Annotated in this window: 44 protein-coding genes (2 of these 44 cut by a window edge); 23 read left to right on the plus strand and 21 right to left on the minus strand. The window is 63.0% G+C overall.

Features of this window, described 5'->3' with window-relative positions:
- Both GGQ68_RS00555 and GGQ68_RS00560 read left to right on the plus strand, forming a co-directional pair.
- On the plus strand, positions 1-220 hold the end of the coding sequence (locus GGQ68_RS00555) for an SCO family protein (protein WP_183962412.1). The gene continues 431 nt to the left of window position 1, outside the view; only the last 220 of its 651 coding nucleotides appear in the window; the start codon falls outside the window, past its left edge; its stop codon occupies positions 218-220.
- A gap of 90 nt (positions 221-310) precedes the next feature.
- Positions 311-865, plus strand: a complete 555-nt coding sequence (locus GGQ68_RS00560; RefSeq protein ID WP_183962414.1) for an ActR/PrrA/RegA family redox response regulator transcription factor — start codon at positions 311-313, stop codon at positions 863-865.
- Between the two features lie 60 nt (positions 866-925).
- Here GGQ68_RS00560 and GGQ68_RS00565 read toward each other — a convergent pair whose 3' ends face one another.
- Both GGQ68_RS00565 and GGQ68_RS00570 read right to left on the minus strand, forming a co-directional pair.
- On the minus strand, positions 926-1,651 hold the full coding sequence (locus GGQ68_RS00565) for a hypothetical protein (protein ID WP_183962416.1): 726 nt from the start codon (positions 1,649-1,651) through the stop codon (positions 926-928).
- A 132-nt stretch (positions 1,652-1,783) separates the two neighbouring features.
- On the minus strand, positions 1,784-2,377 hold the full coding sequence (locus tag GGQ68_RS00570; RefSeq protein ID WP_183962418.1) for an HD domain-containing protein: 594 nt from the start codon (positions 2,375-2,377) through the stop codon (positions 1,784-1,786).
- A 203-nt stretch (positions 2,378-2,580) separates the two neighbouring features.
- Between GGQ68_RS00570 and ahcY the strand changes: the two genes are divergently transcribed.
- Entirely contained in the window at positions 2,581-3,969 is a 1,389-nt protein-coding gene (ahcY, locus tag GGQ68_RS00575; RefSeq protein ID WP_183962420.1) for an adenosylhomocysteinase, read from the plus strand.
- A gap of 565 nt (positions 3,970-4,534) precedes the next feature.
- Here the strand turns inward: ahcY and GGQ68_RS00580 are convergent.
- Entirely contained in the window at positions 4,535-7,489 is a 2,955-nt protein-coding gene (locus tag GGQ68_RS00580) for a calcium-binding protein (protein ID WP_183962423.1), read from the minus strand.
- A gap of 294 nt (positions 7,490-7,783) precedes the next feature.
- On the opposite strand from GGQ68_RS00580, the gene GGQ68_RS00585 reads away from it, so the two are divergent.
- On the plus strand, positions 7,784-9,358 hold the full coding sequence (locus GGQ68_RS00585; protein ID WP_183962425.1) for a 2-isopropylmalate synthase: 1,575 nt from the start codon (positions 7,784-7,786) through the stop codon (positions 9,356-9,358).
- Between the two features lie 48 nt (positions 9,359-9,406).
- Here GGQ68_RS00585 and GGQ68_RS00590 read toward each other — a convergent pair whose 3' ends face one another.
- The 3 genes from GGQ68_RS00590 to GGQ68_RS00600 all read right to left on the minus strand — a co-directional run bounded on the left by GGQ68_RS00590 (position 9,407) and on the right by GGQ68_RS00600 (position 11,625).
- On the minus strand, positions 9,407-9,610 hold the full coding sequence (locus tag GGQ68_RS00590; protein ID WP_183962427.1) for a hypothetical protein: 204 nt from the start codon (positions 9,608-9,610) through the stop codon (positions 9,407-9,409).
- A gap of 76 nt (positions 9,611-9,686) precedes the next feature.
- Complete coding sequence (locus tag GGQ68_RS00595) at positions 9,687-10,199, minus strand: PhnA domain-containing protein (protein ID WP_183962429.1); 513 nt, start codon at positions 10,197-10,199, stop codon at positions 9,687-9,689.
- A gap of 862 nt (positions 10,200-11,061) precedes the next feature.
- A complete protein-coding gene (locus tag GGQ68_RS00600; RefSeq protein WP_183962431.1) occupies positions 11,062-11,625 on the minus strand; it encodes a TlpA family protein disulfide reductase in 564 nt (187 codons plus the stop codon).
- 22 nt (positions 11,626-11,647) lie between these two features.
- On the opposite strand from GGQ68_RS00600, the gene argH reads away from it, so the two are divergent.
- The 5 genes from argH (at position 11,648) to GGQ68_RS00625 (ending at position 17,477) form a co-directional block, all read left to right on the plus strand.
- The gene (argH, locus tag GGQ68_RS00605; RefSeq protein WP_183962433.1) at positions 11,648-13,039 is read left to right on the plus strand and encodes an argininosuccinate lyase; all 1,392 of its coding nucleotides are present in this window, start codon (positions 11,648-11,650) and stop codon (positions 13,037-13,039) included.
- On the plus strand, positions 13,036-13,182 hold the full coding sequence (locus GGQ68_RS00610) for an argininosuccinate lyase (RefSeq protein WP_183962435.1): 147 nt from the start codon (positions 13,036-13,038) through the stop codon (positions 13,180-13,182). The genes argH and GGQ68_RS00610 overlap by 4 nt, the downstream gene beginning before the upstream one ends.
- Positions 13,182-13,493, plus strand: coding sequence for a DUF2834 domain-containing protein (locus GGQ68_RS00615; protein ID WP_183962437.1), 312 nt, complete (start codon positions 13,182-13,184; stop codon positions 13,491-13,493). The genes GGQ68_RS00610 and GGQ68_RS00615 overlap by 1 nt, the downstream gene beginning before the upstream one ends.
- Positions 13,494-13,588: 95 nt before the next feature.
- Positions 13,589-14,854 (plus strand): diaminopimelate decarboxylase, encoded by a 1,266-nt coding sequence (lysA, locus tag GGQ68_RS00620; protein WP_183962439.1) that lies wholly within the window; start codon positions 13,589-13,591, stop codon positions 14,852-14,854.
- A 37-nt stretch (positions 14,855-14,891) separates the two neighbouring features.
- Positions 14,892-17,477, plus strand: a complete 2,586-nt coding sequence (locus tag GGQ68_RS00625) for a TIGR02302 family protein (RefSeq protein WP_343055788.1) — start codon at positions 14,892-14,894, stop codon at positions 17,475-17,477.
- Positions 17,478-17,582: 105 nt separating this feature from the next.
- Here GGQ68_RS00625 and arfB read toward each other — a convergent pair whose 3' ends face one another.
- The 6 genes from arfB to GGQ68_RS00655 form a co-directional block, all read right to left on the minus strand.
- Positions 17,583-18,005, minus strand: coding sequence for an alternative ribosome rescue aminoacyl-tRNA hydrolase ArfB (arfB, locus tag GGQ68_RS00630; protein WP_183962441.1), 423 nt, complete (start codon positions 18,003-18,005; stop codon positions 17,583-17,585).
- A 381-nt stretch (positions 18,006-18,386) separates the two neighbouring features.
- On the minus strand, positions 18,387-19,028 hold the full coding sequence (locus GGQ68_RS00635) for a queuosine precursor transporter (protein WP_183962458.1): 642 nt from the start codon (positions 19,026-19,028) through the stop codon (positions 18,387-18,389).
- A 100-nt stretch (positions 19,029-19,128) separates the two neighbouring features.
- Positions 19,129-19,944, minus strand: coding sequence for an esterase-like activity of phytase family protein (locus tag GGQ68_RS00640; RefSeq protein ID WP_183962460.1), 816 nt, complete (start codon positions 19,942-19,944; stop codon positions 19,129-19,131).
- A 72-nt stretch (positions 19,945-20,016) separates the two neighbouring features.
- The gene (gene mepA, locus GGQ68_RS00645; RefSeq protein WP_183962462.1) at positions 20,017-20,934 is read right to left on the minus strand and encodes a penicillin-insensitive murein endopeptidase; all 918 of its coding nucleotides are present in this window, start codon (positions 20,932-20,934) and stop codon (positions 20,017-20,019) included.
- The gene (locus tag GGQ68_RS00650; RefSeq protein WP_183962464.1) at positions 20,931-22,298 is read right to left on the minus strand and encodes an MFS transporter; all 1,368 of its coding nucleotides are present in this window, start codon (positions 22,296-22,298) and stop codon (positions 20,931-20,933) included. Before GGQ68_RS00650 ends, mepA begins: the two co-directional genes overlap by 4 nt.
- Before the next feature lie 78 nt (positions 22,299-22,376).
- A complete protein-coding gene (locus GGQ68_RS00655) occupies positions 22,377-22,919 on the minus strand; it encodes an acyl-CoA thioesterase (RefSeq protein WP_183962466.1) in 543 nt (180 codons plus the stop codon).
- A 130-nt stretch (positions 22,920-23,049) separates the two neighbouring features.
- On the opposite strand from GGQ68_RS00655, the gene GGQ68_RS00660 reads away from it, so the two are divergent.
- Positions 23,050-23,337 carry a YggT family protein gene (locus GGQ68_RS00660; protein ID WP_183962468.1) on the plus strand — a complete coding sequence of 96 codons (288 nt, stop codon included), beginning with the start codon at positions 23,050-23,052 and terminating at the stop codon, positions 23,335-23,337.
- Positions 23,338-23,363: 26 nt separating this feature from the next.
- Here GGQ68_RS00660 and GGQ68_RS00665 read toward each other — a convergent pair whose 3' ends face one another.
- Positions 23,364-23,858 (minus strand): SH3 domain-containing protein, encoded by a 495-nt coding sequence (locus tag GGQ68_RS00665; RefSeq protein WP_183962470.1) that lies wholly within the window; start codon positions 23,856-23,858, stop codon positions 23,364-23,366.
- Between the two features lie 99 nt (positions 23,859-23,957).
- Between GGQ68_RS00665 and GGQ68_RS00670 the strand changes: the two genes are divergently transcribed.
- From GGQ68_RS00670 to ggt, 4 genes are all read left to right on the plus strand, one after another.
- On the plus strand, positions 23,958-24,944 hold the full coding sequence (locus GGQ68_RS00670; protein WP_183962471.1) for a 2-hydroxyacid dehydrogenase: 987 nt from the start codon (positions 23,958-23,960) through the stop codon (positions 24,942-24,944).
- Positions 24,945-24,950: 6 nt separating this feature from the next.
- Positions 24,951-25,307 (plus strand): CidA/LrgA family protein, encoded by a 357-nt coding sequence (locus tag GGQ68_RS00675; RefSeq protein ID WP_183962472.1) that lies wholly within the window; start codon positions 24,951-24,953, stop codon positions 25,305-25,307.
- Complete coding sequence (locus GGQ68_RS00680; RefSeq protein WP_183962473.1) at positions 25,300-26,016, plus strand: LrgB family protein; 717 nt, start codon at positions 25,300-25,302, stop codon at positions 26,014-26,016. Before GGQ68_RS00675 ends, GGQ68_RS00680 begins: the two co-directional genes overlap by 8 nt.
- Before the next feature lie 74 nt (positions 26,017-26,090).
- On the plus strand, positions 26,091-27,878 hold the full coding sequence (gene ggt / locus GGQ68_RS00685; protein WP_183962474.1) for a gamma-glutamyltransferase: 1,788 nt from the start codon (positions 26,091-26,093) through the stop codon (positions 27,876-27,878).
- 164 nt (positions 27,879-28,042) lie between these two features.
- Here ggt and epsE read toward each other — a convergent pair whose 3' ends face one another.
- Entirely contained in the window at positions 28,043-29,257 is a 1,215-nt protein-coding gene (gene epsE, locus GGQ68_RS00690) for an exopolysaccharide biosynthesis GT4 family glycosyltransferase EpsE (protein WP_246429199.1), read from the minus strand.
- Positions 29,258-29,440: 183 nt separating this feature from the next.
- Here epsE and GGQ68_RS00695 point away from each other — a divergent pair, with 183 nt between their 5' ends.
- The 6 genes from GGQ68_RS00695 (at position 29,441) to GGQ68_RS00720 (ending at position 45,517) form a co-directional block, all read left to right on the plus strand.
- Complete coding sequence (locus GGQ68_RS00695; RefSeq protein WP_183962475.1) at positions 29,441-30,268, plus strand: glycosyltransferase family 2 protein; 828 nt, start codon at positions 29,441-29,443, stop codon at positions 30,266-30,268.
- Between the two features lie 2 nt (positions 30,269-30,270).
- The gene (locus tag GGQ68_RS00700) at positions 30,271-31,626 is read left to right on the plus strand and encodes an oligosaccharide flippase family protein (protein ID WP_183962984.1); all 1,356 of its coding nucleotides are present in this window, start codon (positions 30,271-30,273) and stop codon (positions 31,624-31,626) included.
- 210 nt (positions 31,627-31,836) lie between these two features.
- Positions 31,837-38,265, plus strand: coding sequence for a type I polyketide synthase (locus GGQ68_RS00705; RefSeq protein WP_183962476.1), 6,429 nt, complete (start codon positions 31,837-31,839; stop codon positions 38,263-38,265).
- A 3-nt stretch (positions 38,266-38,268) separates the two neighbouring features.
- Positions 38,269-39,258: a glycosyltransferase family 2 protein gene (locus GGQ68_RS00710; protein ID WP_183962477.1), complete on the plus strand. Its 990-nt coding sequence runs from the start codon at positions 38,269-38,271 to the stop codon at positions 39,256-39,258.
- Complete coding sequence (locus tag GGQ68_RS00715) at positions 39,245-43,732, plus strand: MupA/Atu3671 family FMN-dependent luciferase-like monooxygenase (RefSeq protein ID WP_183962478.1); 4,488 nt, start codon at positions 39,245-39,247, stop codon at positions 43,730-43,732. Before GGQ68_RS00710 ends, GGQ68_RS00715 begins: the two co-directional genes overlap by 14 nt.
- 468 nt (positions 43,733-44,200) lie before the next feature.
- Positions 44,201-45,517, plus strand: a complete 1,317-nt coding sequence (locus GGQ68_RS00720; RefSeq protein WP_183962479.1) for a Wzz/FepE/Etk N-terminal domain-containing protein — start codon at positions 44,201-44,203, stop codon at positions 45,515-45,517.
- A gap of 105 nt (positions 45,518-45,622) precedes the next feature.
- On the opposite strand, the gene GGQ68_RS00725 is transcribed toward GGQ68_RS00720, so the two are convergent.
- The 6 genes from GGQ68_RS00725 to GGQ68_RS00750 all read right to left on the minus strand — a co-directional run bounded on the left by GGQ68_RS00725 (position 45,623) and on the right by GGQ68_RS00750 (position 53,399).
- The gene (locus GGQ68_RS00725; protein ID WP_246429201.1) at positions 45,623-46,822 is read right to left on the minus strand and encodes a CpsD/CapB family tyrosine-protein kinase; all 1,200 of its coding nucleotides are present in this window, start codon (positions 46,820-46,822) and stop codon (positions 45,623-45,625) included.
- Between the two features lie 152 nt (positions 46,823-46,974).
- The gene (locus GGQ68_RS00730; RefSeq protein ID WP_183962480.1) at positions 46,975-49,083 is read right to left on the minus strand and encodes an NAD-dependent epimerase/dehydratase family protein; all 2,109 of its coding nucleotides are present in this window, start codon (positions 49,081-49,083) and stop codon (positions 46,975-46,977) included.
- Positions 49,083-50,048, minus strand: a complete 966-nt coding sequence (locus GGQ68_RS00735; RefSeq protein WP_183962481.1) for a glycosyltransferase family 2 protein — start codon at positions 50,046-50,048, stop codon at positions 49,083-49,085. Before GGQ68_RS00735 ends, GGQ68_RS00730 begins: the two co-directional genes overlap by 1 nt.
- Positions 50,045-51,280, minus strand: coding sequence for a glycosyltransferase (locus GGQ68_RS00740; protein ID WP_183962482.1), 1,236 nt, complete (start codon positions 51,278-51,280; stop codon positions 50,045-50,047). The genes GGQ68_RS00735 and GGQ68_RS00740 overlap by 4 nt, the downstream gene beginning before the upstream one ends.
- Positions 51,277-52,257: an NAD-dependent epimerase/dehydratase family protein gene (locus GGQ68_RS00745; RefSeq protein WP_183962483.1), complete on the minus strand. Its 981-nt coding sequence runs from the start codon at positions 52,255-52,257 to the stop codon at positions 51,277-51,279. Before GGQ68_RS00745 ends, GGQ68_RS00740 begins: the two co-directional genes overlap by 4 nt.
- Positions 52,245-53,399 (minus strand): Gfo/Idh/MocA family protein, encoded by a 1,155-nt coding sequence (locus GGQ68_RS00750; protein WP_343055791.1) that lies wholly within the window; start codon positions 53,397-53,399, stop codon positions 52,245-52,247. The genes GGQ68_RS00745 and GGQ68_RS00750 overlap by 13 nt, the downstream gene beginning before the upstream one ends.
- A gap of 191 nt (positions 53,400-53,590) precedes the next feature.
- Between GGQ68_RS00750 and GGQ68_RS00755 the strand changes: the two genes are divergently transcribed.
- Entirely contained in the window at positions 53,591-54,355 is a 765-nt protein-coding gene (locus GGQ68_RS00755) for a WecB/TagA/CpsF family glycosyltransferase (RefSeq protein WP_183962485.1), read from the plus strand.
- Here the strand turns inward: GGQ68_RS00755 and GGQ68_RS00760 are convergent.
- Entirely contained in the window at positions 54,352-54,846 is a 495-nt protein-coding gene (locus GGQ68_RS00760) for a serine O-acetyltransferase (RefSeq protein ID WP_183962486.1), read from the minus strand. The two genes, GGQ68_RS00755 and GGQ68_RS00760, sit on opposite strands and share 4 nt — an antisense overlap.
- 171 nt (positions 54,847-55,017) lie before the next feature.
- Between GGQ68_RS00760 and GGQ68_RS00765 the strand changes: the two genes are divergently transcribed.
- Together GGQ68_RS00765 and GGQ68_RS00770 are read left to right on the plus strand one after the other, a co-directional pair.
- On the plus strand, positions 55,018-57,069 hold the full coding sequence (locus tag GGQ68_RS00765) for an acyltransferase family protein (RefSeq protein ID WP_183962487.1): 2,052 nt from the start codon (positions 55,018-55,020) through the stop codon (positions 57,067-57,069).
- Positions 57,066-57,671: the start of a GMC oxidoreductase gene (locus GGQ68_RS00770; RefSeq protein ID WP_183962488.1), read on the plus strand. The gene runs 909 nt beyond the window's last position; only the first 606 of its 1,515 coding nucleotides appear in the window; the start codon lies at positions 57,066-57,068; the stop codon falls past the right edge of the window. The genes GGQ68_RS00765 and GGQ68_RS00770 overlap by 4 nt, the downstream gene beginning before the upstream one ends.

The following is a 57,671-nucleotide window of genomic DNA, read 5'->3' on the forward strand; positions in this document are numbered from 1 at the left end:
CGGACTTACCGGATCCAAGGAACAGGTCGATGTCGCGTCCAAAGCGTATCGCACCTACTACCGCGCTCAGGAGGCCGAGGATGAATATTACCTCGTGGACCATTCGACATTCACCTATCTCGTTTTGCCGGAGGCAGGCTTTGTCGACTATTTCCGCCGCGAGGTCACGCCAGAGCAGATGGCGGATCGGGTCGGATGCTTCGTTGACGCGGCGTCCTGACCGGATTGTGTGATCCATTCGTGGGGTTTGACCGTACCAGTAGGCAAGGTTAATAGTGAAACCCACAGTACGTCACCAGGAGGGAAGTCCTTGGCAGCAAATGAAATAGACGAACTGGGTGAGGACAAGTCCCTGCTTTTGGTGGACGACGATGAGCCTTTCCTGAAACGTCTGGCCAAGGCCATGGAAAAGCGCGGCTTTGACGTGGAGACCTCTGGCTCTGTTGCGGGTGGCACGGCTGTGGCCACGGCACGCCCCCCGGCTTACGCAGTGATCGACCTTCGGCTGGAGGACGGCAATGGTCTGGACGTGGTCGAAGTGCTGAGGGAAAAACGGCCTGATAGCCGGATTGTTGTCCTGACGGGATACGGTGCGATTGCGACTGCGGTCGCCGCGGTAAAGATCGGCGCAACGGACTACCTGTCAAAACCCGCCGATGCCACCGACATCACGAACGCTTTGCTGTCCAAAGGCGATGAGCTGCCGCCGCCGCCTGAAAACCCCATGAGTGCCGACCGGGTGCGGTGGGAACATATCCAGCGGGTTTATGAGCTGTGCGATCGCAACGTGTCAGAGACCGCGCGTCGTCTGAACATGCACCGCCGTACGCTTCAGCGCATCTTGGCAAAGCGCTCGCCCCGGTAGGTGCGGCCAAATCAATCGGAACATCATGCAGGGCGGGGGATGACCCCGCCTTTTTACGTTTCAGAGCAGGGAAATGCGCGACCGGGCAGAGGATGCTTCGTCTTCCAGTGTCTCGGCTGACATGATGTGCCAGTCGAGCCCGGTCTGCCCTTGTTCGCCTGCATTTTTCAGCGCCAGTTTCGTGGCGCGGGCCTGCTCGGCCGACAAGCTGAGCGCATGGGCCAGATCAACGCGGACTTCGCGGATCTGTGCTTCTTGAGCTGCATAGGCATCTGGCGTGATCTGGCCAGTGTCGCGCTGAAACTTCAGCTCGGTCAGAGCGGTGTCCTGGAATGAGAGCAACTCGGTCAGCCCATCGTTGAACTGTGCCATTTCCCGTTGCGCGCCGGAAATGGCTGGTGTGACGCGCGACAGTTTTACGATCTCCACGCGCTCGGCGACGCGCTTTCTTCCCAAAGCGTTGCCCACGACAGCGCCAACACCACCGCCGGCCAATGCACCGACGACGCAGTTGCTGCCATCCGCTGCGGAGGCGGTCACGAGCGCCAGACCGCAACCTGCGGCGGCCCCAGTCGCCGCGCCCTTGAGCGTCGCACTGCGGACCATTTCGCGGGTCATGTCGTCCAAGGCTCTGGCCTGCGCCAGCATGGCCTGTTCGGGTCCGGCAACCTCTTGTGCGGCAAAGGAAAGGATGCCGCTATTGTTTCGGCTGACATGGTTCTTCTGCCCGCAGGCAGCGGTGGTCATAATGCAAATCGAAAGGATAATGATCTTGGCACGCAACATGTTGACTGCTCCTGTAATTCACTAACAAACTGCGGCTTGTCCCGCCTTTGCTTGTGAATTGCTCGGAGAATCTGGCTAGATTGAGGCAAATTGTTTCCAAAGTTTGGATCCTTGCCGCAAGTGTACAGTTCTTTACATCTGTTCCAGCAACACTGCCACGCGATCTGTGAAAGCATGGCGGCACACCACAGGGGGCCGCAGGTGAATACCCAGGTCGGCAATCAGCTCCCGGTTGGGGCGCCCGAACAATTTGTTCGCTTCCGCCTCGGTAAAGCCTGCGATCTGCGTTGCCTCCATCCAGGCAGATACATTATCCGCCTTCTTGATCCGCTGTTTAAGCCGCGTTGGCGTCATGGCGGGCAGGCCAAAGCGGATGTGGATTGCAGCGGTCAGGCGCTTGTCCAATTCGCTGTAATCGGGACCGACGGCGGCCTTGACCGGCGAAATCATGTCCCCGATCACATATTCAGGCGCATCGTGCAGTAGCGCCGTCAGCCTGTCTGCCGCGGTGCATTTGGGATGCATACGAGCGAAAAGGGCTTCGACCAAAAGCGAATGCTCGGCCACGGAATAGGCGTAGTCGCCCTGCGTTTGTCCGTTCCAGCGCGCCACAAAGGCCAGACCGTGGGCGATGTCCTCAATTTCTATATCGACAGGCGTCGGATCCAGCAGGTCGAGCCTGCGGCCCGATAGCATGCGCTGCCAAGCACGGGGCGGTTTGGCCATGAGAGATCCTCGGCGGATGGAAAAACGCTGCCTGAATAGGCCGATGTGCTCAATGTGTAAATCATCCGTTAAGGCGAAGCTGGCAATGTACCCTCAATCCCGCGGTGCTATAGGACATTGTGATCTGAGGCCACCGATGGTAGCTCGAAAGGAAAAGCCTGTCGGTTTCGACGGGCTGAATATTCTCATGCAAAGGGACTTCAATGTCGCAAGATTACGTCGTCAAGGACATTTCGCTGGCCGACTTCGGTCGCAAGGAACTGGATATCGCTGAGACGGAAATGCCGGGGCTGATGTCACTGCGTGAGGAATACGGAGAGAGCAAACCGCTGTCCGGCGCACGCATCGTTGGCTCGCTGCACATGACCATTCAGACGGCCGTGCTGATCGAAACACTGGTGGCGCTGGGGGCGGATGTGCGCTGGGCGTCCTGCAACATTTTCTCCACGCAGGACCACGCGGCGGCGGCCATTGCTGCAGGAGGGACCCCGGTCTTCGCGGTCAAGGGCCAGTCGCTCGAAGAGCATTGGGACTACCTCGACAAATCCTTCATGTTCCCGGATGGCGCGAACATGATCCTCGACGATGGCGGCGACGCGACGCTCTATGTGTTGCTCGGAGCGCGTGCCGAAGCTGGCGAAGACATCATTCCCGTGCCTCAGTCCGACGAAGAGGTCGTGATCAAGGCGCAGATCCAAAAGCGCATGGCCGCGTCGCCGGGTTGGTTCACCAAGGTGAAGGAAGCCATCCAGGGCGTGTCCGAGGAAACCACCACGGGTGTCCACCGCTTGTACGACTTGCACAAGAATGGCCAGTTGCCTTTTCCTGCGATCAATGTGAACGATTCCGTAACCAAGTCGAAGTTCGACAACAAATACGGCTGCAAGGAATCGCTGGTTGACGGCATCCGCCGCGCAACCGACGTGATGATGGCAGGTAAAGTTGCTGTCGTGTGCGGCTATGGTGATGTGGGCAAGGGGTCCGCAGCCTCGCTCTCCGGCGCCGGTGCGCGCGTCAAGGTCACTGAGGCGGACCCGATCTGTGCCCTGCAGGCGGCGATGGACGGCTTCGAGGTGGTTCTGCTCGAAGATGTTGTGGCCGACGCCGACATCTTCATCACCACCACCGGAAACAAGGACGTGATCCGTATCGAGCATATTCGTGAGATGAAGGACATGGCCATCGTTGGCAACATCGGCCACTTCGACAACGAGATCCAGGTGGCGGCGTTGAAAAACCACAAATGGACCAACATCAAGGACCAGGTGGACATGATCGAGATGCCCTCCGGCTCCCGCATCATCCTGCTGTCCGAGGGTCGACTTCTGAACCTTGGCAACGCCACCGGCCATCCGTCTTTCGTAATGTCGGCCTCCTTCACCAACCAGGTGCTGGCGCAGATCGAACTGTGGAAGAACGGCGATGATTACCAACCGGGCGTGTACATCCTTCCCAAGCATCTTGATGAAAAGGTCGCGCGCCTGCATTTGGGCCGCATCGGGGTAAAGCTTACCCAGCTTTCGAATGAGCAAGCGGCCTACATTGGCGTGTCACCTGATGGTCCTTTCAAGCCGGAACACTATCGCTACTGACATCCGGTTGGGGCAGCGCCCAACTTATACATCGTTTTCAAAGGCCGGGTTTTCCCCCGGCCTTTTCCATGGAACCAACAGGTTTTGGTCAATTTTCCAGCCGCAATAGGTCTTCACGCTCTGGAAGGTGGATGTTTCCAATAAGTGTCTCACCCCGCAAGGTCGTATGGCTGTTTGTTGAACATCTGCGGTTCGAATTTGTATCAGTCTTCTACCGGCCGCATTGGCGTCTTTCTGACCGAGGCTGATTGGCGGATCTGCGGGTATAGAGCGAGACATCGCGGTGCGGCGTTGTCTCCAGTTCTTCGCGTGGCTTTGAAGAACCTCTTCGATATGGATGTATCGCCGGTTTGAGCTTCGTCATCGCTTGGCTTTGAAGCGTGATCAGCATGTCACACTCCCATCCCTGCAAATACCACCTGCCGCGTTGAGCTCTGGTCGACGAAGGGACGTGCGATCATTCGGGATGGACTGGTTAACAACCGACCGGTTTGTCATGGGAAACCGGTCGGGACTCACGTTAAGGACTGCTTAAACGGGCAAGGTAAATGCAGCGGTCGTCGTTTTAACCCCCGAGAGTCTCCAAGGGCACGTCGTCGCCCTCTTCACCGCCAAACCGAAGCAGCTCGACCGATGTCAATTGGATCGTTTCATCACCCGACGTGACCATCAGACGTCCATCAACCTTCTGAAAGGAATAGATTTCTCGCGCCAGAGGAAGCACGACCGTGTCGCGTCCCGCCCCGCCGTGGATCACATCCGCGCCACCGCCGGACATGATAACGTCGTCCCCACCCAGCGCGATGAGGTAATCAATCGCTGCGGTGCCTTCGATCCTGTCCGCGCCGTTGCTGCCGGGAGTCCGGAGTCCGTCCGCAAAAACAAGGGCTTCTCGGTCCTCCCACTGCGGACCAGAGGCATTGTAAGCCATCAACATGTCCCACCGTGGATTGGAATCCTCAAGATGTCTTAACGCGCCCCAGGACCCCCATTGAGAGGCCGGGGCCACGTCCACAAAGGCATTGAACAGCGTTCCGCCCGCGTTGGCCCAGCCGCCCAGCAGCATCTCATAAAGTTTCGCCATTTCAGGGGTATAGTTGAACTCCTCAAAGAACGCGGTCATGCGTTCGTCATTCACCTGCGGCCCATGCGCCGTGACATGCGTGCCGCCTTCGTACATCACGAGACGCAAGTCATAACGCCGCGCGGCATCTGCCTGATAGGGGAACACTTCGTTAATCAGTTGCGATAAGCTGCCTTCTTCCAAGGCTTTAGCAACGGGCGCGATGGCCCCATCAAAGCGCGCATCCTTGACGAACTCGCGCAGGGCCACCCGCCGCAGCCCTTCCGCTTCGCCCGCCTCAATCGCCAGCGCTTCCGACTGGTCCAACCAGCCGTTCATCCGCTGCGCCATCTCGTCAGAACCCATTTCGTAGCCAAAATATCCCGTTACGGCATAGGCGTCGAAGCTTTCCACCGGCTGTTTGCCCAGCGCCAGAAAGGCCAGCGGCGCCACGAGAATATGCTCCTCCAGGCCTGGCCATCCCGTGTGCGTGCCGATCACCCGCACCAGCCGATCCTCTGCCGCCTCGCCAAAAACTTCTGTCCAGATGTCCATGACTTGTGCCGAGCGCAGGCCGTACCACTGCATCCAGCCCAGATCGCTCTCACCCCACAGGTTTGTGGCCTGCTCCCGCGCATAGGCGGCCTGAGGGAAAGCTTGGTTCCAGACCTCGTTGGAATACTCCACATGAGCCTGCAAACTGGGATCCAGATCACGTTCAACCAACTCCGCAAAGCGCCGGACATAATCGTCGTTCGCGCCATGCGGCATGTTGAACCACGGGTCCGCGCCGATCACATTGGCCAGCCGCACCATCACCTCCGCCGGGACGCCCCAGTCCAGCCAGTTGATGCTCTCCATTACCGGGCGGTCCTCCCATGCCATCACGGGGGAGCCGTTGGTCAGCATCCAGTCCATGAACCGAACCGATCGAACGTCCTGAATCCGATCCAGAAACAACGGGTTAAACAGCGCACCCGCCTCATGCAGCGGTAGGAATTCCTCCTTTACGATGGCGATGTTACGGATGGGGTCGTCCTTGGGAACCTCCTCGATCCGCAGGGCAACCAGCCCCTCGCCAGGCTCGTAGCGGAAGGTGATCCGTCCATCTTCGTAACGCACCCGCTTGGCCCGCCCGGTCAGCTCAATCTTGCCGGACCCCTCATAGGTCAGCACATAGTCGCCGCGCAGCCAGTCCTGATCCTCGTTCTGGTCCGTCAGCAGCACCGCCTCCAGCGCGACGGCTTCCGGCGGCACGCCAACCGGGTAATCGAACGCATCCAGATAGCCCCCGGCGCGCAACTCCTCGGTGCTGATCGCACCCCATTGATCTGCCGTATGTCCGACCCAACCGCGCGCAGATTTCATTATGTTTACAAAGGGATGCTGCGTCGACCAATCCGACACGCCGTTCAGGCCAAACCCCAGAGAGGGCAGCCCCTCAGGTCGCATTCCCGCCTCAGGAAGCAACAGCGCCTCGCGCTCTGGCAGTGTATCCTCCGGGGCCTCTGCGGTCTCAGTCACGTTCTCTGCCACTAGGGGCTCCGCCTCGGCGCGCGCCTCGCGCGCGGGCACTGCCGCCCAGATATGATCAGCGATTTGTTTGTAATTCGCCACCAGTTCAGGGTGCAGTGTGGCAGGTGGCGCATAGTCTGCCGGGGGCGGCGCATCGAATAGCCACGAATAGACCACCATCCCTGCCAGGAAATAGATCGTTGGCTTTCCATGCGGCGCGCCGTCTTCGTACAGCTCGCCCGCGGGTACGTCCGCCAGCGGACCACCCTGCGCCATCAGCTCTGCCAAGACCTTTGCGACAGGGATCAGCGTCACGTCCTGTTCTGGTCGTGTGACGTGAAGAACGTTGATAAGATCTTGATACCACTGGTGATATTCACCGGCGTTCAGCTCGTGATATTTTTCAAAGGCGCGGTCACGCGGTGGAAACCGCCCTACGACGCTGTCCATATCGGCCCAGCCCTCGTAGACATAAAGCTCCGTGTCCGGGTCTTGTTCCTGTACCCAATCGAACAGCGCCAGCATCGCGCTCAGCGGGCTTTCTCCGTCGGGATTGTCACCTTCATAAGGCACGTCCGGCAGCTGGTACTGGATGAAGTTTGCCGGCGTCACCAGCACCGCATCGAATCCCGCCTCGCCAAATCCGCCCTGTCCAGAACCCCAGGCGCCGTTGACGCCGTCAAAGGACCAGTTCGGGGTCGGCGGAAGCCCATCGGCAAAGTCGCGCAGAAAGCCCCACTGCCCCTCCACCGAAAAGCGACGTCCGTCCGCCTTGGCGAATTCGTTCACCCAATGTGGTACATTGGTATTTTCGCTCTCTTCACTGAGGTGGTTCACCAGCGAATTGCCAAAGATATATGCGGAAACCGCGTCTTGCTGGGCCTGCGCCCCGCCCGACACACCACACCCAAGAGCCAACGCCCAAATCCAGGTCCTGATCATTACACTGCCCTGCCTATTTTTGAGCAGTATGCCCCATTTCCGATGCGGCTCAAAGTTCCGCAAGGCAGCGTTGGCGGGAAATCTCATTTTTATAGGGTTTTCATTCACGAATAGGGGTCTATGATCCCCCTTATGACAACGGTCCGCCATATCCCTGCTTTCGCGTCCCTTCGGGCGCCGCTTGCGCTGGCCCTTGCTCTAGTCCTAAAGCGCCTCTGAGCGTGCCATCCGGCGCGACCGCTCAGAGGGGAACCGCTTCGCGCCAAGAGGCCTAGAGATATACGAGAGATCACCATGACAACTGATATTCCTGCGGACCAGAGCCGCGTTCTTATCTTTGACACCACGCTTCGTGACGGTGAACAGTCGCCGGGTGCGACCATGACCCACGACGAAAAGCTCGAAATTGCAGAGCTGCTCGACGACATGGGTGTCGACATCATCGAGGCAGGCTTTCCCATTGCCTCAGAGGGCGACTTTCGCGCCGTTTCTGAGATCGCGCAGCGGTCCAAGCAGTCTGTGATTTGCGGTCTGGCCCGCGCCCAACTGCCCGACATCGATCGCTGTATGGAGGCCGTGAAGCACGCCGCCCAACCGCGCATTCACACGTTTATCGGCACCTCGCCGCTGCACCGCGCCATCCCGAACCTCACCATGGACGAGATGGCCGACCGCATCCACGAAACCGTCAGCCACGCGCGCAACATCTGCGACAATGTGCAATGGTCACCGATGGACGCAACACGCACGGAATGGGATTACCTGTGCCGCGTGATCGAGATCGCCATCAAGGCCGGGGCCACCACGATCAACATCCCTGACACCGTGGGCTACACCGCTCCACGTGAATCAGCGGACCTGATCCGCCGCCTGATCGAAACCGTGCCGGGCGCCGATGACATCGTCTTTGCCACGCATTGCCACAACGACCTTGGCATGGCGACGGCGAACTCACTGGCCGCGGTCGAGGCTGGCGCGCGTCAGATCGAGTGTACGATCAATGGCTTGGGCGAACGCGCAGGCAACACCGCGCTCGAAGAAGTCGTGATGGCCATGCGGGTGCGCAACGACATCATGCCCTTCTCGACGCAGATCGATACCAAGAAGATCATGCATATCTCGCGCCGCGTTTCGACCGTGTCGGGCTTTCAGGTGCAGCCAAACAAGGCCATCGTCGGCAAGAACGCATTCGCCCACGAATCAGGCATCCACCAGGATGGTATGCTCAAGAACGCCGAGACGTTCGAGATCATGCGACCGGAGGACGTGGGCCTCGCTGGAACGTCTCTGCCGCTTGGGAAACATTCGGGCCGCGCCGCGCTGCGTGCAAAGCTCAAGGAGCTTGGCACAGAGGTTGGGGACAATCAGCTCAAGGACATCTTTGTCCGATTCAAGGACCTCGCCGACCGCAAGAAGGAGGTCTACGACGATGACATCCTTGCGCTGGTGTCAGCCACGACCGAGGGCGGCGATGCCATCAGCCTTGTGAATCTGCGCGTGGTGTGCGGCACCGGCGGTCCCGCCGAGGCCCAGATCGAGCTGGAGATTGACGGCACTGACAGCACGGCAACCTGCGAAGGTGATGGCCCTGTGGATGCTGCCTTCAAGGCGATCCGCGAATTGCATCCCAACAAGGCGCAGCTGCAACTGTATCAGGTGAATGCCGTGACCGAAGGCACAGATGCGCAGGCGACGGTGTCGGTGCGCCTTGAAGAAGACGGCATGATTGCCACCGGCCAGTCTGCGGACACGGACACCGTGGTCGCCTCGGCGCTGGCCTATATTCAGGCGCTCAACCGGCTTGTCGTGCGTCGTGCCAAAGTTGGCCCGGGCGCTGACAAGCGGGAAATCAGCTACAAGGAGCTCTGACAGTCAGAGCCACAGCAAACCGGGGCCATCGCGCCCCGGTTTTTCGCTTCAGTTGGCAAAATCCCACGCAGTGCTGCGCTTGCCACGCACTTTGCGGACCGAGTATTTCGCCCCCACGAGCGCATGAAGCGCACGGGCCAGCTTTGAGCTGAAGAAATGGCTCAGGCTGAATTCCCAGCCAGTCGCGCGCGCTGCCGAATAGGCGACAAAGGCCGCAAGGATTCCGTAAAAGGCTATGTCAGAGTTGGTCACGGCGGTCTCTCCATCTCTCGTTCAACATAATCGTTAAGGAGAGTTTAAGGCGAGAGTTTGCGCGCTTTGCGATAGATCAGGACTTTTTCACGAACTTTGTGAGGATCACGATCCGCTGTCCTTCGACCCGGCCCGAAATATGCTCTGCATTGTCGGCCTCCAGGCTGATCTTGCGCACGGCGGTGCCCTGCTTGGCGGTAAAGCCCGCGCCTTTGACCGGCAGCGCCTTGATCAATGTCACTGTGTCCCCGTTCTGTAGCACTGTGCCGTTCGAATCGCGGTGCACCACTGCATCACCCGAAGGCAGCCCCGCCTGGGCCCATTCCAGAACTTCCGGCTCCAGATAGGCCATGTCGAGCAGGTCGTTGGCCCATGCCGCGTCAAGCCCATTCAACAAGCGCCATGCAAGCACTTGCTCTGCCGGTTCAGTGGACCAGATTGCCTCATTCAGGCACTGCCAATGCGGACCATCCTGCGGCCCGGTTTCTACGCCCGCGCGGCAGGTTTCACATAGCGCAACGGTGTCGTCTTTTGGGGAGACGGCAAAAGGGGTGGCATTGTCGGCTTTGCACAGCGCGCAAGTTGTCATCGGGTTCTCCTGAATTGTTTCGTGCCTCAGACCTCAGCCGCGCCGCGCTGTCCATGCGTCTAAACGCGCAGGTGAATGAGGGGGCGTTGCCCCGGCCTGCAGTTTCCCCCGGAGTACTTGAGAAGCAAAAACAAGGCGCACGATGAGTATCGCTATACGAATCGAACCACTTGCTTGCAGCGTTGCGTGTGTCACCCCTCGAAACTCGAAAGCTATGCTCGCGCAACTGATCAAGGATCCTGGCCGCGATGAGGGTCGCGAAACAATGCGCCAAGAATGATCGCAAAATGGCGCTAGCGCGCGATTGTGGATGGCTGGAAGAACGGGCTCAGGAAGGCTTGATCAGCCGTGAACCTACCGAAGTTGATGATGCAATGATGGTCGCGTTTCGACCGCGTGGACGTTGGCTGCCGGCCTTCGACCGTCAAACAAGCCTGCAGGTTCCCGTTATGAACGAGGGGCCAGCGGCGGCAGGTATAAACAAGACTGAGGACATCCGCTTTGATAGATTGCTTGATTGGGACGCCACAATTGAAACTGTAAGACGGATGTCTGGCGCTGGTTTGGCGACGCTGCAAAAGGCCCGTGGCGTATGTCGCGACACTTGCTACGCCGCGAAGTTATCCCACCGGCCACCGCAGGTCTTTCGAAGACATCAGGCTGAATAACTCGGTGAGGACCGCGATGCCGCGTTGGGCGGCGATGCCGTGTGTGCGCCGAGCGATCATGATAAAGAGACGCTACAATGTCCCGAAAGGCCCATGGCGTCCCGAGCGCACATTGGCACGGGACGCCCGGCGGCCAAGCCGCCCTCTGCGGCGGCGTGATCCCGGCTACCGGGTCGGCCTCTTTTCGGTGATTGTCAGCTGTCGGCCTCTGCCATGAGTGCATCCAAAACCGCCCGCGCATCGTCGCCGGACCAGTTCGCATCGCCTGTCAGCCGTGCCACTTCCTCGCCGTCGGGGTTCAGGATCAGGGTCACGGGCAGGCCCAGCACCGCCATTTGTCGGGCGAGGGTCGACTGAGGGTCGCGATGAAGCGGCAGGTTGTCGACGCCGATCTCGGCAAAGAAGTCTTGCATCTTGGCGGGCGGATTGCGCGACGTGGCAATGGTCAGAACCTCGAAATCATCGCCCCCCAACTCGGTCTGCAGTTCGGACAGCATCGGCATTTCATGGCGGCAGGGGGCGCACCATGTGGCCCAGAAGTTCACCAGCACCCATTTGCCCTGCCAGTCCGACAGGTTCAGCGGTTGCTCGTCGAAGGTCATGAAATCAGCGGTTCCAACGGCTTTCGGGTCCGCGTGAAAGACCATTTTCTTCATGTCTCCATTCACAACGGCCTGAGCGGCGGCCACATCGGCCATCCCGGGATTTGCCAGCGCGACCGCGCCGGTATAGAGAGCCGCAAGCAAGAAACGTTTCATTAGACCTCCTGAAAGGCATGTCATGTCGGACCAGACCTCGAACCAGATGTGGGGCGGCCGCTTCGCCGCAGGGCCGGATGCGATCATGGAGGCGATCAACGCCTCGATCGGATACGACCAGCGGCTCGCGGCGCAAGATGTCGCCGGGTCGAGGGCCCACGCCGCCATGTTGGCGAAGCAGGGTATCATAAGTGATAACGATGCCGAGGCCATTCGGGAAGGTTTGCTCACGGTCTTGTCAGAGATCGAGGGCGGAGAATTCGCCTTTTCCACCGCGCTGGAAGACATCCATATGAATGTGGAGGCCCGGCTGAAGGAGATCGTCGGCGAAGCGGCGGGCCGTCTGCACACCGCGCGGTCCCGCAACGATCAGGTTGCGACGGACTTTCGCCTGTGGGTGCGCGACCAGCTGGACGCCGCCGAAACCGGACTTGTCGCCTTGATGAAAGCGCTGCTCGGTCAGGCAGAGGCCGGGGCCGACTGGGTCATGCCCGGTTTCACCCACCTGCAAACCGCACAGCCGGTCACATGGGGTCATCACATGATGGCCTACGTGGAGATGTTCAGTCGCGATCTGTCGCGCGTGCGCGATGCGCGCAAGCGGATGAACGAATCGCCCCTTGGTGCGGCGGCTCTGGCCGGTACAGGCTTTGACATCGACCGCCACAACACTGCTGAGGCCCTGGGCTTCGACGCGCCCATGGCGAACTCGCTGGACGCGGTGTCATCGCGTGATTTTGCGCTGGAATTCCTGTCGGTGGCGTCGATCTCGGCCATGCACCTGAGCCGTATGGCTGAGGAGCTGGTGATCTGGTCCTCCGCGCAATTCCGGTTTGTGACCTTGTCGGACCGCTTTTCCACCGGGTCGTCGATCATGCCGCAAAAGAAAAACCCCGACGCAGCAGAGCTGATCCGCGCCAAGATCGGTCGGATCTTTGGGGCCAACGTCGCCTTGATGATGGTGATGAAGGGGCTGCCGCTGGCCTATTCCAAGGACATGCAGGAAGACAAGGAACAGGTCTTTGACGCTGCCGACAACTGGATGCTGGCGCTCGCCGCGATGGAAGGCATGGTCAAGGACATGACCGGCAACAAACCGGTGCTGGAGGCCGCGGCCTCCTCGGGCTTCTCGACCGCGACCGATCTGGCCGACTGGCTGGTGCGCGAAACCGGCCTGCCGTTCCGCGATGCCCACCACGTCACGGGCAGCCTGGTTGCGATGGCGGAAAAGAAAGGCTGCGATCTGCCGGATCTGACGCTGGAGGACATGCAATCGGTGCATGGCAACATCGACGCAAGCGTGTACGATGTGCTTGGCGTGCACAATTCGGTCGCGTCGCGCATGAGCTACGGCGGCACCGCTCCTGAACAGGTGCGTAAGCAAGTCGCACGGTGGAAAGAGGTTCTGGGATGATCCGAACTGGACTTTTTCTCATGACGCTGGCGCTGCTGGCGGGCTGTGGCGCCGATGGCGACCCTCAGCCGCCGGTGGCTGACAGCAGACCTGAGCCGGGGCTTGCCGTCCGCGGTACGGTCTCTGTCGGGATCACGGGCTGATGCTGCGGCACCTTTGGCTGGCGCTTGCCGTCTGGGGCGCCGTGCATCCGATGTATTGGTTCGTCACATATCTGTCGGAAAACGCCTGGGATTTCGGGGCTTTGGTGGATGCGTGGTATGTCAATGCCTCCACCACGGGCCTGACCTGGGATTTGACCATCTCTGCCGTGACCCTGACGGTTTGGGTGTTGGCGGAGGTCGCGGTGCGCCGCAACTGGTTGGCGCTGTTGGCGATCCCGGCGACCTTTTGCATCGGGGTCAGCTGCGGTCTGCCGCTGTATCTGTGGTTTCGGTCGCGGCCCGTGGTCTAATGCGGGCCTGACTTCGGACCAGCCATTCATCGGGGGTTCCGCCTTGGTCGCGCTTGCGCTAATCACCCCGTCGTTCGGTATCGGGAGAGCGCGCCTTGGATCACTTCATCTATCACGACGGTGTGCTGCACGCCGAAGACGTTAACGTCGCCGAAATTGCTGCTCAGGTTGGCACGCCGTTCTACCTGTATTCCCATTCCACGTTGCTGCGCCACTTTCGCCTGTTCGATGAGGCTCTGAGTTGGGGGCCACATCTGGTCTGCTACGCGATGAAGGCCGCGTCGAACCAGGCCATTCTGACCGCCCTGGCCGCCGAGGGCGCAGGCATGGACGTCGTGTCGGGTGGCGAATACGCGCGGGCCAAGGCGGCGGGCGTGCCGGGCGACCGCATCGTCTTTTCCGGCGTCGGCAAAACGGTCGAAGAAATCCGCAGCGCGCTTGAAGGTGGCATTCGCCAGTTCAATGTGGAATCCGAGCCTGAGATGCGGGCAATTTCGCAGGTGGCGACCTCGCTTGGCGTGGTCGCGCCTATCGCGATCCGCGTGAACCCGGATGTGGATGCCAAGACCCACGCCAAGATCGCCACCGGCAAGTCGGAGAACAAGTTCGGCATCCCGATCGCCCGCGCGCGCGAGGTCTATGCCGAGGCCGCTGCCTTGCCGGGGCTGAAAATCGTCGGCATCGACGTGCATATCGGGTCACAGCTGACGCAGCTCGAACCCTTTGAGATGGCGTATAACAAGGTGGCTGAGCTGACCGAAACGCTGCGTGCCGATGGGCATGAAATCATCCGGCTCGATCTTGGGGGCGGGTTGGGCATTCCCTATGCGCGCTCCAACGAAGCGCCGCCGCTGCCCACCGATTACGGCGCGCTGATTCAGCGCACCGTGGGTCATCTGGGCTGCGAGATCGAGATCGAGCCTGGGCGCCTGATTGCGGGCAACGCGGGGCTTTTGGTGTCCGAGGTTGTTTACGTGAAGAACGGCGAAGGGCGCGATTTCCTGATCCTCGACGCGGCGATGAACGACCTGATCCGCCCTGCCATGTACGATGCCTATCACGACATCGTCCCGGTGATCGAGCCTGAAGCCGCTGTTGAAACAGTGCCTTATGACATTGTCGGCCCGGTCTGCGAAAGCGGCGACACCTTTGCCAAGGCGCGCGAGATGCCGCCGTTGAAGGCGGGCGATCTGGTGGCCTTCCGCTCTGCCGGTGCCTATGGCGCGGTGATGGCGTCGGAGTACAACTCCCGTCCGCTGGTACCGGAAGTCATGGCAAAAGATGATCAATTCGCTGTCATTCGGGCGCGTCCGAGCTTTGACGAGATGATAAATCGAGATACGGTTCCTGAATGGTTGTGAGCTATCCTGCGCGCGACCTGACTTCAGGAGGCGCGTTTTGGCTCAACAGGAACCGCAGCTTAGCCCCGATCTGCGCAACCGGCTTCGGATTGTTCTGACACTGACCCACGCGGGTATGGTGGCCGAACAAGTGGCGCGGGGCTTCTGGCCGCTCTGGACGGTGCTCTGCCTTGTGGCCGGGGCGCTGATCCTCGGGCTGCAGGATCTTGTGCCGGTCGAGGTGGTCTGGGCCATCGGGGCCGTGGCGGGGATCGCGGCGCTGGTCTTTCTTGGACTGGGCGTGCGACGGTTTCGCTGGCCTTCGCGGCGGGCGGCGATGTTCCGCGTAGATAACACGCTCAAAGGCCGGCCATTTCAGACCTTGATGGACAATCAGGTGATTGGCGCGGACGACGCCGCCTCTGCCAATGTCTGGCGCGCGCACCGGGCCCGCATGATGAACCGCCTGTACGAGGCGCGGCGGGTGAAACCGGAGCTGAGCCAGAGGCGGGCGGATCCGTTTGCGCTGCGCTATGTGGCTTTGCTGACGTTGACCGTTGCGCTGGTGTTCGGCTCGTTCGGGCGTGTGCAATCGGTGACCAACATGGGCGCCGGCGGCGGGGATCTGTCTCAAGGCCCCGCATGGGAGGGCTGGATTCAGCCGCCCGCCTACACCCGCCTGCCGTCGGTTTACCTCAACGACATCACCGGCCCGCAGATCGAAGCGCCGGAAGGGTCAGCCATCACGCTGCGCATGTACGGTGAAGTCGGCGCCTTGCGCGTGGAGGAGGAGATTTCTGGACGCACCGTGACGGAAGACCAGCGTACTGAAACAGCGCAGGATTTCGAGGTGTTGCAGTCTGGACGGCTGGCCATCGACGGACCCGGTGGGCGCGAATGGCAAGTGACGATGCTGCCGGATTCCGGGCCTATGGTCACCCAGGAGGGCGAGGTCGAAACCAGTTACGAGGGTGAGACGCAGATCCCGTTCCGTGCGCAGGATGATTTCGGGGTCGTGACGGGTGTGGCGCGGTTCTCGCTCGACTTGGCAGCGGTCGATCGTCGTTATGGCCGCGCGATGGAGCCGGAACCGCAGGAGGTGATCGAGGTGCCGTTGCCCATGCCGGTGGCGGGGGATCGCAGCAACTTTGTGGAGCCATTGGTGGGGAACTTCTCGTTGCACCCATGGGCCAATCTGCCGGTACGGTTGGAACTGGAGGTCGAGGACGCACGCGGTCAGCGCGGCCTGTCGCAGGTTCACGAGATGGCGTTGCCGGGTCGTCGCTTCTTTGATCCCGTGGCGGCGGCCTTGGTCGAGGAGCGGCAGGCCCTGCTGTGGAATCGCGCGTATGCCGCAGATGCGGCGATGATCCTGCGCGCCGTGTTGAACCGGTCGGATGAGTTGTTCCGTAAGGAGGCGCAGGCGGACACGCTGCGTGGCATCCTTGGTCAGATCGAAGAGGATCGCGGCGATATGAGCGATGCTGCGCGAGAGGAGATTACGCAGGCGCTGTGGGATCTGGCGCTGGAGCTTGAAGAGGGCGACCTGGACGATGCCCGCGAACGCATGGAACGCGCGCAGGAGCGCCTGAACGAAGCGATGAAGAACGGCGCCTCTGATCAGGAAATCGCTGAACTGATGCAGGAGCTGCGCGAAGCCACCCGTGATTACATGCGCCAATTGGCGCAGGAGCAGGCGCGCGAGGGCGATCAGCAGGCCCAGCCGCAGGACCAGCAAAACATGATGGAGATGTCGCAGGACGACATCCAACGCATGATGGACCGCATTCAGGAGCTGATGGAAGAAGGCCGCATGGCCGAAGCGCAGGAGGCGATGCGCCAGCTTCAGGAAATGCTCGAAAATATGCAGATGACGCAAGGCCAAGGGCAGGGTCAATCTCCCGGCGAGCAAGCCATGGAAGGCTTGTCGGAGACTTTGCGCGACCAGCAGGAGCTGTCGGATGAGGCGTTTCGGGAGCTTAACCAAGGCCAGCAGGGCCAACAAGGCCAACAAGGTCAACAGCAGGGTCAGCAACAAGGGCAGCAGGGCCAACAGCCTGGGCAGGGCCAGGGCCAGCCGGGTCAACCCGGTCAGGGTCAGCAAGGGCAGCAGTCCGGCGAAGGTCAGGGAGAGCAGTCTCTGGCGGAGGGGCTTGCGCAACAGCAGCGCGCCTTGAGGGAGGAGCTGAACCGCCAGCGACAAAGCTTGCCGGGACAGGGATCCGAAGCCGGGGAGCGTGCGGGCGAAGCACTGGGACGCGCCGAGGATGCGATGGACGGCGCCGAACAGGCGCTGCGCGACGGCGAGTTGGGTGATGCCATCGACCAACAGTCTCAGGCGCTGGAGGCATTGCGCGAAGGAATGCGCAACTTGGGCGAAGCCTTGGCAGAGCAACAGCAGGGGCAGCAACGCTCCGGCCAACAGGGGTTTGCCGAGGGCGGCGATCCTCAGGAACAACGCGATCCTCTGGGGCGGAACTCTGGCAATTCCGGACAAACAGGCACCGATGAAGGGCTGCTTCAGGGCGAGGATGTATACCGCCGCGCCGAAGAGTTGCTTGGCGAGTTGCGCAGGAGATCTGGAGAGGCGGATCGTCCTCAGGTGGAACGGGATTATCTGGAGCGTCTGCTGGATCGGTTCTGATCCAGCGGAGCGCGCAAGCGCGCGCTTGGTGTCTCATCGTCCGCCTGCGGCGTCCTCTTCAGGCGGGCACCGCCGGCAAGGCCAGCGTCAGCTTCGGCAATCAGGTCAATCTGTCGGGTCGACGCTGCCGCGCAGGGCTTTGACCTCGCCGCGCACCTTCTTGGCCTTCAGGCGGCGTTTCTTTGAGCCATAAGTCGGTTTGGTCGGGATGCGCCGCTTGGGCTTTTCGCAGGCCTTTTGGATCAGCTCGACCAGGCGGTCGCGGGCGATCTCGCGGTTGCGGGCCTGGCTGCGGGTGTCTTGCACCTGAAGGATGAGCGCGCCGTCCGAAGTCCAGCGCCGTCCGGCCAGTCGACGCAAGCGCGACTTGACGGGGCCTGGCAGGTTGGGGGAGCGGTCCGCCTCGAACCGGAGTTCGACAGCGGTGGAGACCTTGTTGACGTTCTGCCCTCCCGGCCCGGAGGCGCGGGTGAACTGTTCGGTCAGTTCCCAGTCTTCGATGGTAATGGTGTCATTGACTTGCAGCATGTCCTTTAACTTGGCCGTATCGGGCAAAAGGTAAAGGGCAAACTAAAAGGGCCACCTTGCGTAAGGCGACCCTTCGAGAATTACGGAGGCGAGCGCCGGTTAGGCTGCGCCAACTCGTGGATTAAATCGCCCTAAGGACTGCCCTAGGTCGCTTCTCCTCGAACTGTTCCGACACCTCTCTCCAATGCTTCTCTCGACACTGGATCACCTCCTTTCAGCTGTTTTCAACGCAAAGCTTAGCGGGTGCGAGGTTGTTGGACCCCATATGTGCACCGCGCAGGATGATGGTGGCACGGGTGATCCGATCAGCAAAGTCTTTTTTTCACACAAGGCAAAAAAATGATTACGGTGTTTGGGAGAGTGCACCGGCGCGGGCGGTTTTCACACCATTCGCGCCGAACCCATGACTTTTGACACGATCATCCGGAAGGGGATCAGCGCGACCAGCGCCAGCCCCAGTTTGACCAGCCAGTCGGCCAGGGCGAGCGAGACCCAGAGCGGCGCCATGGGCCCGGCGCCCAAAAGCGGCAGGGCCTCAGTTGCCCAGGAGGTGTCATTAGAGGGGTCCAACCAGCTCAGCGACGCCGCGAAGGCTATAGAGAAGAAAAGCGACGTATCCAGCGCACTGCCCACCAGGGTCGAGGCCAGAGGCGCACGCCACCATGCGCCGCCGCGAAGGCGGTCAAAGATTGCAACGTCCATCAGTTGCGCGGTCAGGAAGGCCAGCCCGGAGCCGAGAGCGATGCGAAGTGTCACGGCCGGGTAGGTGTAACCATCGCCTTGCAGCATGATTTGCGTGCCAATCAGCGAGCAGATCACGCCAGTGACGAAGCCCGCCAGGACGACCTTGCGGGCAGCTGCGGCGCCGTAGATGCGGTTCATCAGGTCGGTGACGAGGAAGGCGATCGGGTAGGTAAAGGCTCCCCAGGTGAGCCAGTCACCGAGGAGGAATTGCACCAAGATATTGGAGGCCAGCACGATGGCGGCCATGGCGAGGATGCCGGGAAGGTAAGCGCGTTTCATAACGGACCCGTTTTTGACAAGGTTGCGGGGACTTGCCGCCGGGCTGAATGCCACAGGCGGGATGCGGGCCTATAACGCCCTGATGTGAGTCCCGCAAGCGTTATGGGGCGACGCGGTATTCGACAAATTGCGTGGATTGCAGCGCGTTGAAGTTGTCGTCGGAGATCATGGTCAGTCGGATCGCGCCTGTGGCGTCTCGCCAGACGGAGAGCCCTTCGAGATTGTCATGCTGAAAGCCGGTGGTCTCGATCAAGGTGGTTTCGTTGCTCAGGGCGGTCTCACTGACGTCGAAGCGGCGCACACGAGAGCGAAAGGAAAACCCGGAGAAAGCGCGTTCCAGAACGTAGAGCCGGCCATCGGGATCGAAATCCGCACCCACGGGGACGAAGCCGCCACGGCGGGGGATCGAGAAAGGGGTTTCCCACGTTTGATCCAGCCGCCAGACCGGGAAAGGTTTGGTCAATCCGCCGGACTGTTCGGGTATGGCGTAAAGCCGCCCCTTGGCGTCAGCGGCAAGCGCCTCGATCCCGGCATTGTGACCGAGAGCGTCGGCGAAAGGCAGATCAAGGACTTCGATGGCCGGGCCAGAGGTGGCGGCGTAACACTGGATGCGGTGGTCGCCCTCGAAGGAGATGCACAGGCGGCCATCGGGGAGGCGGGCCAGCCCTTCCGAGTCGCCGAGTTGCTGTGGGATTGCTGTGCCGTCCCGGTCAAGCAGCGGCATGGTGGGGGCTGCGGACACGGCGGTGATGCGTGTGGTGTCGCGGGTGATGCTGCCCTCTGTGATCCGGGTCCGGTCGCTGATCGCAATGAATGTGCGCCCGTCGTCTGACAGTTCCAGGCCGGAGAAGCCTCCCGCGCCATGCTCAGACGCGGGCCAAGTGAAGGTGCCGAGGGACTCGACACCTTGAGGCATGGCTGTACACCCCGAGAGGCCGAGGCCCAGCAGTGCGAGGGCTCGCAAAACAACGGTTCGGGTCACAGGTGGTTACTGCGCGGCCAGAACGTCGGCGCATTGGCCGGGCAGGTCGCCCATGGTCAGTTCGCGACGGGGCGGCGCGGGCTTGGCATTGGGATCCGGGGGCGGCGGGTTCAGGATATTCTTCACCCATTGCTCTGCATCGGCGCAGCCATCGCCTGCGGGGGGCGGGGCCTGATCGACGCAGCCGCGCGCGCCTTTGGGGCAGTTCAACCGAACGTGGAAGTGATAGTGGTGGCCCCACCACGGGCGCACCTTGCGCAGCCATGATTTATCGCCTGTTTCATCGGCGCACATCTTCACTTTGGCACCGGGAAACACAAAGATCCGCGCCGTGCGGGGATCCTGGGCGGCGGCCTTGATGATCTCTTGGTGCTGGGGGGTCCAGTTGCTGTTGGTATACGCCCCGGAGGAGCGGCGGAGCGAAATGGAGGAGATGTTTTCGCGGGCGCGTTCCGACAGGGACAGGTCGTCGGCCGGCAGCATCCAGATGTCAGCATCCAGGCCGATCTGGTGAGAGCGGTGGCCTGTCAGCATCGGACCGCCGCGCGGTTGGCTCATGTCACCGACGTAAATGCCCTTCCAGCCGGGCTGCTGCGCGGCTTTGCGTGACAGATCCTGCACGAAATCAATCAGTTCCGGGTGGCCCCAGTTGCGGTTGCGCGACAGGCGCATCGCTTGCCAGGTCGGGCCGGTCTCTGCCAGTTGGGCGCCACCAGCGAGGCAACCCTTGGCGTAGGAGCCAAAGGGCGTTGGGCGTTGGGAGGAGCCGTCACGCTTTGCCCCGAAGAGCTGCTTGGCCTGCTTTGACGACAGCACTGGGTCCATGGGCGTGGCTTGGGCCATCGGCTCGCCCGAGATGTCGCGCGGGGTCGGCGAACAGGCGGCGAGCGCCATCAGGGCTGCGATGAATGTCTTGCGGATCATGTGGTCAAATCCCCTTCCGGTTGGACCCATCGTAGCAGAGTAAGTCCTAGGAGGAAAAGGAAGATGACCGGCAGAAAGCCCAATTGGTTCGACTGTGTCAGCAAAGTGAACAGGGTGATCAAGGCGGGCGCCAGAAAGGCCGTCGCTTTGCCGGTCAGAGCGAACAGGCCAAAGGCTTCTGCGGGGCGATCCGGGTCGGCATGTCGGACCATCAGCGAGCGTGACGATGCATAAAGCGCTCCGCCAGCGCCGCCGATCACAGCGCCGCAGATATAGAAGGTGATGTCAGGGATCAGCGATCCGGCGGGAAGCGCGATAAAGAAAAGATGTTCTCGCGACATGCCCACAATGATGGTGCACACAACGATCAGCGACCAGATGGCGAAAGTGATGACGGGCTTTGGGCCGCGCCGCTGGTCCGCGATACCGCCGAGCCACGACAACAGCGCGGCGGCTATGGCGGCGATGATGCCGAAGACGCCGACTTGGGGGGTGGACCAGTCCAGAACCAGCGTCGCGTAAACGCCGCCGTAGGCATAAAGCGCACTCAGAGCGTCGCGGTAGAACATGCTTCCCAGCAGAAAGGCGCTGGCCGAGCGCCGCTTTGAAATGGCGCGGACCGAGGATTTGAGGTCCCGCAACATGGTTCTGACCGAGACGTCGGAACGGGTCACGCGTGGCTCGCGGATCGTCAGGAGATAGGGGATTGTGAACAGGGCGAACCAAAGCGCGATGAAGGGGCCGACAAAGCGGGTGCCTTCGCGTGTTTCCGGGTCGAGGCCAAAAGCGGGCGAGAGGCCGATCAGCGTTTTGCCGGTCTCGTTTTCGGCAAAAAACAACAAGATGATAAAAAGCGACAGCACGCCGCCCCAATAGCCAAAAGCGGTAGAGCCACCGGAAATGCGCCCGATTTCAGCCGGAGAGCCGAGGCTGGGCAGAAGGCCGTTGTTCAGGTTGAAGGCGGATTCCGAGAAGACGAACCCGATCCAAAAGGCGGCGAGCGCCATGAACAGCCCTGTGCCATCCGGCTGCAGCAGCCAGATGAAGGCGGCACAGAGGATGGCGAGCGCGGTGAACACCTTGATCCACGGCAGTTTCCGCCCGCTGGTGTCGGCCCAAGCGCCAAGGAAGGGCGCGCTAAAGGCGATGGCCAGTCCGGCAATGGTCTGAGCCGAGGACCAGAGGCTTTGCGCGCTGGCGCGGGCGATCTGGTCCGCCTGGCCGACTTCACGGAAATAGTCGGCGGCGACGGCGGCAAAATAGGGCGCAAAGATGAAGGTCAGCCCGAGCGTCGCATAGGGCTGTTGCGCCCAATCGAAGAACATCCAGCCCCAGATCCGTTTCTTGCGCGAAATGTCTGTCATGTCCCTGCCTCGTTGCTTGCGGCGCTTAGAAACCATCGCAGGGGTTTGAGGCAAGAGCAGAGTGCGCTGGGGCCGTCCTCAGACTTCGCGGTGGGGCGGCCAGGGACGCAGGTCTTCGGCTTCGATCCATTTGCTGACCCATGCCGGCAACTCCGGCGCCTCGGACATATCCACGCCAAGCGCTTTCGCCAGGCGATCCACGGTGACGATGCCGTTTGCGTCGGTGATCGCCGTGCGCAAGACGATCTGGCTGGAGCAGTCGCCGTTGGTTTTCCACATGCTTTGTTCGATATAGACGAAGCGGCGGTCCCAGCCGATCACGCGGCTTTGCACTTCGATCCGATCAAGGCCTCGCACGCGGCGACGATAACGCACCACCGATCCGGCGACGGTCAGGCCCCAGCGTTCGCGCTTGAGCGCCTCCATCAGCCCCATGCGCTGCCCCATGGGAATACGACCAAGATCATAAAGCGTCAGCGTGCGGCCATTGTTCAACTCGTTCCACATGTCCAGATCCCACGGCATGCACATGTGATGCGAAATGTGCGTGTCGAACAGGCCCATGGGCGCGGCACTGCGGGCTTTCCACATGTCTTTGAAGAGGCGGAAGAAGGGGTACATACGGCGGTCTCCTTTGACGCTGCGTCTTGCTGCGATGCCGTGCCCGCGTCAACCAAGACGCCGCGACACTCTTGTCTCGGAGGGCTTGCGCGCTTAGGTGCTCATCAACCGCAGTCGCAAGAGGCCCGTGATGGTATCGCTAATCCAGATTTTGCTGATGATCATCGGCATCGTGAAATTCATCGTGATCGCACATGTCATCATGAGCTGGCTCATCAATTTCAACATTCTGAACCTGCGTCAGCAATTGGTCGCCGCCATCTGGGACGGGCTGAATCGCCTGCTGGAGCCGATCTACAACCCCATCCGGCGCGTACTGCCGCAGATGGGCGGCCTGGACCTCGCGCCACTGCTGTTCTTCGTGGCGTTGATCGCTTTGGAAATCGTGCTGCAGAACAACCTGCGCGCTTTTTACTGATTGTCTGACCCTAGGGGGTGCGCGGCCTAGTCGCGCAGCTCATCCGGCGCGACGCCCCAAAGCGCGGACTTCTGCGCCCAGCCCCTGTGGCCGCCAGTGGTCATCTCGCACCAGTCGAGCCCGCATTCTCCCAAGCGTCCCACGACACCCATTTCCAGCCGCGCGTTGACTTTGCTGTTGGTGTCGGGGCTTTGGTACAGCGCCAGCATGTCGGTTTCGACGATGGCGGTGCGCACGCCGGACAGCAGCGAATAATGGACCCAGCCGCCTGCACCGTCCCGGTCGCGCACGCGGCGCCAGTGGCCATATTCGGCGGTGACTTCCAGCGGCATGTCGCGACGTTTGTAGACCCAGTCGATCCGATGGCTGAGCGACGGACCGCGCCGCACGTTGCCCTCTGCGGCCTTCATCGAGACGTAGCGCGGAAGCGGAAGGTTGGTCACAGGACCGCGTTCCTCGGCCCACGCGGAAATCGCTGTCAGGATCAGCGCGATACACGCTGTCGTGAGATGTCTGAACATGTCTGCCTGCTCTTTTTATGCGGCGGGTTCTTGTGCCCCGTCTCGTCCTGACGCAGGTTACCCCCTAAGCGCCTTAGCGAGAAGTACGGGAGAGACTTCATGCCATCAAAACGTCTGAGTGTTGTGCTGACGCGACGCTTGCCCGAAGTCGTCGAGACCCGGCTGACTGAATTGTTCAACGTCAAGCTGCGGCTGGATGACACCCCCATGACCCGCGAAGAGCTGGTCGAGGCGGTCCAGACTGCCGATGTGCTGGTGCCGACGATCACCGATCGCATCGACGCGGGGTTGATCGGTCAGGCAGGAGCGCAGCTGAAACTGATCGCCAACTACGGTGCGGGTTTCGACAACGTCGATGTCGCAACCGCTCGCACCAAGGGTATCCTTGTCTCGAACACGCCCGGCGTCGTGACCGATGACACCGCTGACATGGTGATGGCGCTGATGCTGGCGGTGACGCGGCGGGTGCAGGATGGTCTGGGTGTGATGCAGGACGGTTCTTGGCAGGGCTGGGCGCCGACGGCCTTTCTGGGCGCGCGTCTGGGCGGCAAGCGGCTTGGCATTCTCGGCATGGGCCGGATCGGTCAGGCTGTTGCGCGGCGCGCGGCGGCCTTTGGCATGCAGATCCACTACCACAATCGCCGCCGCCTGCGCCCCGAGGCCGAAGAAGCCATAGACGCGACATATTGGGACAGTCTCGACCAGATGCTGGCCCGTATGGATGTGGTGAGCGTCAACTGCCCTTCGACGCCCTCGACCTTTCACCTGCTGAATGCGCGGCGTCTGCAATTGATGAAGCCCGACGCCGTGATCGTAAACACGTCACGCGGCGAAGTCATCGACGAGAACGCCCTTGTGCGCCTGTTGAAGGCCGAGAAACTGGGCGGTGCGGGGCTGGACGTGTATCAGCAAGGCTCCCACGGAAACCCGGAACTGCGCGCCATGTCCAACGTGGTGATGACGCCGCAAATGGGCTCTGCCACGCGCGAAGGCCGGATTGAGATGGGTGAAAAGGTCATCATCAACATCAAGACCTTCGCTGACGGCCATCGCCCGCCGGATCAGGTCGTGCCCTCGATGCTGTAACTCCGCGTGATCCGCGTTCTGCTGATCCTGCTGGGCTTTCAACTGGCCGGAGAAACTCTGTCGCGGGGTCTGGGCATCGCTGTGCCCGGCCCCGTTCTGGGCTTGGCCGGACTGTTCGCCGCATTCCTGCTGATCCCTCGGCTGGCGGGGTACATGCAGGACACGGTGCAGGGGCTTTTGGGCCATCTGTCGCTATTGTTCGTCCCTGCGGGCGTGGGTGTGGTGGCCAACGTCGACATCCTAGCAGAGCACGGGGTGGGCCTGATCGTGGCGTTGGTGGTCTCGACAGTGCTGGCAATCCTTGCCGGGGTCGGCGCGTTTCTCCTCGTGGCAAAAATGACCGGAGGGCTGGAGGATGGATGACGCGCTGGCGCTCTGGTCCTACCTCGCGCGGGACCCACTGCTCTGGCTCAGCCTGACGCTGGCGGCCTATATCACGGCAGAGTGGATTTCGACCCTGTGTCGCCGTCACCCGCTGGCCAATCCGGTGATGATCGCGGTGATCCTGCTCGCTTTGGTGCTGCAGGTGACGGGCACCCGGTATCAGACCTACTTCGAGGGTGCGCAATTTGTGCATTTCATGCTGGGCCCGGCGACGGTGGGCTTGGCGCTGCCGCTTTATCAGAATCTGTCGCGCGTGCGGCGCGCGGCTTTGCCGATGCTGGCGGCCCTGCTGTCCGGGTCGCTGGTGGCAATGCTGTCGGCGCTCGGGCTGGGCTGGGTTTTCGGCCTGCGTGACTCGGTGCTGCTGTCTTTGGTGCCAAAGTCCGCCACCGCCCCCGTTGCACTGGGCGTGTCCGAGGCCGTGGGCGGCATCCCGACGCTAACGGCGGCCATGGTGATCCTGACGGGTATCATCGGCGCGGTGGTGGCGACGCCGTTGTTAAACGCGCTGGGCGTGCGGGACTGGCGCGCGCGCGGGTTTGCCGTGGGCGTCGCGGCACATGGCATCGGCACGGCACATGCGTTTCGAGTGAATCCCACGGCGGGGGCATTTTCCGGCATCGGCATGGGGCTGAACGCGATCCTGACGGCGATCCTGGCGCCTTTGGTCGTGGGGCTGCTTTTCTGACCCTTGAGTATCTGTGGGGTGACTGCTCGTGCAACCTGTGCCACGCTGCTTTCAGACAATCAGGGAGTGAAGCGATGCGGTGTGCACATCTGGCAATGATCTTGAGCCTCATGGCGGGCGCGTCCATGGCCCAGCAGGCGGCTGACGCCGTCGCGCCGGAACAGGCGGGTGGCGGCGTTGGGGGATTTGCCGCGATTTCCCCGCAGGTCAGTGCCGCGCTGGAGGCCAAGGCCGCAGGCCACCCCGTCGAGGCGCAAGACTGGATGGTCGCTGCCGCCAATCCGCATGCCGTCGCTGCAGGGGCGGAAGTGCTGCGCAACGGTGGCACGGCGGCGGATGCCATGATCGCGGTGCAGACGGTGCTGGGGCTGGTCGAACCTCAGTCGTCAGGCCTTGGCGGCGGGGCGTTCCTCGTCTGGCATGACGGCGAAAGCGGTGAGATCACCACTCTGGATGGCCGCGAAACTGCGCCGATGGCGGCGACCCCGCAATTGTTCCAGGACGCCGAGGGCGAACCGCTGGGCTTTTGGGATGCGGTGGTCGGCGGGCGCTCCGTCGGGGTGCCGGGAACGCCGGCGCTGATGCAGGCTGCGCATGACAAATGGGGCAAGGCCGAATGGTCAGGCCTTTTCGGTCCAGCGATTGAATTGGCCGAAGCGGGGTTCGAGGTTTCCCCCCGCCTCGCGCAGTTGGTGGCGGACGATCCGTTGCGCCTCTCCCGTCAGGCGGAAGCCGCCGATTATTTCTTCCCGGACATGGCCCCGCTTGCCGCCGGATCGACGAAGACCAACCCCGACTATGCCAAGGTGCTGAAAACATTGGCATCAGAGGGCGCATCCTCATTCTATACCGGGGACATCGCGCAGGGTATCGTGGACACGGTGACCGGGTTTGAGGCCAATCCCGGCGTGCTGAGCCTTGCCGATCTGGAAACCTACGAGGTCAAGGAGCGAACCGCCGTCTGCGCGCCGTTCCGGGGGCACGAGGTCTGCGGTATGGGTCCCCCGTCCTCCGGCGCGCTGACCGTGGGGCAGATCCTCGGGATGCTGGATGCCTCACAACCCGGCACGCCTGAGGAGGCGCAGACGTGGCGCAAGATAGGCGATGCCTCGCGCTTGGCCTTCGCGGATCGGGGCCGCTACATGGCGGACAGCGACTACGTCCCGATGCCGACCAAGGGGTTGGTCGACCCGAGCTACCTGTCCGACCGCGCGGCGCTGCTGGACCGCGAGGATGCGCTGACAGAGGTCGCACCCGGCCAGCCCGCCTGGGACCATGCCATGCTGCTCGCCGATGACGAGAGCCTCGAATTCCCCTCCACCTCTCATATCTCGATCGTTGACAGCTACGGAAACGCCCTGTCCATGACGACCACGATCGAAAACGGCTTTGGCTCCCGCCTGATGACGCAGGGCTTCTTGCTGAACAACGAGCTGACGGATTTCTCTTTCCGCTCTCACGACGAGGGCGTGCCCATCGCCAACCGGGTCGAGCCGGGCAAGCGCCCCCGCTCCTCGATGGCGCCCACGATCGTTCGCCGCGAGGGCACGCCAGTGTTGGTGATCGGCTCTCCGGGCGGGTCGCGGATCATCGGCTATGTGGCGCAGGCCATCGTCGCGCATATCGACTGGGGAATGGACGTTCAGCAGGCCGTGGCCATGCCGCACGCGGTCAACCGCTTCGGCACATATGATCTGGAGGCTGGAACCGACATGGCCGACCGAAAATCCCAGCTTGAGGAATTGGGCTTCGAAGTGAACATCCGCGACCTGAACTCCGGCCTGCACGCCATCGCATTGACCGAAACCGGGCTGCAAGGTGGGGCCGATCCGCGTCGCGAAGGCATAGCGCTCGGGGAATAGGCGGCGACCACCGGGTCAGATGGTTGATCGCTTCCGGTGTTCAGCCGCATGGGGGGCTTGGGAGCCGGATTGACCTGACGCCATATGGATACACCGGCAAGATCCGGGCGTCACGGCCGGGTCGTTTCATCGCTGTTCGGAGCAACTGAACACCTGAGTGTTGTTCACAACCCATTGAGTGTGGTCTGAATTTCCCTGGCCAGCACTTCGGCCCCGAGTTCTGCGCGGAAATGCGCGACGATGTGATCGCGCCCCTCGACGGACAGGCGCATCAACGCGTCGGGGTCGTTGACCAGTGACCGAACGGTGCGGGCGAGCTGCCCCGGGTTCTTTGGCTCGACCAGGTAGCCGGTGGACCCGTCGGCAATCAGCTCTTTGACGCCGCCGGCGTCGGTGCCGATGGTGGGCACGCCCATGGCCATCGCTTCCATATATGCGACGCCCAAAGGTTCGTGCCACGAGGCAAGAACAAAGAGATGCGCCGCCTCCAGTTTGGCTTTCACCTCGTCGGCAGAGATCGCGCCGAGCAGTTTGACATGATCCTGCAGATGAAGCTTTTTCAGATGGGCTTCGAGCTGGGTCCGGAAGCCGGTGCCGCCGTCGTCGTCTTCGCCTGCGATTTCGACCCGGACATCGACGCCTTGGTCGATCAGCTGGCGGGTGGCGCCGAGCAGATCCTGATGGCCTTTGACCACATTCAACCGCGCGCAGGAGAAGATGCGGACAGGCCTCCCGTGTTCCGGTGGAACGTAAGGCGTGCTGCGGGCCAGTTCGTTGGTGTCGACCCCCATGGGCCGAACCAAAAGGCGGTCGGGCAGTGAAGTGCCGAGAGCCTCGTGCACCTCACCCAACAGCTTCTGCGTGATGATCGTCGCAAAGCTGGCGCTGCGCCATTTGAATTTCTGACCCGGGCCGTAATCAGACAGCGGCCCATGCAGGGTCAGCGAGTAGGTCGGTCCGCCCATGTGATGTTGCAGCGCCGCGATGAAAGATGCACGCGCGGCGGAATGGGCATGGATGTGGTCAAGGTTCAGCTTCCTGGCCATGCTGTGCAGCTTGTTTGCGGCAGCAAGGCTGATGAGAATGTCCTTGCTGAAGGCCGTCGGCTCGCGCAGCAGCCATTTCGGCAGGCCCTTTGGTGTCAACTTTGCCAGCGCGGCAAATGCCAGCAAGGGGTTCACCCGACCCAGGTAGGTGGTGCGCGCCATGGCCTCTCCGGCCCAGGCGTGAGAGATCAGCTTGGCGGGTGGTTTGCGTGTGGAAAAGACATGCACCTCGTGCCCCATCGCTTCGAGCGCTTTGATTTCGCGCCAGAAGAAGATGTGGGTTTGTCCCGGAAACTGCGGGACGATGTAACCGATGCGCAGGCCTTGCGGCAAAAGTGATTCCCTGAGGTGGTTTGGCAGCCCCGCCGTCCCATGGGCGGATTGCAGCAACTATTCGGGCTGGTATCATCATTTGGCCATAGTTAACTGCACATAAAGACGCTGAAGCGCTCGGGTTTTCTCCTGGGTGTGGCGTCGCGGGTACGGGTTTGGGTCGGAGCAAAGGCCATGGGTGGCATGCGGGCTACTGTTATATTGCCAGCGAGCAATGAGGCGGCACTGATTGGTGCGTGCCTGCAGGCGCTGTCAGCCTCTGATCCGGTGGCCGGCGGCGTGCAGGTCATCGTGGTGGCAAATGGCTGTTGGGACGACACGGCAGCGCGGGCGCGGTCATTTGCCGAGCGGTTCGCGGCGCGCGGCTGGACGCTGGACGTACTGGAACTGGCCGAGGGCGGCAAGCTGGGCGCGCTGAACGCGGGCGACGCCGTGGCCTGCGCGCCGATCCGGGTCTACCTCGACGCAGATGTGATCCTGACGCCGCAGCTTTTGGCACAGGTGGTCGACGTGCTTGATGTTCCAGCGCCACGCTATGCCAGCGGGGCCGTGCGGATCACCGCTCGGGGTGCGATCAGTCGGGCCTATGCGCGGATGTGGGCGCGGGTGCCCTTCATGCGCGAGGGGGTGCCCGGCTGCGGTCTGTTCGCGGTGAATGCCGCAGGGCGCGCGCGTTGGGGCGAATTTCCCGATATTATCTCTGACGACACCTTTGTGCGCTTGAGCTTTACCCCGGAGGAGCGCATCGGTGTTCCCGCGCCCTATGACTGGCCTATTGCCGAAGGGTTTGGCAGGCTGGTGCGGGTGCGACGCAGACAGGATGCCGGTGTCGAACAGATTACAAAAGACTACCCGCATTTGTTGAAAAACGACGACAAAAAGGTCTTGTCCAAACGGGAGAAGGTCAAGCTGGCTCTGCGGGATCCGCTGGGCTTTGCGGTGTATTCGGGGGTGGCCATGATGGTCAGGTTGACGAAACGAGACGGGCAAGGGTGGAGCCGCGGGCGATGAGCATGGCGGGCCGCTTTGCCATGTTGCGCGGAGACGGGCTTGGCGCGCGGGTTATGCGCTCGTCGTTGCTGACGGTGGGCGGCTTCGGCTTTTCCCAGGTTGTGCGTCTGGCGTCGAACCTTATCCTGACGCGGCTGCTTTTCCCCGAGGCCTTTGGCCTGATGTCGCTGGTCATGGTTTTCCTGATGGCGCTGCATCAGTTTTCCGATGTGGGGGCGATCCCCGCAATTCTGCAAAGCAAGCGCGGCGACGACCGGGATTTTCTCGACACGGCCTGGACGATGCAGGTTCTGCGCGGGGGTGGTTTGTGGCTGGTGGCCTGTGCGCTGGCATGGCCCATGTCGCGGATCTACGACGCACCAGAGCTGGCGCTGATGCTGCCGGTGGCGGCGCTGACCTCTGTGATCGACGGGTTCCGGCCCACGGCTATGGTGACGGCGAACCGGCACCTGATGCTGGGACGGGTCACGCTGTTGGACATGTTCGTGCAGTTGTCCGGCGTCATTGCTGCTGTGGTGCTGGCGTGGTGGTGGGGGTCCGTCTGGGCGCTGGTGGTGTCGGCGCTGGTGGGTTCATTGGTTCAGGTCTGGCTGAACACCCAATTTCTGCCCGGCCCGCGCAACCGCTTCGTCTGGGAGGAGGAGGCCCGCAAAGAGCTGTTCTCCTTTGGGAAATGGGTGCTCCTCGCCACCATCGCGGGGTTCTTTTACAATCAGGCGGACAAGATCCTGATGGGCAAGGCGCTGCCGCTGGATGTGTTCGGGGTCTATAACATCGGCTTCTTCTGGGCATCGTTCCCACTGATGCTGGGTTACATGGTGACGCAGAAGATCCTGATACCGATCTACCGGGACACGCCCCCGAAAGAGAGCGCCGAGAACTTTGCCCGTCTGCGCAAGATGCGCGTGGCGGTGACGGCGCTGTTGCTGGGCTGTGTCGGAGTGTTTGCGCTGGGCGCGGTCTGGCTGGTGCAACTGCTGTACGATTCACGCTACGAACAGGCGGGGGCCGTGGCTGTGGTGGTGGCCTGCGCACAAATGCCGGTTTTGATCGTGATGACGTATGATCAGGCGGCGCTTGCGGCGGGCGATTCAAAGCGGTTTTTCGTGCTTGCCCTGTCGCGGGCGGTGCTGGTCTGGATCGGGTTGCTCATCGGGTTGGAGTTTGCGGGTCTGCTGGGGGCGCTGATCGGGCAGGGGCTGTCTTATTTCGCGGCCTATCCTGTGGTGGTCTGGCTGGCGCGGCGCATGGGCGCGTGGGACGGACTGCATGATCTGGGGTTCGGGCTGCTGGCTTTGGCTTTGGCGTCGCTCGCGCTATGGGTGAACTGGGGCGCTGTGAGCGGCCTTGCCGGGTGAACACTGGCCAAAAGACGTAAGGCCGCGCAGAGGGTCATGTGTTGTTCATTATTTTGTTCTGCAGCGGCTTTGAAATGACGAATTGTTGTATGAAAGTAGACAATGAAGCCTGAATTGAGGCCTTTACCTTAGGTAAATCCTAAAAAGCGCCCCATTTTTCGCACATTGTCAAAGCATGATGTAAGCATGTTTGTTTAAGGTGGATTGGGCATGACGCACCTTTGGGGCGAAAACGACATTGCGATTGTTGGCATGGCTGCGCATCTTCCGGGGGCGGCAGACATTCACGCCTACTGGCAGAATTTGCGCGACGGGGTCTCTTCGATCCGGCGTCTGTCAGAGGAAGAGCTGCGCGCCGCTGGCGAAGATCCCGGCCTGATGCGGCACCGCGATTACGTGCCGTTTGCCGCACCGCTCGAAGGGTTTGCCCAATTCGATGCGGAGTTTTACGGCCTGTCGCCCAAGGATGCGGCGATCATGGACCCGCAGCACCGTCAATTTCTGGAATGCGCGTGGGAAGCGATGGAGACCGCCGGTCATGTGCCCGAGGGGTTCGACGGCCAGATCGGTGTCTTCGCGGGCTGCGGCATGGGATCCTATTTCTATTTCAACGTCTGTTCGAATCCGGACCTCGTGGACAATACGGGGATGTTCCTGCTGCGCCACACGGGCAACGACAAGGATTTCATGACCACGCGCCTGTCGCACATCATGGATCTGAAGGGGCCGTCGATCAACTTGCAGACGGCGTGTTCGACCTCCTTGGTGGCGGTGCATTACGGCGTGCAGGCGCTGCTGAATGGCGAATGCGACATGGTGCTGGCGGGCGGCGTGACGATAGAGCTGCCGCAGGGACGCGGTTATCTGTACAAGGAAAACGAAATCCTGTCGCCAGACGGGGCCTGCCACGCCTTTGATCACCGGGCCAAAGGGACGGTGTTCGGCTCTGGCGCAGGCTGCGTTGTCCTGCGGCGCATGGCGGATGCGGTGGCCGATGGCGACCATATCTGGGGCGTCATCAAGGGCACGGCCGTCAACAACGACGGCGCGGCCAAAGCCGGTTACCTCGCGCCGTCGGTCGAAGGGCAGGCTGCTGCGGTGGCCGAGGCGCAGGCGATTGCGGGCGTCACATCGGACACGGTGGATTACGTCGAGTGTCACGGCACAGGCACCTATCTGGGCGACCCGATCGAGGTCGCGGCGCTGACGGAGGCGTTCCGCGAGACCTCTGGCGCGGTGGGGCATTGCCGGATCGGATCGGTGAAGACCAACATCGGCCACCTGGATACAGCGGCGGGTGTTGCGTCGCTGATCAAGGCGTCCTTGGCACTGCATCACGCGCAGATACCGCCATCGCTGGGCTATGAGGCACCGAACCCGGCGATCGGCTTCGAGGGTTCGCCGTTTATGGTAAATGACCGGTTGACCGATTGGACGCGCGGCGATCATCCGCGGCGTGCCGGGGTGAATGCACTCGGTGTTGGCGGCACGAATGCACACGTGGTGCTGGAAGAGGCGCCGGAACGCGCGGCAGGCGACGCGAGCGACTGGCCGTTCCAGATCCTGACGGTTTCGGGTCGGTCAAAGGCGGCGCTGGAGGCGAATGCGGCACGATTGGCGGCGCATCTGCGCGCACATCCCGAACAGGATCTGGCAGATGTGGCCTGGACGCTGAAAGACGGTCGACGGGCATTCGAGCGGCGCATGGTTGTGGTGGCAGACAGCCATTCAGAGGCGGCGGATTTGCTGGAGGGCAAAAACCCGCGTCGCCTTCATCTGCACAGCGCATTGGAGCGGCCCGAGGTGGTGTTCATGTTTCCCGGCGGTGGCGCGCAATACGCGGGCATGGCGCGGGATTTGTATGAGACGGAGCCGGTCTTTGCCGAATGGATGGATCGCGGCCTGACGCATCTGGAAGCGCTGATGGACGCGTCACAGATGAGTATTTCAGAAGCAGAGAAACACAAGGTTCGCGCGCTTTGGTTGCCGGAGGATGATGTGGCGGCGGCGGACGCGGCGCTTTTGCGACCCTCGTTGCAGCTGCCGTTGATCATGATCACCGAATATGCGTTGGCGCAGATGTGGATGGGGTGGGGCGTGATGCCTGCAGCCCTGACCGGACATTCCATGGGAGAGAACACGGCGGCCTGTCTGGCGGGCGTGATGTCGTTCGAGGATTGCATCGGTCTGGTGCATTTGCGCGGGCGGCTGTTCGACACCGTGCCGGAGGGCGGGATGCTGTCAGTGAGCCTGAGCGCCGCCGATTTGCGGCCGCTGCTGGGCGCCGATCTGGACCTTGCGGCGGAGAATGGGGTGGAACTGTCAGTGGCCTCCGGCCCGCAGGCGGCGCTGGATCAGCTGGAGGCGGTTTTGGCCGCGCGCGGTGTGGATTGCCAGCGCATCGGCATCAACATTGCCGCGCATAGCCGGATGCTGGAGCCGATCCTGGCTGAGTTTGAGAGCTATCTGCGCAGCATTGCACTGCACCCGCCGCAGATCCCGCTGACGTCGAACCGCACGGGACGGATGATGACGGATGCGCAGGCGATGGACCCGGCCTATTGGGTTGGGCATCTGCGCGGGTCGGTTCTGTTTGCCGATTGCCTGAGCGCGGTGGCTGGGGATGACCGCGTGCTGCTGGAAGTGGGGCCGGGCAAGGCGCTGTCTTCGCTGGCGCGGGCGCATCCGGAGGTGGGCGCGCAGGCGGTGCTGTCGTCTCTGCGGCATCGGGACGAAGAGATCGCCGACGACAAACATATGTTCGAGGTGCTGGGACGTCTGGCGGCGCTTGGCGTGTCTATCGACTGGGCGCAGATCTGGGGGGACGCGCGGCGCAATCGCGTCGTGTTGCCGACCTATGCCTTTCAACGGCAAGAGTATTTCATCGCGCCCGGGGAGGCTGTGAGCCAGCGACCGACCTTCCTGACGCGCACCGACGATGTGTCCGGTTGGGGCTGGAAGCCTGTCTGGCGGCCCCGCGCGGCGGAGGTCGAAGTCGATGTGGCGCATGGTCTGGGCGATGCCGCGCCGCAGGTCTGGCTGATGTTCGAGGACGAGGGCGGTGTGGCCGCGCGGCTGTCGACCCGTCTGCGCGCGGCGGGGCATCAGGTGGTCGCGGTGCGGCCCGGCGATGCTTTTGCCCGGGTGGGCGAGGACTATGTCCTGGCACCGGAGCGCGGCCGCGAAGGGTTCGATCTGTTGCTGGCGGACCTCGGTGCGCGGGGGCTTTTGCCGACGCGGATCGGTCATTTCTGGTTGCTGACCGAAGGCGAAGGGCACCGGCCCGGATCGTCGTTCTTCCATCGCGTTCAGGAGCAGGGATTTTACAGCCTTCTGTTCCTTGCACAGGCGTTGGAAGGCGAAGGCGTTGCGCGTCCCTTGCATATCGACGTTGTGACCAATGGCGCGGTGAGGCTGCGTGACGAGGGCCTGCCCTATCCCGAAAAGGCCACCGTAGCTGGTCCGGCGCGGGTGATCCCGCGCGAGATGCCGGGTGTGACGGTGAACTGTCTGGACGTGGTGTTGCCGGTGTCGGGCGATGCACCGTTCTGGGCGCGCGGTCGAACGATGGCCGAGGCCGAGGCGGCGCGCGAGGCACTTGACCTGCGACTTCTGGAAGAACTGCTGGCAGAGCCGCGCGATGGGCAGGCGGCGTTGCGCGGGGATCGGCGATTTGATCGCGTGATGAAACCAATGCCACTTGAAGACGCCGCGCCGGTGCAGGCCGATGTGGTTCTGCTGACAGGCGGATTTGGCGGCATCGGACTGACCCTCGCACAGGACTTGGCATCGCGGGGGACAAAGCTGGCGCTGCTGGCACGGCAGGCTCTGCCGGAGCGTGCGGAATGGCCGGATTATCTGAAACGTCATGCACCGCAGGACCGCGTGGCGCAGCGCATACGTGCAGTGCAATCGCTGGAGGACGCGGGCGCAGAGGTTATGGTTGTGGCCGCTGACGTCTGCAATGCGGGTCAGATGCGCACGGCCCGCGATGCGGTGACGGCGCGGTTCGGCCCGATCAGCGGTGTGATCCACGGCGCAGGTGTGATCGACGATGCTCCGCTGCTGGCAAAATCCCCGGCCTCGGTCGAGAGTGTGTTCACGCCGAAGATCCACGGCACCGATGTGCTGGGGGAGGTCTTTCCCGACGGCACGCTCGACTGGATGGTGTTGTTCGCCTCGTCCTCTACCGTGACCGCCCCGGCGGGGCAGGTGGATTACGTCGCCGCAAACGAATATCTCAACGCTTATGCGCAGGCCCGGTCTGGCAAGACGCGGGTTGTGGCGCTGAACTGGGGCATCTGGAACGAAGTCGGCATGGCGGCAGAGGCCGTGGCCGCACGCACCGGCGATCTGCCCGACGCGCCGGAAGAGCCGGTGGCCCTGCCGCTGCTCGACGTGGCGCGCTTTGACGCACAGGGAAATCGCGTGTTTGCCGCCTCTTACAGCGCGGACGACTGGTGGATCGACGAACACCGGACTCGCGCGGGCGATGCGCTGTTGCCCGGCACCGGCTATCTGACATTGGCGGCACATGCCTTGCGGGCGCATCACGAGGATGGGCCGTTCGAGCTGCGCGACCTGAGTTTTCTGCGGCCCCTCAAGGTCGCCGATCAGGGCGCGCGACAGGTGGAGGTGACGCTGACGCGCACCGACAGCGGCTATGGGTTTGAAGTCGCAGCGGATGTGTCGCTGAACGGGCGGCATGGCTTTGCCGCCACGGCCGAGGGCGCGCTGTCGCTGCTGCCCATGGGCACGCCGGAGCCGGTGGATCTGGACGCGCTGCGTGCGCGGTGTGGTGCCGCAAGGGAGGCCGCAGGCGCGCCGCTCGTCAGTGCGCAGGAGGTGCATCTGAACTTTGGCCCGCGCTGGAAGGTGCTGCGCCGCGCTGCGCTGGGCCAGGGCGAAGGCGTCGCAGAGCTGGAACTGGGACCAGAGGCGGCAGACGACGGCTGTTTGCTGCATCCGGCGCTGATGGACATCGCGACCGGCTGGGCGATGGAGCTGATCGAGGGCTATCAGGCGACGCATCTGTGGGTGCCGGTGCGCTACGCCTCGGTCAAGGTGTATGAGGCGCTGCCTGCGCGCGTGGTCTCCTGGGTGCGCAATGCCGCTGAGAACCGTGCCGACCGCGAAACCGCGGTGTTCGACGTGACGCTGTGTGATCTGGATGGGCGCGTTTGTGTCGAGGTGAAGGGTTTCACCATCCGCAAGCTGGCCTCGCTCGACGTGCTGCGCGATGCGCCGCGACTGACCCCGGCGGAGGTGCGCTTTGACGAGCCAAGCACAGCGCAGGCCCTGTCCCCGGCGGAGGAGCGGCTGGCGCACAATCTGTCGCAGGGCATCCTGCCCGCCGAGGGGGTCACGGCGTTTCACCGTGTTCTGGCCAGTGGCGAGCGGCAGGTGGTGGTGTCCTCGATGGATTTGCCGGCGCTGGTCGCTCAGGCCGGCGCGGTGGAGGCAACGGCCACGCAGAATTTTGAGCGGCCCCAATTGGAAAGCGATTTCGTCGCACCTGAGGGCGAGATCGAAGAGCGGCTGGCAGGCTTCTGGCAGGAGCTGTTGGGCGTGTCGAACGTGGGCGTCGAGGACAGCTTTTTCGACCTTGGCGGGCATTCGCTGATCGCGGTGCGCCTGTTTGCCATGATCAAGAAAGCCTTCCGCGTGGATTTCCCGATCTCGGTTCTGTTCGAGGCACCCACCATTCGCGCCTGTGCCGCGCTGATCGAAGCAGAGATCGGGCCGGTGGACGGCGCGGCCCGGGCCGAAGCGCCACAACGGCGGTTCCGGCATCTGGTGGCGATGCACGAGGGCGACGGTGGACCACGGCAGCCGTTCTTCCTGATCGCGGGGATGTTCGGCAACGTGTTGAATTTGCGCCACCTTGCGCATCTTCTGGGGGCGGATCGCCCGTTTTATGGCGTTCAGGCGCGCGGCCTGTATGGCGGCGAAACCCCGCATGACAGCATCGAGGACGCCGCCCGCGATTACATTGCGGAAATGCGGCAGGTGCAGCCACATGGGCCGTACATGCTGGGCGGGTTCTCTGGCGGGGGCATAACTGCCTACGAGATCGCGCACCAGTTGGAGGCTGCGGGCGAGCAGGTCTCGCTGGTGGTCATGCTGGACACGCCCTTGCCGCAGCGCCGCCCGCTGGAACTGGTGGATCGGGTGATCATCCAAGCGCATAAGGCGCGGGAAAAGGGCCTTCTTTATCCCTTTGTCTGGGCCAGAAACCGCATCGCCTGGGAGATCGCCAAGCGTCGCGCGCCGGGCGAAACCGAGGCGGCGCATGGCTTCCATAATGCAGAGATCGAAGCAGCGTTCTATCGCGCGATCAACGCCTACACGGTTGCGCCATGGGACGGTCGTCTGGTGCTGTTCCGGCCGCCGCTGTCCGGCCAATGGACAGTGTCGGGCGGCAAATTGGTGAATTCGGAGCGCACTTACGTGTTGGAGGACAACGACTGGCGCTCCGTCGCGCCGCAGGTGGAGGTCCACGAGGTGCCGGGGGATCACGATTCCATGGTGTTGGAGCCAAACGTGCGCGTGCTGGCCGGCCTGATGCGCGACGTGATCGAGGATGCCGAGAGACCAATGGGCGACGTCGTGCCCTTTCCCAGTCACGCGGCGGAGTAGATCATGGCACGCATTTTAGTCGTATCGCTGAACTTCCGCACACCGGAGATGACACTGAAATCGGCCCATGCCGCGCTGGCGGCGATGCAAGGGCTGGAGGCGGAGCTGGTCATCGTGGACAACGATTCCGGCGATGGATCATATGACTGGCTCTGCGCGCAGGTCGCGGCGCAGGCGCTGCCGATCCGTGTCATTCAGTCGGGCCACAACGGCGGATTTGGCGCGGGCAACAACGTCGGCATCCGCGCGGGCATGTCTGACGGCAGCCGCCCGGATTACGTCTACCTGCTGAATTCGGACGCTTTCCCCGGGACCGATGCCATCGCAAAGCTGCATGACCACCTGGAGGCGCATCCGCGCGCAGGCTGCGCCGGGTCGTACATCCACGGCGAGGACGGGGAGGCGCATATGACGGCCTTTCGCTTTCCGTCCCTCGCGTCAGAATTCGAAGGCGCGATCCGCTTTGGCCCGGTGTCACGCGTGTTGGCGCGCTGGCGTGTGCCTTTGGCCGTGCCGGAGGACACGCAAAAAGTCGACTGGCTGGCGGGCGCCTCGATGATGCTGCGCATGGATGCGCTGGAGCAGAGCGGGCTCTTTGATGAGGTCTATTTCCTCTATTTCGAAGAGACAGACCTGTGTCTTCAACTGGCGCAGCACGGCTTCGAGACGCATTACGTGCATGACAGCGCGGTGATGCACATCGGCTCCGTCTCGACCGGGATGCGGCGCTGGGAACGTATTCCCGGCTATTGGCTGGACAGCCGCTGGCATTATTTCTCCAAGAACCACGGGCGGTTATATGCCGTGGGGGCGACGTTGGCGCATGGCTTGGGCGGTGCGCTCTGGCGGGTGCGGCGACGGCTTCAGGGTAAGCCGCCCGCCGATCCGAAACACTTTCTGCGCGATCTTTTGAAACACGACCTGTCAGCCGCGACGCGCCCCTTGCCGGGTGTCGTTGCGGCGCAAAGGAGGGACGATCATGTCCACGTTTGACTGCATTTTGATGGGGAACGACACTCTGACCGTGCAATGCGGCGAGATGGCTCTGGCCCGTGGCCACCGGCTGCGCGCAGTTGTGACGCATGACGCTGGGGTGACGACTTGGGCCGAGGGGCGCGGCCTGCGGGTCGAGCCCTACGGCAAGGATCTGGCAACGCGGTTGGGGGAGTTCGACTGGCTGCTGTCCATCGCCAATCTGGAAATTGTGCCGGACAATGTCTTGTCTTGCGCCAAGCGGGGGGCGGTAAATTTTCACGACGGTCCTTTGCCGCGCCATGCCGGGCTGAACGCCCCGGTCTGGGCGCTGCTGGAGGGCGAGACACAGCACGGCATCTCGTGGCACATGATCGAGGGCGGCGTGGACGAAGGCGATGTTCTGGTGCAACGCTTGTTCGACGTCACCGATCAGGACACGGCCCTGACCTTGAACACCAAGGCGTGGGAGGCGGCGCTCGACAGTTTTCCGGCGGTGCTGGATCAGATGGCGCATGGATTGGAACGTCAGCCGCAGGACTTGTCGCAACGCAGCTATCACGGCTTGAAGGATCGGCCGGAGGGGCACGGGTTGCTCGACCTCGCACGCCCCGCGTCAGAGCTGTCGCGGCAGGTGCGCGCACTGGATCACGGGCCGTATTGGAACCCGCTGTGCGTTGCGAAACTGCGCACGCCTTCGGGGGTGTGGCGCGTGGCCGAGGCATCGGTGATGGACGCCCACGCCGCAGCGGGCACAGTGTTGGAGGCCGACGCGCGGCTGGTGGTGGCCTGCGGCGACGGGGCCTTGGCGTTGGAGGTGACGCGAATCTGCGGCGCGCCGGTTGCATTGGCGGAGGTGGCCTCTGTCGGTGACGTCTTGCCCTTGGGGGCGACAGGGGCGGCCAAAGCGGCAGTCGCAGTGGAACGCGCGGCACGCAAGGCGTTTGCCAGTTACGCTCCGGCGACGGTGCCGGGTGCAGGGGGCGCCTCGGGCGACGTGCAGACACGGGCCCTGACCCGGAGTGTCGAGGCGCGGGACGTGGCGGTTTGGGCTGCGCAACTGGCGGGCCATGCGGTGGATCTGGCCTGGCACGATGCCGGGAACGACCTGCAAGGCGACTGGGCGCTCTGGCGTGATGGTCGGGTGTTGCCCTTTGCCCGCGACCTGTTCGTGCGGGCGCCAGAACTCGACTGGCCAGAGGTGCCCGCCATTGGCCTGAGCCAAGACGGTTTTGTCGCCGGAACCGTGGTGACTGTGGACCTGCACTCTGGCGCGTTCCTCTATGACAGTGGGAAGATCGCGCCGCAAATGGCGGAGATCCTCGCGGCACGTCTGGACAGTGGCACGGCACTGCCGGACACGGAGCGCGCCCTGATCGACGCGGCCAACGCCACAGACTTTGATCATGACCGCGCGTTGACCATGCAGACCGCCTTCGAAGCGCAGGTGGCGCGCACGCCGGACGCGACGGCGCTGATCTTTGAGGACGTGCACCTGTCTTACGCGGAGCTGAACGCCCGTGCGAACCGCGTTGCGCATTTGCTGCGCGACATGGGCGTGGGTCCGGATGCGGTGGTCGGCCTGTGCGTGGGGCGGTCGGTCGACATGATGGTCGGTGCGCTGGGCATTCTAAAGGCAGGCGGAGCCTATCTGCCCATGGACCCAAGCTATCCGGCGGATCGATTGGAACATTTCGTCGAGGACAGCGGCGCGCAGGTGATCGTGACGCAGGCCGCGATGGAGCAGGCCTTGCCCCGCCACGCGGCGCAGGTCCTGGTGCTGGACGCCGAACCGCGTCTGGCCGAGATGGCCGACACCGATCCCGTGCCGCTCAGCGGGCCGGAGCATCTGGCCTACATGATCTACACCAGTGGTTCCACCGGCAAGCCGAAGGGCGTGATGGTCGAACACCGCAACGCGGTCAATTTTTACGTCGGCATGGATCAGCATATCCCGACGTCAGGCGTCTGGCTGGCTGTCACCTCGCTGTCCTTCGACATCTCGGTGTTGGAGCTGTTCTGGACCACGGCGCGTGGTCTGACAGTTGTACTGACCGGCGACGAAGACCGCGGCCTGATCTCCAACGGGCCGATGCCTTCGGTCGGGGGAATGGAATTTTCCCTCTATTATTGGGGCAATGATGACGGTGCCGGGCGCGACAAGTACAAGCTGCTGCTGGACGGTGCAAAGTTCGCTGATGACAATGGCTTTGTCGCGGTCTGGACGCCGGAGCGGCACTTTCACGCCTTTGGCGGACCCTATCCGAACCCATCCGTGACGGGCGCTGCGGTCGCCGGAGTGACGCGCAACATCGGCGTGCGAGGCGGCTCCGTGGTTGCCCCGCTGCACCATCCCGCCCGCATCGCCGAGGAATGGGCGGTGATCGACAACCTCACCAACGGGCGCGCGGGCATGGCCATCGCCTCTGGCTGGCAGCCTGATGATTTCGTGCTGCGCCCCGAAAACACGCCGCCGGAAAACAAGCCCGCGATGATGCGGGATCTGGATATCGTGCGGCGGCTGTGGCGGGGGGAGGCCGTATCCTTTCCGCGTCAGGACGGCTCCCTGCACGAGGTGGTGACACAGCCCCGCCCGGTGTCAAAAGAACTGCCGGTCTGGGTCACCACGGCGGGCAACCCCGCCACGTGGATCGAGGCGGGTAAGGCAGGCTGCAACGTGCTGACGCACCTGCTGGGCCAGTCGGTCGACGAGGTGGGCGAGAAGATCAAGCTCTATCATGCGGCGCTGCGCGAGGCGGGCCACGACCCGGCGGAGTTCAAAGTGTCGCTGATGTTGCACACCTTCATCGCCGAGACCCGCGAACAGGCGCGGGAGATCGCGCGCGGTCCGATGAAGGACTACCTCAATTCCGCCGCTGGCCTGATCAAACAATACGCCTGGGCCTTTCCAGCGTTCAAGCGGCCCGAGGGGGCGCAAAATGCCTTCGACTTGCAGCTTGATGGGCTGGAGGCGGAGGAGCTGGATGCGATCCTCGATTATGCGTTCGAGCGCTACTTCAATGACAGCGGCCTGTTCGGCACGGTAGAAGATGCGCTGGCACGGGTCGAACAGGTGAAGGACATCGGCGTGACCGAAGTGGCCTGTCTGATCGACTACGGCATCGACCCTCAGGTGGTGCTTGATGGTTTGCGCCCGCTGGCAGAGGTCGTCGCACAGGCCAACGAGGAACGCGCGTTGGCGGACCACGACTTCTCCATCGCGGCGCAGATCGTGCGGCATGGAGTGACGCATCTGCAATGTACGCCGTCGATGGCGCGGATGATCGCCATGAACGACGAGGCGCGCTTTGCCCTGAAGGGGGTGCAGCATCTCTTCCTCGGGGGGGAGCCGCTGCCCGGCGCGCTGGTGCAGGAATTTGCAGAGATCACCAATGCCACCGTGACCAACATGTACGGCCCGACAGAGACGACGATCTGGTCCTCCTGCACCCGTGCCGCGCCGGGGGAGGCGGTGGTGAACGTCGGCCTGCCGCTGGCAAACCAGCAGATGTATGTGCTCGACGATGACCAGCAGCCCGTGGGCATCGGTCAGGAGGGCGAGCTCTGGATCGGTGGCGAGGGTGTCACGCGGGGCTATTGGCAGCGGCCCGACCTGACGGCAGAACGCTTCGTCGCCAACCCCTTCGATGCGGGGCGGATGTACCGGACCGGAGACCTGGTGCGCAGGCGTCCCGATGGAAAGCTCGACTTTGTGGGGCGCGTCGACAATCAGGTGAAACTGCGCGGCTACCGGATCGAATTGGGCGAAATCGAAGCCTGTCTTGAGGCGATCGAAGGTGTCACCCAGGCGGTCGTGGTCGCGCGGGAGGACGTGCCCGGCGACGTGCGGCTGGTGGGATATTACACCGGCACGGCGCAAGAAGAGGCGACGCTCAAGACAGCCATGGCACGGGATCTGCCCAGCTTCATGGTGCCGGGGCGGTTCGTGTCATTGCAACGCTTCCCCCTGACGCCAAACAAGAAGGTGGATCGCAAGGCGCTGCCAGTGCCGACTTCGGCCGCCGCCATTCCGGTGGCCGCGCCAGCCCCTGTCGCAAGCAAACCGGAGGCAAGCACCACTCAGGTTGCCCCGGCTGAGGTCGAGGCCCGCGTGGCCGCGATCTGGACCCGTTTCCTTGGCGTGGCGGGGCCGAAGGGGTCGGACAACTTCTTTGACCTCGGTGGGCATTCCTTGCTGGCAGTCCAGGTGCATCGGGCGCTTCGCGAGGAACTGGGCGCGGCGAAGCTGTCGATCACCGACATCTTCCGATTGCCCAGGCTGGCCGATCTCGCTGCGCGGGTGGCCGAGTTGACAAACGGTGTGCCGCAAGCTGCCGCACCCACCCCAAAGCCCGCGAAAGGCCCGTCCGTCGCGCCACCGGTCGCAGTGTCGACCCCTGCGATGCCGGTCGCGGCGACGGGGAACCCACGCGCCGATGCGCGGGCCGAAGCGATGGCCCGCCGCCGGGCCATGCGATCACATCGCGGCGCCTAAAGCTTACACGACCAAAGAGCACGCGGAACGCCTCAGGGGAAACTCTGGGGCGTTTTGCGCTGTTCTGAGCCGGTGAATGATCAGGTGAGTCGCCGGAACATGCGCCCTGATACGGCCCGACTTCAGCCCGTTTCAGACAAGGTTCTGTTTACTTTTGTCCCCGCGTAAGCCGTTTCAGCACGTGAGGGCCAGGACGTGCTCGGTGGAGCCTGCTCAAATGCGGCGGGCTATGCCTTGTTTGGCGCTGATATGATTGAACTTTAGTGAACCAAGGCAAAACTGTGGCGGCGATCCCGGAAATGGACACGAAGTGTTTCCTAGCCGAACGTTGCAAGGGTGTGGCGAGATTGAGGCGCAGCGGTTAGATTATGTCTCGAAGATGGCGCGCATCGGTCGTAGCAACCTCGGGAGAGGTTGGACCGGACGCCCTCTTCCGCATTGGGGGCCAACTTTGCGGGATCGCGTATTATGAACCAGTTTCAATCTGTCGATGAGATCTTTGCTGCACTGAAACGTCGCGGCCTGCTGATTGCCGGGATTTTCTTCGCGGGCATTCTTTTGTCGCTGAATTTTGCGCTGACCCAGACCAAGGTCTACGAGGCAACCGCCGTCGTCCAGATCGAGGACGCCAGCGTGGCAAGCGCCGCAACCTCTGTTCAGACCGCTGGCGGCACGTCCCGACGGCTCAAGCTGATCGAGCAGCGCCTGATGTCACGTGACAACCTCGTCCGCGTCATGGACAAGCACGACCTGTTCACGCACGATCCGATGATGAGCGCGTCCGAGCGTGTGTACATGATGCGCCAGTCCGCCCGCATCAACGAAATCACCAATCCAAGCACGACCTTCAGCGCTGCGCCCGCCGTGCCCTCGGGCCTGATGATCACCGTGCAACTGGCTGACGCCGAAAAGGCCGCCGACGTGGCAAATGACCTGATGGGTTCAATGATCGAACAGTCCCGCACCCGCGCCGTGAACCAGGCCCGCGAAACGCTGTCCTTCTACCAGAACGAAGAGGCGCGCGTAGAGGCGGAGATCGTCGTTCTGGAAGATCAGATTGCCGCCTACAAGGAGGCCAATGCCGCGCAGCTTCCCGCGGGAATCATGGCACTGCGCAGCCAGCTGACCACGTTGAAGGACACGCAGCTCGACCTGGAGCAGGAGATCATCTCCATGCAGTCCGACACCACGCGCCGCCGCGCCGAGGAGATCGAACGTCAGGTCACCTTGCTGGAGGATCAAAAGGCGCTGGTGGCCAGCCGTGCCGATGCCATCGAGGCGCAGATCGTCTCCGCCCCTGAAGTGGAGCGCGAGCTGTCCCGGATGGAACGCGAGATGGACCGACTGGAAGAGCAATACCGCGTCATCACCCGCGCCAAGGCTGAGGCCGAGATGGGCCAGGCGCTCGAAGATACCCAGAACGCCGGACGCTTTGAGGTGCTGGAAACCGCCCTCGTGCCGGAGAACCCGATGTCGTCTTCGGCGAAGAAAATCACGGCGGTCGGTGGCGTTGCTTCGCTGTTGCTGGCGCTGGCTGTGGCGCTGGTGCTGGAAATGCTGAACCCGGCGATCCGCACCCAGCAGCAGATGGAGCGTATGCTTGGCATTCAGCCAGTGGCCGTGATCCCGGTGGTGGCCACGGGCCGCGATCGCACTGCCGGTGGTTTGAAAGCGGCGGCAAAGGGTCTTGGACTGCTGGCGCTGCTGGCCGGGCTGGCGGGATGGTTGGTCAAAACCTCCGGTCTTGGCGCGCTGTTCTCGCCGCGCGCCGCTGTCCGCCACTGATATGGAATGCAGTCCTTCCGAGCCTGTGGGGGCGCCGGAAGGGAGAAACCGCGGCGGGCCGGTGGGGCCACGCCGCGGTTTTCTTTTGTCTGGGCGGGTGGGGGATCAGTAGGCGTAGCGGTCCGCGTCAGCGCCTTCGGCTTTGTTCAGAACCATGCCGAGCAGGGGCGTGTCCTTGCCAAGGCGGCGTTCCACTTCCTTGATCTCGCGTTCGGTGGTCAGACCACCGCCCACCACCAGCAGCACGCCGTCAAGCAGCGGCTGAAAGGCCATCACGTCATCATAAAACAGCGCAGGTGGCAGATCGAAGAGCATCACATCGGGTTGAAAGCTCTCCTCGATATGATTGAGCGCGCGTTCCGTGCGCGGGTCCTGCAGCAGTTCCGAGGCGTAGGGTTCGATCACCGTGTTCATGGAGAACGCGATATTGTGCCCGGCATCGAAGTGGTTCTCACCCATGCGCAGGAAGTGGTCTTCCGGGGCAAGCGTGCCGCGCAGCACGTCGCCCAGCGAGCCGGGAGATTCGACGCCCATCACGCTGTGCAGCGAAGGCCGCCGCATGTCGAAGTCCATCACCAGGGTTCGCGTGTTTTCCTGCCGTGAGAGAGACACCGCCAAGTTGGCCGTAGAGAATGTCTTGCCGCAGTCCTTGCCGGGCGATGTGATCGCCACCCGTTTCCAGCCTTTTTCAGTCAGCGCGTGCATCAGCCGCGTGCGCAGCACGTCAAAGCTGGTGTGTGCCGGATTAAGGCGGTCGGCGGTGATCACCCGATTGCGGTTCAGGTGGTTAAGATCGACTGACATCATCGGGATCTCAGCCCAAGGATCACGCCGTTGCACAGGCGCGCGTGGCATCGGCGTGGCTTGACGGCGGGTATGCTCATCGAGGCTCTGCTGCTGGGCGCGCGCCGCCCCGGCCTGTTGGTCCAGCTCCGCCTGCTGCTGCGCTTCCGACCGCTTGGCACGGGCGGCGGCGAGGCGGCTGCGTCGGGTTTCTTCGGCCGCATCTGCCCGGGCCTGCGCTTCCGCAATCCTTACGGTCTCGGCTTCGGCTTGTTCTTCGGCGAGGCGCTGACGGTCGGCGCGGTCCTGCTCCTCGACTTGTCGTTGGGCGGAGGCAACTGCGTCAAGGTGCGTCTGTTCGTCCGCCCCCTGCTCGGCCTCGTCGGCCTCGGCCTCGCGACGGGCCAGACGCTCTTCGCGGCTTTCCAAAGGCTCGATGGGCGCCAGATCGTCCTCGATCGGCTCATCTACCTTCAGCGGCTTGCGCCGGCGCCGAAATTTGCGGCTGTCCATCATGTTCATGCCTTGCCCTTGACCCTTTGACGGGCCGCTGCGCTACTCTTCACTGACGCCCAAAACTCACATCGCGTCCCTGTCAAATGTGGTTAAATCAGAAGATTCGGGCCAGAATGAGACCGATTGACAGGGATTGTTCACCAAACTGGCCGTTCCGATCAAAACCCGAACAAGCCCGCCTGCGTGATCGCCCGATCGATGAACCGCGCGCGGTCGGCTTCGGGCTGCCAGCCCAGAACGCGTTTGGGCGCGCCGTTGTCGAAGTGGGAAAAGTGCGCCCGGCTTTGCCAGTCGGCGCGTGACGGGCGGATGACCGCCTTGCGCCGCAATGCGTGCTTTTTGAGCAGGTACTTCACTGCATCAGACGCGTAAAAGACATTCAGATTGCCCGGCACCACGCGAATACGCGCGCCCAGTTGGTCGTGGATCGCGTCAAAGTAATCGCGGGCGGACAACATCGGCTCCCCGATCAGGTTAAAGCTCTGGCCCTCGACTTGGACAGCATCCGCCTCGCCCATGGCGATCAGCCCGTCTGCCACGTCGTCATTGAGCACAAAGGGCAGGATGTTGCGTCCATGCCCCCAGATGCGCACAGCCCCCGCGCCGTGCCAGCGCCCGATCCCCCAGTGTTGCAGCGGGCCGCCGGGGCCGACCACGATGCCGGGCCGCGCGATGGTCAGCGGCAGGCCCCGCTCTCGATGCAGTTTCAGCAGTTGCTTTTCACACTCGGCCTTTGACCGGGCGTACATGTTGCGGTCTGTCATATCGTCGGCAAAGCCGGTCGTCTCAGAGATGGTCTTTGTCGGGTCAGACATGTCGTAGGACGCGATGGTGCCGGTATAGACAAGCCGTTTCACGCCAGCCTTTTCACAGGCCATACCGATGCGCGTGGCCACGCCCACATCATGGATCAACGCGTCCTGCCACGTGTCGGTCATCGCACGGGCGAGGTTGTAGACCACCTCGATCCCTTGCATCGCCTCGGTGAGCGCGTCCAGATCGTAAAGGTCCACCGGAACGGTTTCCACCTGATCGGGCAGGTCAGGGAAGGGGCCGGAGCGCCCGCGCGACACGACGCGCACATCGCGGCCTGTCTCCACCAACCGCCGTGTCAAAGCGCGTCCGATAAAGCCGGTGCCGCCGATGACCATCGCGGTGGGGTTGGGCTGGCGGGTCTGCACCGCAGGGGCGGCCACCTGTTTCACATCTTCCGGAAGCGCGTCGATGATGCGGTCGATGGTGTCCATCACGGCCACCGCAGACTCGGCAGAGAAACGCGGATCTTGCGCGCCCTTCGCCATTGCGCCGTAGATCGCGGCGCCCATGCCCCGAAAGCTTTGCGCATAGGGGCTGCGCGTGTTGAGGGAGCGCGCTTGCGTCCAGGCGTTCTGCGCCCCGACCTTGAGCCGTTGCTCGGACACGTCGAGCTGTTTGCGCAGCGGGTTCACGATCAGATCCGAGGCATTCTCCCGTTCCACCGTCAGCGTGTCGGCAGCATAGTCCAGACACGCCCGCGCAGAGGAGCCGCGCAACGTGACAGAGCGGTCATCCACGGTTTCGACCATGGTGATCTGGAACGAGAGGTTCACATGACCGGCACGGGCGAGGATGCGAAAGCTCTGCGGTCGGGCGTCGTCGCCGGGAAGCATCACCGGATGACCGGCTTCGGCATGGGTGATCTCGATCTCGCCAAACAGGTCGTGGGCAAAGGCCACCAGATGCGGGCCCAGTTCCAGCAGCAGGTTCTGCGGTTGCTGCAAAAGCCACAGGTTAAAGGGCCCTGACCGCAGCGGCGCAAGCGGCAGCGCCCAAAGGATCTCTGCGGTGTGGATCCGACCGTAATCGCCCTCTTGCATCGCGCGCTTCATGGCGACATATGACGGCAGTCCAAGAAAGTTGTGACCGGGGGCAAACAGCTGCCCATGCGTCCGCGCGGTGTCCGCGATTCGGCGGGTGGCTTCGGCTGATTCGGCAACAGGCTTTTCCACAAGCACATTCAGGCCGCCAGACAGACATTGTGTGGCGATACCCTCGTGTACGTTGGGCGGTGTGAGAATATGAACCGCGTCACAGGTTTTCGATTCGATCAAGTTATCCACAGATGTGAACACCTCTGCCCCATGTTGATCCGCGAGGGTTTTGGCAGCGGATTCGCGTGGGTCGCAGATGGCGGCGATTCGAACCCCGGGCGTGGCACCAAGCGCGTCTGCGTGCCAGTCTGCGATGTATCCTGCGCCAATCAGTCCGATGCGTATCTCTTGGGTCATTACTTGTACTCGATCAGTGTCATGTCCGCCCCGGTCAGCCGCCGCCGGTAAAAGCGCAGCATGCCGATCAGGTTCGGAAATTTGGAAAGAAAGATAAGGCTGGCCTGTCGCGCGGGCTCTGACAGGCCGTTACGTTTAAGGCCCTGCATGGTGCGCAGGTAGTTCAATCCATACAGGCCAATCACCAAGAACGTCAGCCAGAGCGACGTCACCAGCCCGAAGATCATCGCAAATGGCAGAAGCGCGGCGTAAATCCAGGTGCGACGGCGTTCGTTGGCGAAATATTCGGGATGCAGATGACCGACCTGGGCAAAGCCATGCCCGGTGCGGACCGCTCGCTGCCACCACTGGCCAAAACGCAGCATGGCTGCATCATGCCGGGTCATTGGCAGGGGCAGCCGGTGCAGGGACCAACCTGCCTTGCGAAAGCGGACGCAGACCTCTTCATCCTCACTTGCGACGATCGACGGGTTCATGCCCCCCACCTGCTGCCACAGCGCGGCGCGCACCATCATGTCGCCGCCACACGCTTTGATCGGCCCGGCGGGGCGATGCCATTCCCAATCGCAAAGCCGATTGTACAAGGATGCCTCGGGGTGAATCTCGGACCGCCAACCGGTGACCATGCCGACCTCTGGGTGCCCGTCGAGAAAGTCGCGCCCGGCGTCGAGCCAGCCTTCCACCAGCGCGCAGTCACCGTCGATGAATTGCACGTAGTCGGGGGCGCCGTCGGGCAGGCGCAGCGCGTCAAAGCCTGCGTTGCGCGCGCGCGCGGCGCTGAACGGCACGGACATGTCCAGTTGCACGACCAATGCGCCGGCACGCTCGGCCTCGAGCACGCTGTCGTCGGTGGAGCCGGAGTCCACATAGATGACACGATTGGCCATGCCGCGCACCGATGCCAAGGACGCCACCAGTCGAGCCCCCTCGTTGCGGCCAATCAGTATAACGTGGATCGGGGTCATGCGGCAGGCTCCGGCCGTTTGGGGGGCTGTTCCCCGCGCGCATAAGTGGTGAACAGCGTCGAGAGGCGCGCGGCCTCTGTATGTATGTTGTAATCGGTCTCGACAATAGCGCGGCCCTGCGCGCCCATTTCCCTGCGGTCATCGCGGGCAAGCGTGTCGGCAATGGCCTGCGCCAGCGCATCGGCGTCCCCCGGCGCGACCAGAGTTCCGGCGTTGTCACGCACCAGCTCAGACACGCCGGCGATGCGCGTGGTAACGACCGGCACGCCGGAGGCCATCGCTTCCATCAAAACCACCGGGACGCCCTCGGCAAAGGAGGGCAGCACGAACAGATCGGTGCGCGACAGTTCCTCGGCCACTTCGGCCTGACTGCGGTAACCCATGAAGGTGATAAAGGGGTGCATGTCCAACTGGCGGGCGTATGCGTCGATGGCGGCGCGTTCCGGTCCGTCACCGATCAGGGTCAGCCTCAGATCCGGGTGCGTGTGGCGCAGCAGTGCAATCGCGCGCAGCAGCACGGGCACGCCTTTGACCCCGGCGAGCCGACCGACGAACAGCATGTTCTGCGCGTCATGGGGGGCGCTCGTATAGCGCGAGGGGTCCACGCCGCAATGAATGACGTGAAACCGGTCCCAATGGATCTGGTTGGCAAAGCACATCAGTTGCGAACGGGCGAAATCGCTGATGCAGGCGACAAAGGCCGCGCGTTCGGACTTTTCGTCAATGCGCCAATGATGCGGCTCAAAGAAGATGTCCGGCCCGTGGATGGTAAAACTGTAGGGAATGCCCGACATCTCGGAGGCCAGCATCGCCACGGTGCAGGACGCCTTGGCGATGTGATTGTGCAGATGGTCGATGCCTTGCCGCTGCATGTGGTCCGCCAGCACCGCAGCCTCGGCAAAGTAGATAAGGTTGTAGAGGCGCCCCTTGATCCCTTTTGGCGCGGTGGTCCATGCCAGTTTCAGCGCACGCATGTACCGTCTGGGGCGCTTGAGGTAGCGCAGGTGCGCGCGCATCAGTCTGGGACCCTTGCAGGCGTCGAGCACTTTGAACGTGCGCGTGTGCTCTGCGCGCTGTTCCGGCCCCACGAGGTGTTCGGCCCCGGTGGTGCGGATGGAACAGGTCTCCACCTCGTGGCCCAGTGCGCGCAGCGCCGCCACTTCACGCTGAATGAACGTGTCGGAGGCGCGCGGGTATTCCCCGGTGAGATAGGCGAGTTTCGGCAGTGTCATTCTGACTCTTTCGTGCGGGCCATCATGCCCTCAAAGCTGTCGATGTCTTCGCCACCCAATCTATGGCGCAGCGCTGTGTTCGGGTAGGTCAGTGGCATCATGCGGGCGCGTAGAATGGACGGCTGGAACAGGCCGGGCAGCTTGGCTGACAGTGGCCCCAGCACACCGGCCATGCCAGCCCACGCGCCATAGGGCACGGACGTGTTGATCCGGGGCCAGCCGTAGCACCGTTTGTGCGCGCGCAGAAACCGGGCGCGCGTCGGGCGGTCGTCGTCAAACACATTCACCGTGCCGGGACCGGAGGTCTGCGCCGCCGTGATAGCCGCGCGGGCAACGTGATCCACATGGGCGAGCGGCAGCTCCCCCTCCGACCCAATGGTGACAAACAGCTTCGATGCCCAGAACCCCTGAAGCGCGTGCCAAGACCGCCCCGGTCCCCAGATCACGCCGGGGCGCAAGGTCCAGCCGTCGCGCAACGCTTCAGCCAACAGCGCCTCCTGCATCCGCTTGGCCCCGGCATAGGCGTCGCGCGCGTTTGCCGGGGTCGAGGGCATGGGGATCAGCGGCGTCGCCTCGGTCATCGCCTCGCCGGGGGCAAGCCGGTCGGTGTCATAAACCGCAAGGGAGGAGATCAGGACCAACCGGGAAGGCCGCACGCGCAGCGCATCGCGGACCGTGGCGCTTGCGGTCATGGTGTCGCGGGCGAGGCGTTCGGGATCGTCCCCCAGATGCGCCGCCGCGTGGATCAGTGCTGCGCTGTCTGGCAAGGCCTCGGCCAGACGCTGCGCTGCCTCCGCGTCGGTGAGGTCAAGCCGGAGATGTGTGATGCCCGCGTCGTCGGCCCACTGGGGCAACGGGGTGGAACGGGTCACGGCCAGCACAGGCAATCCTTGCCGCCGCGCCTCAGCCACGCAGGCGCGCCCGACAAAGCCATTGGCCCCGGTTATCGCGATGGTCAAAGCGGTCATTTCGCCCATGGCATCGGCTCCACCGGGTCGCAGGTCGTGGTCATGCGCTGGGCGCCTGTGGTCTCTCCCGCGTTCTGGATGGCCAATGTGACCTCTGTCAGGTGCAAAGCCATGGCGTTGGTCATGCGCGGCGGCCGATGTTCCCGCGCGGCCTGCAGCACCTCCGCCGGACCGAGGGCAAAGTTCATCGCCGCCGCGCCCCAGCGCTCGACCTTGGGATGGGTGGGCTGCGGCAGCTTGATCCGCTTCGGCCAGGGGTGTTCCATCAGCCGCCGTCGCACCGTCAGGCGGCGGGCAAAGCGCACCTTGGCCGCGTTGTCCCATGCGGCCTTGCAGGACAGCACGCCTTTGTCCCCGACGACGCGGATGGTGTGATCATGTGGCGCGGTGATCGAGCAGGTCAGCCGCGTCACCGGGCCGTTCTCGAAGTAAAGAATCGCCACGGACAGATCAGGGGCAAACGGGCCGTTGCCCTCCTTGTCGGGGATGGTCTCTGCGCTTGCGGCCACCACGGTGCGCACCGATCCGAACCACGACATAAGCCATGTGAGGTAATAGCCCGCATGTTCCAGCGTGCATCCGACGCGGAACTCGTCCTCGAACGGCCAGGGCGCGCCGGATTCCGAGACCCACTTGTGATAGGCAGCCTGCGGGATGAACCCATCGTCCAATTCGGCATAAATCGCCCGAGGTGTGCCGACAGTGCCCGCGCGCAAGGCATGGCCGAGCGTCTGCGCTGCTTCGCCCAAGGCCGAACAGGGCGCGGAGGCCAGGACCAACCCTTTCGCCTCGGCCAGATCGTGCAGAGCGCGCGCATCGTCAAAGGCGGTCGCCAGTGGCTTTTCGGAATAGACCGGGTGCCCCGCCTCCAGGCAGGCTTTTGACGTGTCAAAATGCGCATGCGGGTTTGTCAGGTTCACCACCAAGGCACCGGGCGCAGCCGCCAGAAGCGCCGCGAAACTGTCACACTGAGGGTAGCCCCAATGGCTGCAGAACGCCGCCCGCCGTGCCGCGTCGATGTCAAAGACCCCCGCGACCTCGATATTCGGAAAGGTCTTCAGGGAACGCGCATACAGGTCGGCCACGAAACCGCAGCCGAGCAACAGGATCCGGTCCTTCTGACCGCTATTCAAAACCGTCGTGCTTTTCACAACGCACCCCTCGTGACCCGCCTTCCCCTTACAGGAGAACGTGGCGATTTTTCGGCGCTCTGCCCGGAAATCGGCCATGACTGCGGCACTGCGGCATCACTGCATGAATTTTTGGCAGTGTTGTTGCACAAACGGCACGGACCTTGTGGATAGGACGCGCTATCTACGCAGACGGGGAAGCGAGGCTGCCAATGTTCTTCGGTGTCGAGGGTGAAGAGATAGAGGTCAACGTGCCCAACTGGGCCGTGCTCGAAGCGCGCGTGCGAGAACGTTTTGCGCAACGCCGTGGCTTTGCCCTGGCGACCATTAACCTTGACCACATCGTCAAACTGCGCGCCTCGCCTCGGTTCCGCATGGCCTATGCGGCGCAGGATTTCGTCGTGGCGGATGGCAACCCCATCGTCTGGATGTCCCGACTGGCGGGGCGGCCTGTCTCGCTGATCCCCGGATCGGAGGCGATATTGCCTCTTGCGCGTCTTGCCGCCGCCCAAGGGGTCACTGTCGCGCTGTTCGGTGCGTCCGACCGGGTGTTGGCCGCCGCGCAGGAATACCTGGAACGCGAAGTGCGCGATCTGCGTGTGGTTTGCCGCATCGCACCCGCCATGGGCTTTGACCCCGAAAGCGAGCTGGCAGAGGCGATGCTGGGCGAAATCGCCGACAGCGGTGCGCGCCTGTGCTTTGTAGCCCTGGGCGCGCCCAAGCAGGAAATGTTCGCCGCCCATGGCCGCAAAGTCGCGCCGGAAGTGGGCTTTGCCTCCATCGGCGCCGGGTTGGATTTTTATGCCGGCGAACAGAATCGCGCGCCAGAATGGGTGCGCAAATTTGCGCTGGAATGGTTGTGGCGCGCGGCCTCCAGCCCCAGGCGGCTTGGCCCGCGTTACGCCAAATGCCTGGCGATCCTGCCCGGCGAAGCGGCGAAAGCCGCGCTGATCCGGTTGAAGGATCGCAAGGTCTAAGGGGCTTTGGAAATGACCCGCGCGGGCACACCGGCCACGGTCGCCCCGGCAGGCACATCCCGCGTCACGACAGCATTGGCGCCGATCACCGCGTGATCGCCCACGGTCAAAGGCCCGATCAGCTTGGCCCCAGCGCCCACATCCACATGCCCCCCCAGGATCACCGGCCCGGCGAAGGTCACCTGATGGAAAATCATGCAGTTCGGGCCGATCACGGCCTCGGGGTGTATGATGATGCCGGTCGGATGTGTCAGCCGCAGACCGCCCCCGATCTGCGTGTTGAGATGCAGCTCGGATTGCGTCATCAGCGTCCAGAACCAATGCACCATCACCCAGTATTTCGCGCGCATCCGCCCCAGGGGGCCCCGCGCGCGACAGGCCTGATAGCGGCGCACCGACCGGATCAGCTTTGGGCCCGGGTCCCAAAAGCGCGACACCGTTTCCCGTGACCAATCGGGCACGCTCGCCGAAATGTCGCTTTCTTGATGCATTCTCATTGGCCTCCACGGCGATGCGCCATATTCCTGCCCAGAAATGCTGTATCTTGCACACAATGGCAACAAAACACGCTGTTTGCATGGGGCGACGCTGTCCCCGTCGGCAAAGCCGGCGCACAACGATGCAGGCATGAACTTCATCCGCGCCGGAGAACCCGGAAACACATGACCGAGACGTCCCCGCATCCCGCCTATCGCGGCGATATCGACGGGCTGCGCGCCGTCGCAGTGCTGTCCGTGGTTCTGTATCACTTCGGTCTGCCGCTGCGGGGCGGATTTACCGGCGTCGATGTGTTCTTTGTCATCTCCGGCTATCTGATCGGCGGCCTGATGTGGCGCGAATACTGCGCGAATGACAAGATCCGTATCGGCGCGTTTTACCTGCGCCGGTTCCGACGGCTGGCGCCTGCATTCTTTGCTATGGTGCTGGGGACGGCAGCGTTGGGCTGGGTGTTGCTTCTGCCCTTTGAGTATCGCGAGTTCGGCAAAAGCGCCGTTGCCGCCTCCTTCTACTTGTCCAACTTTCTGTTTTGGCGGCAGACGGGTTATTTCGACGCCGCAGCCCACGACAAACCGCTTTTGCACACCTGGTCGCTGGCGGTGGAAGAGCAGTTCTACATCTTCCTGCCGCTGATGTTCCTGCTGCTGGCGCGGTCCCGTCGCGCGATGATTTGGGCGCTGGTGGCGTGCTGGGCCGCGTCGCTTGTGGCCTGCGTCTTGATGACGCCGCAGTATCCGTCGGCCAGCTTCTACCTGTTTCCATTCCGCGCGTGGGAGATGCTCAGCGGCGTGTTGCTGGCCATTTGGGGCCAGACGCGAGGCACCCGGTGGGAGGGCTGGCGCGCGTTGAGCTGGGTGGGCCTCGGCCTCGTGCTTCTGTCCGTTGTGATGATACCATCCGGGCCGCTGTTTCCCGGTCTGCTGGCGACCGTTCCGGTGCTCGGCACACTATTGGTGCTGGCCAACGGGAGGAACGACGGCGCGGTCAATCGTCTGCTGCGCCTCCCTGCTTTCAGGTTTTTCGGTCTGATTTCCTATTCGCTGTACCTGTGGCATTGGCCGGTTGTGACCCTGTCCAACAGTCTGCGGGACGGCTACGCAAACCCGTTTGAGGCGCTGATCTGGATGGCGCTCTCCGTCGGTCTGGCATGGCTGTCATGGCGCTTTGTCGAACAGCCGGTGCGCCGGGCCGTTCGGCTGCCGGGCTGGGTTCTGGCGGGCGGAACAGTGCTCGCCAGCGCGGCCGTGTTGGGTTTCGGCCTGTTTTTGCGGGCTGAGGACGGTCTGCCCGGCAGGTTTGGGCCGGAGGCAGGGGTGCATATCGCGGCCTCAGCCGATTTCTTGCAGGATTTCAGCCGCTGCTACGTGGCCGACGATCTGCCTCTCGACGGGCTTGAGGTCTGTCCCATCGGCCCGGAGGGGCCGCCGCAGGTGCTGATCTGGGGCGACAGCCACGTGCGCGCGTTTTACGAGGGGCTGGCGCTTGCTGCTGATGAGGCCGGCGTGCCGGCCATGGTGCTGTGGCGCGCAGGTTGTCCACCGCTGATCGGCCTGCGCAAGGTCGAAAGCGCCGCAACACCGGCGCAGAACACAGCCTGTCGTCAGGCGAATATGCAAATCAAACAGGCGCTTGGCCGGTTGAACAGCGTTCAACGCGTTCTGTTGATCGGGCGATGGGGTTATTACGCGACGGGGCAGGGCACCGGGTTGGACGCGAACAACCTGATCTCCATCTTCCCCACAGAGCGGCCAGAGCGCGTCGCGGAACCGCAGGTGGATGTTCTGTCCGAGGCATCAGAGGCCACAGTCGACCAGCTCCTCCGCCAGTTTGGCGAGGTCTACGTGTTGCGCCAACCGCCCGAGGTTCCGTTCTACGACAGCCGCCGTGCCGCACGGGAGACCGCTCATGCAAGGCTTCCCTTCGCCGCCGAACCTGTGACGCAATCGGTGGTCCCGCGCGAGGATATCGCCGCCCGTGCTGCTTTGGCGGATGCGCCGTGGCGCGGTCTGGTGGCCTCGGGCCGCGTGGGCTGGCTGGACCCGTGGCCATGGCTCTGCGACGACGCGACGTGCAGCGCTGTGCACAGCGGCACCGGCCAGTACTTCGACAACAACCACATGACCAACAGCGCGGCCCGTCGTCTGCGCGATGTCTTTGCACCGGTGTTTCGCGGCGACGCGCGCGGCTCCGCTCTGAATACGGTCCCTCTGCCATGACCCTGTCGGACGGCGACTGGGATGTGCTGGTCATCGGCACGGGCATTGGCGGTGGCACGCTCGGCAGACGTCTGGCCGAAGCCGGTCAAAGGGTGCTGTTTCTCGAAAAAGGGCAGGCCGATGCGCGCAGCGCCGAAAATGGCCTGTCAGAGATCTTCGTGCCGGAGGCGCGCGCGAAACGCGGGCTTTGGCCTCAACCCTTGTCGGTCGAGGTCGACGGCGTGACGCAATCGTTTTACGCGCCTTTGGGGTCCGGTCCGGGCGGCAGCTCGGTGTTCTATGCCGCGACGCTGGAACGGCCGGAACGGCATGATCTTGAGGACACCCCGCAGCGCCCACATCCCACCGGCGGCTGGCCCTTGGGCTTTGACGCGCTGGCGCCTTTCTACGCAGAGGCCGCGCAGATGTATCGCGTTTACGGCACGCCTGATCCACTGTCAGATGAGGCCCCGCTGCCGCTGCGCGATCCGCCCGCTCTGACCGCGGTGGAAATGGCGCTGATGAACAGATTTCGCGCCCGCGGCCTGCATCCCTATCACGCACACACAGCGGTGGAGCGCGCCGACGGCTGCCAGATGTGCCTTGGCCGCAAATGCCCGAAG

Origin of the sequence: Sagittula marina, from assembly GCF_014196795.1 — a bacterium.
Classification (GTDB): domain Bacteria; phylum Pseudomonadota; class Alphaproteobacteria; order Rhodobacterales; family Rhodobacteraceae; genus Sagittula; species Sagittula marina.

Excerpts from the sequence above, each read along its gene's own strand:
- GGQ68_RS00585 (WP_183962425.1), top strand. The coding sequence starts at position 7,784 with ATGACAACTGATATTCCTGCGGACCAGAGCCGCGTTCTTATCTTTGAC.
- GGQ68_RS00665 (WP_183962470.1), bottom strand. The coding sequence starts at position 23,858 with ATGTTCAGACATCTCACGACAGCGTGTATCGCGCTGATCCTGACAGCG.
- GGQ68_RS00735 (WP_183962481.1), bottom strand. The coding sequence starts at position 50,048 with ATGACCCCGATCCACGTTATACTGATTGGCCGCAACGAGGGGGCTCGA.
- GGQ68_RS00700 (WP_183962984.1), top strand. The coding sequence starts at position 30,271 with ATGGCGGGCCGCTTTGCCATGTTGCGCGGAGACGGGCTTGGCGCGCGG.
- GGQ68_RS00615 (WP_183962437.1), top strand. The coding sequence starts at position 13,182 with ATGCTGCGGCACCTTTGGCTGGCGCTTGCCGTCTGGGGCGCCGTGCAT.
- GGQ68_RS00720 (WP_183962479.1), top strand. The coding sequence starts at position 44,201 with ATGAACCAGTTTCAATCTGTCGATGAGATCTTTGCTGCACTGAAACGT.
- ggt (WP_183962474.1), top strand. The coding sequence starts at position 26,091 with ATGCGGTGTGCACATCTGGCAATGATCTTGAGCCTCATGGCGGGCGCG.
- GGQ68_RS00600 (WP_183962431.1), bottom strand. The coding sequence starts at position 11,625 with ATGAAACGTTTCTTGCTTGCGGCTCTCTATACCGGCGCGGTCGCGCTG.
- GGQ68_RS00705 (WP_183962476.1), top strand. The coding sequence starts at position 31,837 with ATGACGCACCTTTGGGGCGAAAACGACATTGCGATTGTTGGCATGGCT.
- GGQ68_RS00710 (WP_183962477.1), top strand. The coding sequence starts at position 38,269 with ATGGCACGCATTTTAGTCGTATCGCTGAACTTCCGCACACCGGAGATG.
- GGQ68_RS00640 (WP_183962460.1), bottom strand. The coding sequence starts at position 19,944 with ATGCCTCAAGGTGTCGAGTCCCTCGGCACCTTCACTTGGCCCGCGTCT.
- GGQ68_RS00650 (WP_183962464.1), bottom strand. The coding sequence starts at position 22,298 with ATGACAGACATTTCGCGCAAGAAACGGATCTGGGGCTGGATGTTCTTC.
- mepA (WP_183962462.1), bottom strand. The coding sequence starts at position 20,934 with ATGATCCGCAAGACATTCATCGCAGCCCTGATGGCGCTCGCCGCCTGT.
- GGQ68_RS00765 (WP_183962487.1), top strand. The coding sequence starts at position 55,018 with ATGACCGAGACGTCCCCGCATCCCGCCTATCGCGGCGATATCGACGGG.
- GGQ68_RS00680 (WP_183962473.1), top strand. The coding sequence starts at position 25,300 with ATGGATGACGCGCTGGCGCTCTGGTCCTACCTCGCGCGGGACCCACTG.
- argH (WP_183962433.1), top strand. The coding sequence starts at position 11,648 with ATGTCGGACCAGACCTCGAACCAGATGTGGGGCGGCCGCTTCGCCGCA.
- GGQ68_RS00760 (WP_183962486.1), bottom strand. The coding sequence starts at position 54,846 with ATGCATCAAGAAAGCGACATTTCGGCGAGCGTGCCCGATTGGTCACGG.
- GGQ68_RS00730 (WP_183962480.1), bottom strand. The coding sequence starts at position 49,083 with ATGACCCAAGAGATACGCATCGGACTGATTGGCGCAGGATACATCGCA.
- GGQ68_RS00695 (WP_183962475.1), top strand. The coding sequence starts at position 29,441 with ATGCGGGCTACTGTTATATTGCCAGCGAGCAATGAGGCGGCACTGATT.
- GGQ68_RS00725 (WP_246429201.1), bottom strand. The coding sequence starts at position 46,822 with ATGAACATGATGGACAGCCGCAAATTTCGGCGCCGGCGCAAGCCGCTG.
- GGQ68_RS00565 (WP_183962416.1), bottom strand. The coding sequence starts at position 1,651 with ATGTTGCGTGCCAAGATCATTATCCTTTCGATTTGCATTATGACCACC.
- ahcY (WP_183962420.1), top strand. The coding sequence starts at position 2,581 with ATGTCGCAAGATTACGTCGTCAAGGACATTTCGCTGGCCGACTTCGGT.
- GGQ68_RS00740 (WP_183962482.1), bottom strand. The coding sequence starts at position 51,280 with ATGACACTGCCGAAACTCGCCTATCTCACCGGGGAATACCCGCGCGCC.
- GGQ68_RS00745 (WP_183962483.1), bottom strand. The coding sequence starts at position 52,257 with ATGGGCGAAATGACCGCTTTGACCATCGCGATAACCGGGGCCAATGGC.
- GGQ68_RS00660 (WP_183962468.1), top strand. The coding sequence starts at position 23,050 with ATGGTATCGCTAATCCAGATTTTGCTGATGATCATCGGCATCGTGAAA.
- GGQ68_RS00755 (WP_183962485.1), top strand. The coding sequence starts at position 53,591 with ATGTTCTTCGGTGTCGAGGGTGAAGAGATAGAGGTCAACGTGCCCAAC.
- GGQ68_RS00570 (WP_183962418.1), bottom strand. The coding sequence starts at position 2,377 with ATGGCCAAACCGCCCCGTGCTTGGCAGCGCATGCTATCGGGCCGCAGG.
- GGQ68_RS00670 (WP_183962471.1), top strand. The coding sequence starts at position 23,958 with ATGCCATCAAAACGTCTGAGTGTTGTGCTGACGCGACGCTTGCCCGAA.
- GGQ68_RS00655 (WP_183962466.1), bottom strand. The coding sequence starts at position 22,919 with ATGTACCCCTTCTTCCGCCTCTTCAAAGACATGTGGAAAGCCCGCAGT.
- GGQ68_RS00715 (WP_183962478.1), top strand. The coding sequence starts at position 39,245 with ATGTCCACGTTTGACTGCATTTTGATGGGGAACGACACTCTGACCGTG.
- GGQ68_RS00595 (WP_183962429.1), bottom strand. The coding sequence starts at position 10,199 with ATGACAACTTGCGCGCTGTGCAAAGCCGACAATGCCACCCCTTTTGCC.
- GGQ68_RS00635 (WP_183962458.1), bottom strand. The coding sequence starts at position 19,028 with ATGAAACGCGCTTACCTTCCCGGCATCCTCGCCATGGCCGCCATCGTG.
- GGQ68_RS00610 (WP_183962435.1), top strand. The coding sequence starts at position 13,036 with ATGATCCGAACTGGACTTTTTCTCATGACGCTGGCGCTGCTGGCGGGC.
- GGQ68_RS00580 (WP_183962423.1), bottom strand. The coding sequence starts at position 7,489 with ATGATCAGGACCTGGATTTGGGCGTTGGCTCTTGGGTGTGGTGTGTCG.
- arfB (WP_183962441.1), bottom strand. The coding sequence starts at position 18,005 with ATGCTGCAAGTCAATGACACCATTACCATCGAAGACTGGGAACTGACC.